Source organism: Streptomyces sp. E11-3, from assembly GCF_046540415.1.
In the GTDB taxonomy this organism is placed as follows: domain Bacteria; phylum Actinomycetota; class Actinomycetes; order Streptomycetales; family Streptomycetaceae; genus Streptomyces.
This window is the reverse complement of sequence record NZ_JAZGRL010000001.1, coordinates 3,883,869-3,939,083: the sequence shown is the minus strand read 5'-3', so window position 1 is coordinate 3,939,083 and position 55,215 is coordinate 3,883,869. Positions and strand designations below refer to the sequence as shown.

The following is a 55,215-nucleotide window of genomic DNA, read 5'->3' as shown; positions in this document are numbered from 1 at the left end:
TACGGGCGCGTCCGACTGCGACCACACAGCACGCAGCGCCCGCCCGCGCCCCTTCAGGTCCAGGCGGTACGCGGCGACCTCGGGGAGCGCCGCGCCGAGCCGCGCCGCGACCTCGGGTGTGCCGTCCGTACTCGCGTTGTCGGCGACGGTGATCCGGAAGGCGTACGGGAAGGTGCGCACCAGGTGGCTGTGCAGCCGCCGTACGCACGGCTCGAGATCCTTCTCCTCGTTGTGCACGGGAATCACGACATCGAGGACCGGCGGACCCGGCGGACCCGGCGGACCCGGCGGACCCGGCGGACCCGGTACGTGCCTCGGTCCGGCGGGCAGATGTTCCCGCCCCGGAAGGGATTCGCTTCGCATGACAGCTCGCATGACGGCGACACTCGCGAAGTGCCCTGTCACAGCCGTGTGGTGAGCCTGTGCCCCGCCTGTGAGTCCATCTTCGGGTCCGTCTGTGAATCCGTCCGTGAGTCCGTCTCATCTGAGAAGCGGAGGGCCGGGAGCAGCACCACGAAGGCCGTACGCCCCGGAACACTCCGCACCGCCACATCCCCACCGTGCGCCGCGACCACGGCCGCCACGATCGCGAGCCCGAGCCCGGTCGACCCGGCGCCGCCCGCACCCCGCGACCGCGAGGCGTCCCCCCGCGCGAACCGCTCGAAGACATGCGGCAGCAACTCCGGCGCGATCCCGGGCCCGTCGTCCTCGACCTCCACCCGCACGCGCGCCCCCTCACCCCGCACCCGTGCCGTAACGGTCGTCCCCGATGGCGTGTGCGTACGCGCGTTGGCCAGCAGATTGACGAGCACCTGGTGCAGCCGCGCGACATCGCCCCGCACCACCACGGGCTCATCGGGGAGTTCAAGCCGCCACTTGTGGTCCTGCCCGGCCGCGCGGGCGTCGCTGACCGCGTCCACCACCAGAGGTGACAGATCCGTACTCTCCCGCTCAAGCGGCCGCCCCGAGTCCAGCCGGGCGAGCAGCAACAGGTCCTCCACCAACCCCGTCATCCGCCCCGCCTCGGACTCGATACGTCCCATTGCGTGCCGCGTGTCAGGACCGGTCTCCTCCCGCCCACGCCGGGTCAGTTCGGCATAGCCACGGATCGAGGCCAGCGGCGTACGCAACTCATGGCTGGCGTCCGCGACGAACTGCCGTACCCGCGTCTCGCTCTCCTGACGGGCGCTGAGCGCGGAGTGCACATGGTCCAGCATGCGGTTGAACGCGGCGCCGACCTGCCCGACTTCGGTACGCGGATCGGCGTCCATGTTGGGAACGCGCTCGTGGAGCGCGGGTTCGCCGCTGTGCAGCGGGAGTTCGGAGACGCGGGTGGCCGTGGCGGCGACCCTGCGGAGCGGCCGCAGCGCGACGCCGACCATGGCGGCGCCGGCGATCCCGGCGGCCACCAACCCAGCCCCGGCAACACACAGTTCGACCACGATCAGGGTGCTGATCGCGTCGTCCACGTCACTGGTCGAGATGCCGACGAGTAGCTGCCCGCCCGGGGTGGACTGCACCCGGTACTGGCCATGCCCCGGAATGTCGACGTTGTGCGGCTTTCCGTCCAAGGCCACCGTGTCCAGCGCCGCTTCCACCTCATCGCCGAGGTCGGTCACCTTGGCTGAGCGCGGGCCGCTGTCGGTGTCCGACGCCTCACTGATCGCCGCGCGGGTCACCTGCCCGTCCCGCACGGTGGCTCCGACCGTCCCCAGGTTCTGCCCACCGAAGCCGAGAAACCGCAGCGGATCGTCCCGTACGTCCTGATCAACCTTGACGTCGGCGGGCGGCTTCGGGCCGTCGGGCCCGACGCGCTTCGGGGTCGCCAGCCCGGCGGCATCGGACAACTTCGTGTCCAACTGCTCGTACAGGTAGGAGTGCAGCGCCACCGTCGTCACTGTGCCGATCACCGCACACACCAGCGCGATCAGCGTCACCGCCGAGACGACCAGCCGGGTACGCAACGACCGTGTTCGCAACGACCGGGTACGCAGCGACCGGGAGCTGCGGGAACGCCTCATCCCGCGGCCGACCCCGCCGACTCCGCGGCCTTGATCAGATACCCGGCGCCGCGCCGCGTGTGGATCATCGGCTCCCGCCCGGCGTCGATCTTCCGCCGCAGATAGGAGATATACAGCTCTACGACGTTGGCCTGACCCCCGAAGTCGTAGCTCCACACCCGATCGAGGATCTGCGCCTTGCTGAGCACTCGCCGCGGATTGCGCATCAGATACCGCAGCAGCTCGAACTCGGTGGCGGTGAGATGGATGTCCCGACCCGCACGGGTCACCTCGTGGCTGTCCTCGTCCAACGTCAGGTCGCCCACGACCAGCATCGACTCACTGCGCTTGGCGGCGGCCCCGTTCCTCCGCAGCAGGCCGCGCAGCCGTGCCACGACCTCCTCCAGGCTGAACGGCTTGGTGACGTAGTCGTCGCCACCCGCCGTGAGCCCGGCGATCCGGTCCTCCACGGCGTCCTTGGCCGTCAGGAACAGCACCGGCACCTCCGGCAGCTCATGCCGCAGCCGCCCCAGCACGGCGAGCCCGTGCATGTCGGGCAGCATCACGTCCAGTACGACGGCATCGGGCCGAAACTCCCGCCCGGCCCGCACCGCACCCGCGCCGTCGGCAGCACTGCGCACCTCCCAGCCCTCGTAGCGCAGGGCCATGGACAGCAGCTCGGACAGCGCGGCCTCGTCGTCCACGACGAGCACCCGGACGGGGGTACCGTCCGGCCTGAGCAGTTCTTCAGCGCGTCCCTGGGGCGAAGTGGTGGTCATGCGACCACCGTGTGCGGCACCTCTGAGAGCTTCCTGTCCCCAACCTGTGAATTACCTGAGAATCGCCAGGGGCGGGCTATGCGGCGCCGCCGTCGGGGGTCTCGGGGGTCTCGGCGGGCGGCTGGGCCACGAACGAGCCGAGGCCGGGCTCGGTGTAGATCAGCCCGTCCTCGCGCAGACCCTTGTGCACCTTCTGCGCAGTCGCCGTGGCGATCCCGAACTCATCGATGATCTGGACGACCGAGGGCACACGCGTCCGCGGCGGATACGTCCCGTCAGCGATCCGGGCACGGATGATGTCGGCGACCTGGCGCCAGCGCGGGATATCAGGGGCGAACTGCATCACTACAGCATCATCGCCATGCTAGGTACACCTGTGCGATCCCTGGTAGACCCTAGTACACTAGACCTCACTATTGGTACGGTGCGTGCACGAGACCCGGTCCACGACCTGGAGGTCGTCCGATGGAACCGCCCCACCACGCCCGCCTCCTGCCCTGGTCAGGCCCCGAGGGCAAGCCCTGCTACCTGATCGGCGACGGCGACGGCCCGGTGTCCCGTACCGCCGACGCCATGGAGTCCGTACAACTCGGCATGGGCGCCGAACTCCTCGCCTACTCCCGCGAGATGCTGGCCACCACCCAGCCCCCGCCACACGAGCTCCGCTTCCTCGTCCAGCACCTGACCGAGGCCCTGCACAACGCCCTGCGCGTAGCCGAGAGCCGGGGCGACCGCCTCAACTAGCCGGGGCGACCGCCTCAACTAGGGGGTGTCTCCCCGCTCCAACCCGAACAGCCGCGCCCCGTTCCCGTAACAGACCGCCCTCAGCCAGTCGTCCCCCAGCCCCAGCCGCTCCAGGGCGTGGAGCTGATGGCTGTACGGATACGGGATGTTCGGGAAGTCCGTCCCGAGGAGCACCCGGTCACCCAGGTCCGCGAGCCGCGCCAGCTCCTGCCGGGGAAACGGCGTGAGCCCCTCGCTGAAGTCCGTGAAGGCCATGGTCGTGTCCAGCCTGACCTCGCCGTACCGCTCCGCCAGGTCGAGGAAGTCGGTGTACTCCGGCATCCCCATGTGCGCCACGACCAGCCGCAGCCGAGGATGCCGGGCGAGCAGCCGCGCGACCGGCTCGGGCCCGGTGTACTTGCCCGGCTGGGGCCCGGAGCCGCAGTGCGTCACCACCGGAATCCCGGCCTCGGCCAGCAGCCCCCAGGCCGGGTCGAGCAGCTCGTGGCCAGGGTCGTACGCCCCGACCTGGAGGTGCGACTTGAAGACGCGCGCCCCGGACTCGACCGCCTCGCGGACGTACGTGTCGACGCCCTCCTCGGGGAAGAGCGTGGCCGTGTGCAGACAGTCGGGCGTACGGGCGGCGAACTCGGCGGCCCAGGTGTTCAGCCACGCCGCCATCCCCGGCTTGTGCGGGTAGAGCATCGCGGTGAAGGCCCGCACCCCGAACTCCCGGAGCAGCGCGACCCGTTCATCCTCATCGCGCCGGTAGGTGATGGGCCACTCCATGCCGGTCAGCGGCCCCACGGCGTCGAAGTACGCCCAGACCTTGCGGAGCACCCGCTCGGGCATGAAGTGGGTGTGGACGTCGACGAGCCCGGCCAGCCCGAGGCGCTCCTGGAACTGCCGCACCTCCACTGCCTCATCGACCCCACCAACCTCCGCTGCCTCGCCGTCCCGGCTAACCCCGCTAACCCCGCTAACCCCGCTCAAAACCGTGACTCCGCTCGACCTTGGCGATGTGGACCGAGTAACTCTCGTACCACTCGGCCTTGCCGCGCTGCTGCGCCGCCTGGTGCTCCATGTTCGTCCGCCACTGCTCGATGGCGTCCTTGTCCCGGAAGTAGCCGACGCTGATCCCGAGTCCGCCCGGTGTGCGGGCCGAGTCAAGACCGAGGAAGCCGGGGATCTCCCGTACCAGCTCGTCCATACGGTCGGCGGTCTCGCCGTAGCCGTTGTCTCCCTCCGTACGGACGGAGGTGAAGACGACCGTGTAGTAGGGAGGTACGGGTGGGCGAACGGGGTGAGTGGTCATGACACCCACCTTGAGCGCCTCAGGCGACTGATGTCCACGGATCTCGTCGCACGGTCAACAAACCTTGACCTTGCGGACAGATCAGAGCGGCCCGGTCAGCGCGGCCCGATCAGAACAGTCCACCCTGCACCGCCCCCACCTCCGTGACCGGCACACTCACCACGGCCCCCGGCTCCGCCGCGACCAGCCGCCACCCACTCATCACCCGGCTGTCGACAATCACCTGGTCCGCGCCCCCAGCCTCACCTCCACCCCCAACCTCCAGATGCAGATCCGGCCCGGCCGCCCCGATCAGCACCCCCGCGACCACCCCACCGTCCACCAGCTCCCGCACCACCCCGGACGCGTCCCGCAGCCCATCGAGCNCCAGCTACAACCCCGTCCCCCACCCCCTCTCCCTCTCCCCTCACCGAGCGCGAGGAACAGATCGCCCGCCTGGTGGCCCGCGGACTCACCAACGCCGAGATCGCCGCCGAACTCTTCATCTCCCCCGGCACCGCCAAGACCCATATCGCCAACGTCCAGTCCAAGCTGAAGGCCCGCAACCGGGTCGGCATCGCCGCGTGGGCCTGGGAGACGGGCCTGGCAGGCACCAACCCCACGGCAGTCACACGCCGCGAGAGCTAGGATCCGGGCCATGCCCCTGACCATGAGCGACGTGGACCGGTTCCAGGCCTCCATACCCCGCCTGGAGGCGATCGCGTACCGCCTCCTCGGCTCGGCGAGCGAGGCCGAGGACGCCGTACAGGAGACGTTCCTGCGCTGGCAGGCGGCCGACGTCGACCGCATCGAGGTCCCCGAGGCCTGGCTGACGAAGGTCCTCACCAACCTGTGCCTCAACCAGCTCACTTCGGCCCGCGCGCGGCGCGAGACCTATGTGGGCCAATGGCTCCCCGAGCCGCTGCTCGCCGGGGACTCGATGCTCGGCCCCGCCGACACCGCCGAGCAGCGCGAATCGGTGTCGTACGCGGTCCTCACCCTCATGGAGCGCCTCTCCCCCAACGAGCGGGCGGTGTACGTGCTGCGGGAGGCCTTCGGCTACCCGCACCGGGAGATCGCCGAGATCCTCGACATCACCGAGGCCGCCAGCCAGCAGATCTTCCACCGCGCCAAGAAGCACATCGCGGACGGCAAGGCCCGCACCGAGATCGACGAGGCCGCCGCCCGGCGGGTCGTCGAGGAGTTCCTCGCGGCCGCCACCAGCGGCCAGACCGAGCCGCTCGTGCGGCTGCTCACCGAAGACGCCATCGCGATCGGCGACGGCGGCGGGAAGGTCCCGGCCCGCACCAAGGCGTTCGAGGGCGCGCTCGCGGTCGCGAAGTTCATGCGGGGCATGTTCAAGCCCAGCAAGGCCAAGCGTGCCCTGGTCGGCGGCTCACCCGAGGTCTACGCCACGACCGCCAACGGCGCCCCCGCCGTCGTGGTGGTCGTCGACGGCCGCGTCATCGGCGTCATGTGCCTGGAGGTCACCGCCGAGGGCATCGCCGCGTTCCGTAGCCAGGCCAACCCCGACAAGCTCGAACGCGCGACCCGCCGGTGGGCGGCCACCGACCACGGGAACCCCCTGCTCCACGCCTTCTGACGCCTTCCGCCCCTTCCAGCCACGACGTGACGTGCTTCACACCACACTCCTGTCAGGAAACGGCGGGCCGCCCGGTTCAAGTGGCGAACCCGCGCGAGACAGGAGCAAGAAATGCAGCACCGCATCATCGTCCTGGGAGCCGGATACACCGGAGCCATCGCCGCCGGGCGCCTCGCCAAGCGGCTGCGCCGCGAGGACGTCGCCATCACGCTCGTCAACGCCGAGCCCGACTTCGTCGAGCGCGTCCGGATGCACCAACTGGCGGTCGGCCAGGACCTCAAGCCCCGGCCCTTCAGCGAGATGTTCGCGGGCACCGGCGTCGAACTGAAGCTCGCGAAGGTCACCAGCGTCGACGTCGACCGCAAGACGGTCGCCGTCACCGACGCGAACGGCGCCGACGAGCTGGAGTACGACAGCCTCGTGTACGCCCTCGGCAGCGGCTGGAACACGCAGGGCGTCCCCGGCACCGCCGAGCACGCCCACCAGATCGCCGGCCGCCCCGGAGCGCTCCGGCTGCGCGAGCGCCTGGCCCGCCTGGACGCCGGAGAGCCCGTGGTCGTCGTCGGCGGCGGCCTCACCGGCCTGGAGGCCGCGACCGAGATCGCCGAGGCCCGCCCGGACCTCGACGTCGCCCTCGCCGCCCGCGGCGCGCTCGGCGACTGGCTCTCGCCCAAGGGCCGCCAGCACCTGCGGAAGGTCTGCGACAAGCTCGGCATCACCGTGCACGAGCACACCGCCGTCACCGGCGTCGAGGCCGACCGCGTCGCCACCGCCGACGGCAAGCCCATCCCGGCCGCGGTCACCCTGTGGACCACCGGCTTCGCGGTCCACCCGATCGCGCAGGCCACCGCCCTGGAGGTCACCGACACAGGCCAGATCGTGGTCGACAAGACCATGCGCTCGGTCTCACACCCGGACGTGTACGCCATCGGCGACGCGGCCATGGCAATGGGCCCCGCCGACAAGCCGCTGCGGATGTCGTGCGCCTCGGGCGTCCCCACCGCATGGCAGGCCGCCGACGCCATCGCGGCGCGCCTGACTGGCAGGAAGGTCCCCAACGCACCACTGCGCTACTTCAACCAGTGCATCTCGCTGGGCCGCAGGGAAGGTCTGATCCAGTACGTCACCGCCGACGACCGCGCCGTCCGTGCGGCCCTGACAGGACGGCTCGCCGCCCTCTACAAGGAACTGGTCTGCAAGGGCGCGGCCTGGGGCGTCGCCAACCCGACAGCCGGGATGCCGACCCGACGCCACCGCGTCCTACGCGAGCGAGCCCAGACGAACTCGGCCGCCAAGGCCCTGGCCTGACTCACGCGACGAGGCGGGCGCCCCGATGCGAGGACGCCCGCCTCGGTCACCGCTCTCAGCACACGAAGCAGGGGCCCTATCGATTACTCGATAGGGCCCCTGCTCTGCTGTGCACTCGGCAGGATTCGAACCTGCAACCTTCTGATCCGTAGTCAGATGCTCTATCCGTTAAGCTACGAGTGCTTGGCGTCTTGGGCTTTTCTGCCCCGTCGGCGTTGCGGGAACAACATTACATGACCTGCGCCGAGAGGCGAAATCCGTTTCCCCCACCCCTTCTGACCTGCGAAAACGAGCTGTGGGGACCTACGGAAACACCGAAGCCCCGGTCTTGGTGACCGGGGCTTCGGTGATCAACGTGCGGAGGCGGAGGGATTTGAACCCTCGATGGGGGGTAAACCCCAAACCGCATTAGCAGTGCGGCGCCATAGACCGGACTAGGCGACGCCTCCAGCACACCCGCGCGAACGCGTGGTGCGTTGCAGATGATGGCACAGCCACATGGCGTGCCACCAATCGCCACCCACGGTACTAGGCAGGTGGGCGGCTGAGCAAAGGGCATTACGGGGTGTCCGGGCGCGCTCGGCCGCAACGTCCGGGGGCTCTGGGCGTTGGGCAGGGCGGGCCTACCGCCAACCGCGCCCGTCCTCACCCCGTTCCCCCGTTCCTCACCCCCGTGGAGCCCGACATGCTGCGCCGCCTCGCCCTCACCGCCACCGTCTCGCTCGCCGCCCTGGTCGCGGCCCCGTCCGCGTACGCATGCCATCAGCACCCGACGGCGCCCCAACCCCCGGACCGGCTCACGGTGACCGGGACCGGCGCGGATGGCACAACGACGGCGTACGAGCTGGAGTGTGCGCCGGCCGGTGGTACGCATCCGAGCGCCGATGAGGCCTGCGAGGTGCTTGAGCAGGCCTCGGCCGAGGGGCGGGACCTGTTCGCGCCGGTGCCCGAGGACGCCCTGTGCACCATGCAGTACGGCGGCCCCGAGACCGCCCGCGTCACCGGGACCTGGCACGGCCGCCCGGTCGGCGCCACGTACGACCGGACCAACGGATGCGAGATCAGCCGCTGGGACAGCCTCGGCGCGGTGCTGCCCGCGGCCGGGGCGTGAGTCCTCGCTCGCGGGTGCCGTCGGCTCATCCGGCGTCGCGGGCGCAACCGGTGCCCGTAGACTCCCTCCCGTGACACGCCAGGGGCCGAGGGGCAAGATGGCCCGGTGTCCGGCAGGCACGCTAAGCGGTAAAGGGAGGACCCGTCGTCGTGAGCAGCAGGCCATCCCGAGGCGCTGCTCGCCTCGCAGCCATACTTGACGCCCTTCCTGACGCCCTGCTGCTCGTCAACACCAACGGCACGGTCGTCAACGCCAACACCATCGCGCTCGAGACGTTCGAGACCTCGGGCTGGGCGCTGGTGGGGCGGGGGCTCCTTGATCTGCTGCCCGAGTTCGACTCCCGGCTGATCCCGGGATCCATGCGGCGGCCGGACGTCACGGACGAGCTCGGCCGCACCAAGCCGCGGCGGATGACGGCCCGGCGTACGGACGGCAGCGAGTTCCCGGTCGAGGTCACCAGCGCGAATCTGGAAGACGCCCGGGACGCGTACGAGAGCCATGGCTTCGGGGACGAGTTGCTGATGCTCGTGGTCCGGGACCTGTCCGGGACCATGGACACCGAGGCGGAGCTGGCCCGTTCGCAGCGGCAGACCGAGATGATCCTGCGCGCGGCCGCCGAGGGTGTCGTCGGAACCGACACCGAGGGCCGCGTGGTGCTCGTCAACCCCGCCGCCGCACAGATACTCGGATACCGGGCCAGCGATCTGGGCGGCCAGCAGCTGCACCCCCTGGTCCAGCACTCGCGGGCGGACGGCACGCCCTTCCCGTACGAGGAGACCGCCCTCGCGGACACCCTCAAGTCGGGGCGCAAGCACCGGGTGCGCGGGCAGGTGCTGTGGACCAAGAGCGGCAGTCCGGTCCCGGTCGACCTGACGACCGCGCCGGTACGGGACGGGGACCAGCTGGTCGGCGCGGTGCTCGCGTTCACCGACCGGCGGGCGTACGACGAAGTGGTCGCCCAGCAGGCCGAGGAGGCCACGCGGCACGCCGAGGAGATCGCGGCGGCCGAGGAGCGGTACACGGCGCTTGCCGAGCGTGAGAAGGAGCGCCACGCCGCGCTCGCCGAGCGCGAGAAGGACCGGTACGAGGCCCTCGCGGAGCGGGAGAACGAGCGGTACGAGGCCCTTTCCGCGCGGCACGCCCAGCTGCTCGCCGTACTCGGCGAGTCGCTGCGCGGCCCACTGGAGGAACTGCGGCGCGAGCTGGGCACGCTGGCCGCCGACCCGGCCGGACAGCTCTGGCCCGAGGCCAACCAGGTACTGCACCACCTGACCGCGGGGTACGCCCGGATGTCGACCCTCGTCGACAACGTCCTCGGCTTCCAGCGCCTGGACACCGGCGCGGAGGGGCTGCGCAAGGAACTCGCCCTGTTGGACGGCGTGGTCGCCGCCGGTGTCGAGGGCGCCGTCGAGCTGATCGGCCCTGGTCGGGCGCAGTTCGCGGTGCACGCGCCGCCGATCGAGGCCGAGGTCGACCCGGCCCGGCTGGCGACGGCGTTGGCGCACCTGGTGGCGGATGTGGCCGGGATCGACTCGACCGGGCACGCGCGGGTGCCGGCCGGTGGCGGGTACGTCGACTCGACGATCGTGGTCGCGGCGGCGCAGCGCGGTGATGTCGTACGGATCGAGGTACGCGGGCCGTACGCCGGTGGGGACCCGGTCCATGAGCCGATCGTGCGCGGGATCGTGCGGGCGCACGGCGGGGTGCTGCAGACGCACGAAGTGCCCGGTATGGCCGGTAACGCGTATGTGCTTGAGGTGCCGATCGGGGCTGGGGCGGGGGCGGTTGCCGCGCCCGCTTCGATACCTGATGCGGCTTCGGGACCTGATGCGGCTTCGGGGTCGGCTTCGGCTGAGTTGGCGTTGCCTGAGCAGCAGCGGACCGAGGGCGGCGGGCGGCGTCGGGCCCGGCGCGCTTCGGTGGACGCGTTCCTGGCGAACGGCGAGACGGAGTCCCGCGATTCGGGCGCTTCGGGTGATTCGGGCTCGGGCGCCCACATGCCGGGCCCGAGTTCCGGCGAGGCACCCACGGGGCGGCGTCGGCGGCGCGCGGTCGCCGCTCCGGAGCCGGAGCCGGGTGCGGCCCAGGCCGAGTGGCTGCCCGCGCAGAACATGGGCGAGAACGACACCTCGGGCGGCGGCGGCACAGGCGGTAGCGGTGGTACGGGGCGCAGGCGCCGACGTGCCCTGGCGCAGGAGGCCGCTGCCACGCCCGCACAGGGCTCCGTGGTGACCGCGGCCGAGCACGCCGCGGGTGGCGTCGACTCCACGGGTCTCGGTGACACGGTTCCGCCGCAGGGCATGCCGACGGCAGGACCCGTTCCGGCCGCACCGACGGGTCGCCGGGCCCGCCGAAACCCCGATGGCGCGCAGGCCGCGCTCCCCGCCGCAAGCCCGATGCCGCACCAGCCCCGCGCCCTTGAGGCCCCGAGCGCCGGAACCCCGGGCGCCCAGCCCCTGCCAGGCGCCCTCGGCGGCACCACGGCTCCGGGCGCCGTGCCCGCACCAGACACCCTCGGCGGCACCGCAGGCACCGGCCCAGCCGCCCCGACCACCGAAACCCCAGGCGCCCAACCCCTGCCAGGACTCCCCGGCACGACCGCGCCCGACCCGCGCGGCACCACGGACGGCACCACACACCCTGCCGCCGCAGCCGCCTCGGCCACCCCGACCACCGATGCTCTCGGCACCCAGCCCGTGTCGGGCCTCCCGGGCGGCGCCCCCGCACCCGACCCGCGTGCCATCCCGGGCGCCCAGCCTCTGCCGGGCACCCAAGGCGGCACCCCGGCTCCGGGCACCATGCCCGCACCAGACACCCTCGGCNAGCCGTCGACCCGACGCACGGCACCCGGCACGACACCGCGCCGCACGACCTCACCGCCGACCACACCCCGCCGCAGCCCCACCCTGCCCCGGCCCCGACGGGCCGCCGCCGGGCGGTACGCCCGCCGGACCCCGCGTCGCAGACCCCGGACGACACGGCCGGCGCCCCGGCTGCTCCGGCCGCCGCTCCCACCTGGCCGACCCCCGCCGCGGGCACCGCCGGTACGCAGCAGCGCCTCGCGCAGCCGCTGCCCGCCGAGGCATCGGCCGAGGACGCGAGCAACTCCACGCAGGGCAGGTCGATCAGCGTGCGCACCCTGGGGCAGGGCGTCCCGTTCGCGCAGCAGCTCACGGATCAGCAACGCGGCCAGCTCCCCGGCGCGGCCGACGACCGCACCGGGGGCCAGTCCACCGGCGGCTCGGGGCGCCGCCGCAAGCTGGGTACGCCGCCCGAGACCGGGCACTCGGAAGCCGCACGCCCCGAGGCCACCGCGGAGCAGCCCCCGGCAGTCCAGGCCCAGACCCAGGCACCGGAGCAGGCGCAGGCCAAGCCCGGCGCGCTGCCGCTCCCGCAGCCTCAGCCCGACCCCGGGCCCCGGGCCGCGGGCCGCGCCTACGCCATCGGCGCGCCCGACGCGGGTGCCGAGGGCCCCGAGCCCCTGGACGGCCCGAACGGCGCCGTCGAGGTGGCCAACCGCCCCCAGCCGCAGCCGATGGACGACGAGCTGCCGCCCGAGCCGCTGGACAACCCGCGCCGCCTGCTCGTCTGGCCCGCGCCCGACGTCTCGACCCAACAGGCGCTCTGCGACCGCGGCTACCGCCCGGTGACCGTGAACTCCCGCGACGAGGTGGACGCGCAGATCGCCGCGTTCCCGGCCGCCCTCTTCGTGGACCCGCTGACCGGACCGATCACCCGCACCGCGCTCCAGTCACTGCGCCGCGCGGCCGTCGCCGCCGAGGTGCCCGTACTGGTGACGGCCGGACTCGGTCAGGCCACCCGCGAGGCGGCGTACGGTGCCGACCCCGCCGTACTCCTGAAGGCGCTGGCGCCGCGCGACAGCGAGCAGCACCCGTCGCGCGTCCTGCTGATCGAGGAGCACGAGGAGATCGCGCAGGCGCTGACCGCGACCCTGGAGCGCCGCGGTATGCAGGTCGCACGGGCCGGTGCCGACACGGACGCGGTGACGCTGGCGACCCAGATGCGGCCGAACCTGGTGGTGATGGACCTGATGCAGGTACGCCGCCGACGCGCCGGGATCGTCGACTGGCTGCGTGCCAACGGGCAGCTGAACCGCACCCCGCTGGTCGTCTACACCGCGGCCGTCGACCAGTCGGAGCTGCCGAAGCTCGCCTCGGGGGAGACCGTGCTGTTCCTCGCGGAACGCTCCACGAGCTCCGAGGTGCAGAGCCGCATCGTCGACCTGCTGGCGAAGATCGGCACCAACTGACACCCAGCCGCCCGGCAACGCGCGGCCCGACATCGCACACAGGCTCAACCGCACAACTGCCGCTCGCGGGCGCTGTTTCACGTGGAACACGCGGGTGCCGTTTCACGTGAAACAAGGAGTGACCCGACCCGTGAGCCCCGACCCCATCGAGCACCCCACCGTCCCCGCCGACAACGGCGAGGTCACCCTGCTGATCGCCCGTCGGGTCGAGCCGGGCTACGAGGAGTCCTTCGAGAAGTGGGCCCGCGGCATTCTGGACGCCGCCACGGCCATCCCCGGGCATCTCGGCCACGGTCTCTTCCGGCCGTCGGCCGAAGGCGCTCCGTGGTTCCTGGTCCACCGGTTCCGGGACGCGGACGCGCTGCGGCGGTGGCAGGAGTCTCCAGAGCGGGCCGAGTGGTTCGCCCACTGCGAGGGGCACTTCCACTCCGAGATAGCCCGGCGTGAACTGACCGGCATGGAGACCTGGTTCGCCAAGCCGGGCTCGTCCCGGCCCGCGCCGCCGCGCTGGAAGATGGCCATCAGTTCCGGACTGGCCATCTTCCCGATCTCGCTGCTCGGCAACGCGGCGCTCGGGCCGTTCCTCACGGATCTTCCGCTGGTGCTGCGGACGGCGGTGTTCGCCGTACTCTTCAGCACCCTCATGACCTATGTGGCCATGCCGAACATCAGCAGGCTGCTGCGCCGCTGGCTGAACGGCTGACCACCAGGCCCGTACCCGCGTACGTACTCACTCGCCGAGCTTGGTCACATCCAGCTCGCCGTCCGCGTACTGCCTGCGGATCACCTTCTTGTCGAACTTGCCGACGCTGGTCTTCGGTACGGCCGGGATGATCGCCCAGCGCTCCGGCAGCTGCCACTTGGCGATCTTCTCGGCGAGGAAGGCCTTCAGCGACGCGTAGTCCGCGCTTGAGCCCTCCTGCAGCACCACGGTGGCCAGCGGGCGCTCGCCCCACTTGTCGTCGGGGACGGCGACCACCGCGGCCTCGGCGACCTCGGGGTGGGCCATCAGCGCGTTCTCCAGCTCGACCGAGGAGATCCACTCGCCACCGGACTTGATGACGTCCTTGGCGCGGTCGGTGAGCGTGAGATAGCCGTCGGGGGTGATCACGCCGACGTCGCCGGTCTTCAGCCAGCCGTCTTCGCTGAACTTGTCGGCGGGGCGGAAGTCCGCACCGGCCGCGCCGCCGTAGTAGGCGCCCGCGATCCAGGGGCCGCGTACCTCCAGTTCCCCGGCCGACTCGCCGTTCCAGGGCAGCTGTTCGCCGCCGGGGCCGACCAGCCTGGCCTCGACACCGGCCGGGAAGCGGCCCTGGGTGAGGCGGTAGCCCATCTCGTCTTCCTCGCTCACCCCGGCCGGGACCCGGGCGACCGTGCCGAGCGGCGAGGTCTCCGTCATGCCCCAGGCGTGGCAGACCTGGACGCCGAGCTTGTCGTACGCCTCCATCAGCGAAGGCGGGCAGGCCGAGCCGCCGATGGTGACCTGGCTGAGGCAGCTGATGTCGCGCGGCTTGGCGGTGAGTTCGGCGAGCAGGCCCTGCCAGATGGTGGGGACGGCGGCCGCGTGCGCGGGGCGCTCGCTCTCGATCATCTCGGCGAGCGGCTCTGGCTGCAGAAAGCGGTCCGGCATCAGCATGTTCACGCCGGTCATAAAGGACGCGTGGGGGAGTCCCCAGGCATTGACATGGAACTGGGGGACGACCAGGAGGGTGGTGTCGTGGTCCGTGAGCCCCATCGACTGGGCCATGTTGACCTGCATGGAGTGCAGATAGATGGAGCGGTGCGAGTAGACGACGCCCTTGGGGTCGCCGGTCGTGCCGGAGGTGTAGCACATCGCGGCGGCCTGGCGTTCGTCCAGCTCGGGCCAGTCGTAGGTCTCCGGCTTCTGGGCGATCAGGTCCTCGTACTCGTGCACCTGGACGCTCGCGCCGTCGAGGAGCGAACGGTCGCCGGGGCCGCTGACCACCACGTGCTCGACGGGCTTGAGATGCGGCAGGAGCGGCGCGAGCAGCGGCAGCAGCGAGCCGTTGACGATGACCACGCGGTCGTCGGCGTGGTTGACGACCCACGCCAGCTGCTCCGGGGGCAGCCGGAGGTTCAGGGTGTGCAGCACGGCGCCCATGGCGGGAATCGCGAAGTACGCCTCGACATGCTCGGCGTTGTTCCACATGAGGGTGGCGACCCGCTGGTCGCCGTCGATTCCAAGATCGTCGCGCAGGGCGTGTGCGAGCTGGGCGGCGCGGCCGCCGATCTCGGCATAGCTGCGGCGGTGTGGCTCGCTCTCTCCGGTCCACGTCGTGACCTGCGACGTGCCGTGGATGGTCGACCCGTGCCTGAGCAGGCGGGTCACGGTCAGCGGTACGTCCTGCATGGTGCTCAGCACGGCGTCCTCCCGGTGGGCGCTACGGAGCAGTAAGGGTGCCGCTGATTCTCACCGCATACCACGCGGTATGTCACTAGTAGGAGCAGCCGAGAAAGGGAGCGGTTAACTCTGGCCCGACCGGGAAAACGGGTCAAACCACCGCAAGGTCAGCGAACGGGCCGCAGCTCCGGGTCGTCACGCAGCTTGCCGAGCGCCCGGGACACCGCGCTCTTGACCGTACCGATGGAGACTCCGAGCACCTCGGCGGTCTGCGCCTCGCTCAGATCCTCGTAGTACCTGAGGACGACCATCGCCCGCTGCCGGGCGGGCAGCTTCATGATCGCGCGCCACATGGCGTCCCTGAGCACCTGCTGCTCGGCCGGGTCGGCCACCGGCACCGGGTCGGGCTCCGGCAGTTCGTCGCAGGTGAACTCGTCGACCTTGCGCTTGCGCCACTGCGAGGTGCGCGTGTTGAGCAGGGCGCGGCGCACATAGCCGTCGAGCGCCCGGTGGTCCTCGATCCGCTCCCATGCGACATAGGTCTTGGTGAGGGCCGTCTGCAGCAGGTCCTCGGCGTCGCAGGGATTGGCGGTCAGCGAGCGCGCGGTACGCAGCAGCACGGGCTGGCGGGCCCGCATATACGAGGCGAACGAGGGGTAGGCGGGGGAGTTCACGGCACTCGAAGCGGCCCCCGAAGCGGTCCCCGCAGCCCTGGTCACTGCCCCCGAAGCGGTCCCCGCAGCCCTGGTCACGGCCCCCGTCGCGGCCCCCGCAGCCCTGGTCACGGCCCCCGTCGCGGCCTTGGTCGTGGCTCCCGACGCGACCCCCGTCGCGGCCCCCGTAGCGGCCTTCGATGCGCTGGTACAGACAAGCGTGGTCATAGCTCTACGCTAGGAGCGCCCCCTACGTCAGCGGATCGGCCGCAGGTCCTGAAGCGGTGTCCGCCTCAGGTTGTAGGAGAGGTACCGGCTCCACCTCCCAAGGGTGGAGGAGACGGGGCGCAACCCCCAGGGGAGTCACCTGATACCAGTGAGCCGTCGGCTGGTACCGGTCAGCCGTCCGCCCCCAGGATGAGCCCCGACGTAGGGACCCCGGTGCCCGCGGTGACCAGCACGGCGGACGTGTCGGGGATCTGGTTCACCGCGCTCCCGCGCAGCTGGCGTACGGCTTCCGCGACGCCGTTCATCCCGTGCAGATACGCCTCGCCGAGCTGTCCCCCGTGAGTGTTGAGCGGCAGCCCCTCGGCCGCCACGAAGTCCGCGGCCTCGCCGCGCCCGCAGAAGCCGTACTCCTCCAGTTGCATCAGAACGAACGGAGTGAAGTGGTCGTAGAGGATCCCGACGTCGATCTCGCCGGGCGTCAGCCCCGAGGTCCGCCACAGCTGCCGCGCGACCACGCCCATCTCCGGCAACCCGCTGAGATCGTCCCGGTAGAAGCTGGTCATCTGCTCCTGGGCCCGGCCCGCGCCCTGGGCCGCCGCGGTGATCACGGCGGGGCGGTGCGGCAGATCCCGGGCCCGCTCCAGCGAGGTGACCACCAGGGCCTGCCCGCCGTCCGTCTCCTGGCAGCAGTCCAGCAGCCGCAGCGGCTCGGCGATCCAGCGGGACGCCGCGTGGTCGGCGAGGGTGATCGGCTTGCCGTGGAAGTACGCCGCCGGGTTGGTCGCCGCGTACTTCCGGTCCAGGACGGCGACCTGCCCGAACGCCTCGGGCGTCAGACCGTACGTGTGCAGATAGCGCTGCGCCGCCATGGCCACCCAGGACGCCGGGGTGAGCAGCCCGAACGGCAGCACCCAGCCGAGCGCCGCGCCCTCGGCCGACGGCTCGCGGCGCTGCACTCCGGAACCGAAGCGGCGCCCCGAACGTTCGTTGAACGCCCGGTAGCAGACCACGACTTCGGCGACCCCGGAGGCGACGGCGAGGGCGGCCTGCTGGACGGTGGCGCAGGCCGCGCCGCCGCCGTAGTGGACCCGTGAGAAGAAGGAGAGCTCGCCCATTCCGGCCGCCTGGGCGACGGTGATCTCCGGGCTGGTGTCCATCGTGAAGGTCACCATGCCGTCCACGTCGGCCGGGGTGAGCCCCGCGTCGTCCAGGGCGGCCCGCACCGCCTCGACGGCGAGTTTCAGCTCACTGCGGCCCGAGTCCTTGGAGAAGTCGGTGGCCCCGATCCCGACGATGGCGGCCTTGCCGCCGAGGGAGTCCCGCCCGCGCACGCTCATGCCGCCGCCTCCCCGCTGTCGGCCGTTGCGACGGCGACCGTGACCGTGACCGTGCCGGTGACGTGCCGTCCGATGCCGTTGGTTCCGGTGACCTTCACCTGAACCGTGTCCCCTTCGACCTGGCTGACCGTGCCGGTCAACACCATCGTGTCGCCGGGGTAGTTGGGTGCTCCCAGGCGGATGGCCACCTTCCGGAGTACGGCGCCGGGCCCGAAGTGGTCGGTGATGTACCGGCCGACCAGGCCGTTGGTGGTGAGGATGTTCATGAAGATGTCGGGCGAGCCCTTCTCGACGGCCGCCACCGCGTCGTGGTGCACGTCCTGGTAGTCGCGCGAGGCGATGGCCCCCGAGACGATCAGCAGCCGGGTGATCGGAAGGGTGAGCGGCGGCAACTCGTCCCCGACGCGCACCGGCACGCCGCTCTCGACGGGACTCATGCGACCTCCCCCTTCGCGATCAACTCACCCAGCTCCTCCAGCACTTCGGAACCGCACCCGAGATACGCGTCCAGCTGCCGCCCCCACAGGAAGTGCCGGTGGACGGGGTGATCCAGATCGGCCCCCGTACCGCCGTGCAGATGCTGCCCCGTGTGCACCACGCGCTTGCCCGCCTCCGACGCCCACCAGGCGGCGGTCAGCGCCGCGCCCCCGTACTCCAGGCCCTCGTCCCTGCGCCAGGCGGCCTCGTACGCCGTGACCCGTATCGCCTCGGTGTCCATATGGGCATCGGCGGCGCGCAGCAGGACGGCCTGCCGGGCGGCGAGCGGCTTGCCGAACTGCTCGCGGGTCGAGGTGTGTTCGACGGCGCGGGCCAGCGACCCCGCGCAGACCCCGGCCTGCAAACCGGCGAAGGCGATACGCGCGTCGGCGAGCACACTCCCGTACGCGCCCCCGCACGCACCCTCGTACGCGCCCGCGTCCCCAGGCTCGCCCAGCCGCTCGCCCGGTGTCCCCGCCAGCACCAGCCGCCCGCCCGACCAGGGCGCCGTCAGCTCCACCGGCTCCCTCTCGGCGTCGGCGACCCGCACCATCCACAGGCTGTGGTCGGCCGCCGCCACCAGCACATGGGTGGCATCCCGCAGCCAGGGCACCCAACCCACGGCGCCGGTCAACCGCCCCGCCCCGTCGGCCCGTACGCCATCCACCCGTACGCCACCACCGCCACCACCACGCGCCGGAAACGCCCCGGTGGCGACCGCCGTACCGTCGAGGAACCCCGGCAGCAGCCGCTCCCGCTGCTCCGCCGAGCCCCAGGCACCGACCGCCAGCACCCCGTACACACAGCTCACCGCGAACGGCACCTGCGCCGTGGTCCGCCCCTGCTCCTCCAGCATCAGCACCAGCCCGAGCAGCCCGACCTCCGCCACCGCACCCGGCAGCCCCGCCGCGCACAGCTCCTTCCACAGCTCGGCGTCGGTGCCCGCCCCGGCCTCCGTCAGCCGCCCCGGCGTCGAGAGGTCGCCGAAGATCTGGGCCGCGAGCTCCCGCGCCGCCGCCTGCTCCTGTGTAGGCGTGAAGTCCATGTCACCCCTCACCCCCTCGGAAGACCGGTATCTCCAAGTCGGCATCCACCCGCTGGAATTCAAGTCGTACGGGCATGCCGATCCGCACCTTGTCGTGCGGCACCCCGACCACGTTGCTGACCATCCGCACGCCCTCGGCAAGCTCGATCAGCCCGACCGCGTACGGAGGATCGAACGCCGGAAACGGCGGATGGTGCATGACCACATACGAATAGACCGTGCCCTCCCCACTCGCCTCGACCGTGTCCCACGCGTCCGAGCCGCACGCGTTGCATCCGGGCAGCCAGGGAAACCTCAGGACCTCGCACTCCCCGCACCGCTGGATCAGCAGCGTGTGCTCCCGTACGCCCGCCCAGAACCCTTCGTTGTCCCGGTTGATGACAGGCCGCGGCCGCTCGCCCCGCGGTTTCCGCTGCACGGGCGCGTACTTGAGAATCCGGAACCGATGCGTCCCCGCCAACTCCCCGTTCGTCCGGACATCCATCCGCGTCGTGACGAAGTGCCCCGTCCCCAGCTTGGTGGTCTTCTCCTCCGACACCGACTCGATCACCGCGTCGAAGGTGATCTCGTCCCCGACCCGCAGCGGCCGCAGGTACTCCTGCTCGCAGTCGGTCGCGACCACCGAGGTGTACCCGGCGCCGTCCAGCAGCGCGGTCAGTTCGTCGTACGCGGCCGAGCGTGCCGTATGGCCCGCGAGGCCGCCCATGGTCCAGGCCTGCAGCATGGTCGGCGGCGCGACCGCGTCCGGGCCCGTGTACGCGGGGTGCGCGTCGCCCATCGCCTCGCACCAGTGCCTGATCATCGGCTCGTTGACCGGGTCCTTGCCGCGCCCCGCCTCGGCCGCGGCCTTGCCCTCGTACGCCCGCAGCCGCTCGTAGAAGTCTCCGGTCGACTGAGGCAACCCGTCGCTCACCTGCAATCCGTCGCTCACCGCCGTACCCTCCGCATCCCGAGCCGAGCCGTGGCCACGATCTCCCGCTGCACCTCGCTCACCCCGCCCCCGAAGGTGTTGATCTGCGCCGCCCTGTTCAGCCGCTCCAGCTCCCCGTCCCCGAAGCCCCCCGGCGANGTCAACGACCGGGCACAGGCGGGAAACCGCGAGACAGTTAAACAGGTCAGGGGTGCCGCGATCACAGCGGCACCCCTTCTGACCTGGCCCTTAGCGGACCTGCTGCGGTGGGTGTGGGATTTGAACCCACGGTGACTCGCGCCACGACGGTTTTCAAGAGCGTCGCGCCCTGAGTCTCCGCAGCGCTCTGACCTGCCTCGATACGCAGCCAAGCGGCTCAACTGCCCGCGCTGGCCCATACATGGCCCACAGCCTTCTGCACGGCGAGACGAAATGAAGAACGCCGCGTGGATCGACACCCGCTTCAGGAGTTCGATCGGATGCCCGTCACGAACGAGCTACCTGATGTCGACGCTGTTGTGGCGGTTATCCAGCGGCTGCTGGCATCCACCGCCGTTGATGTCAGCAGTGGATGTCAGGCACTCCTGATCTGGAGCTCCAGAGGGAACGGTCCGTGGTGGTCAGACTGGCCGCTTTGAGCCGGGCAATGCTGTACCTGTGATGCCGTTCAGCGGGAGACTGCTCAGCCTTCAGCTACCCTTTTAGAGACATCGTCTATTATCGCGTGCGCGGTTTCGAGCATTTCTGTGACATGTTTCTTTACATCCTCCGCTTTGCGCGTCTTGCGTATCTTCTCAAGCTTTTCCCTGACGTCTGCTTTTGGCTTAGTAATGTCCAATTCGTGAGCGATCTCGTTTCGCGCGGCGAAGGCGTCACGTAGAGTTGAGCGCCGGTTAGACGGATCTATCCTTTTGCGAATCGTGGTGTCGGTCACCCCAAGGGCTGCCGCTATCTCATCCACTCTTTCGACGGACTGAGCGCTACCATCAGTCAATTCCTTAATCCAGCGTTTCCTTAGAACGTCTCTAGGGCTATCTCCGGACGCCAAAAACATCTCCACTAGAGTAGCTGGATCAACCACGTCTTCCCCTTTGCGGGAAATGGCTCCGGCAGCGAATGACTTGAATTTCTTCAGGGTCTGCTCGTCGTGCTCTACCAGGACGGGAATCGCGTCCTGCATCAGGACCTTCAAAGCTCGATCCAGTCCGGCTCCAGCGAACAGAACCGCCGCCCTCAGGGAGTCCTGGGCTTGCACACTCCAATTGCCGCGCACAGTAACGCCTTGCGAAATCTTCAGGACTCTGTTTATCACACTGCCGAAGATTATTGCACTGTCGGCTGATTCCCTCGCCGCACGAAGTGCGTTTTGCGCCTCTTTGCAGGCAGCGGGTATATCTGAAGGCTCCAGGTCGGCTTCCGTCAACGGAAGCGCCTTCCCTCTAGCCGCCGTGATGATCTCCAGCGCTGCTTCCCTACGGTGCGCATCATTAAGATCGTTCATCGCCTGATGCCTTTGGGGTGATTTGCCGCGTAGGATCTATTGCACCTGAGCCATCTCGAAACGGCAACTTCAACCCACGGCCGGTGGAGCGGCTTTGGGCTGGATCGGCTTTGGGGCGAGTGATCATGGCCCCGTAAGCTTCCGGCGAGTCGGGCAGTCTGTTGACCTGCCCGTTAAAGCACGACGTTGGGGCCATGATCTTAGAGGCTCGCCCCAAAGTGGCTACCTAAAGCCGTGGAGCCGACCGCCCCAGCCACAGCGGGTCTTCCCTGACCTTCGCCCGCTGCACGCGGCGTGCCGCCGGGCGCTGCCAGCCTGGGCGGAGACAGGAGGCAGGCCGCGCCGCAGAGGCGGCGCGCCCGCGCCGTGCGCGGGCCTTGATGAAGTGGGGAAAGTATTACCGCGCGCGGACAGGGACGGTCCGCAAGAGCGTTGTGCTGTGCGCACCTACACCACGCTGACCTGCTGGAACGTCGCCTCAACCCTTCCTCGTGGTGCTGCTGGCCTACACATGGCCCATGAGACCCTGAAAGCCGTCATCGGTGCGGCGTGAGCCCCCCTCATACTGTGGCGCGGGGGTACAGGCGACGATCCTGACCGGAGGATGGCGAAGGCGGCTCAAGTCACGCCGATTCTCGCCGGGGAGCCTCGGGAGCGAGGCGGCTCGTGAACCCGCGGGAAGCGAGCCGTTCGTACGCGCGGACCACGTCAGTGGGCACGTCCTGCGCAACCATGAACCCCTGAGCCGGGTAGATCAGCAGCCGTTGCAGGGAGCCAACGAGCATGTCAATCACACGGCGTGCGTCCTGGATCGAGTCGACATACTCGGCGAGCGTCATGGGGGTGGACGCGCTGACGAACTCGACCTCGGGCCAGAGCTTGCGCGCGGTGGCGTGGGCCCGTCGCTCCTCGTACGGCTTGCTGATAAGCAGCACCGACGACACGTCGACCCCGTGTTCTTCGAGCAGGTCGCGCGACAGGGTGATGTTCTGGCCGGTGTTCCGAGCGTTGGGCTCCACGAGGATGACGTTTGGCGGTACTCCCAGCTCAAGGGCGCGATCCCTGTAGTGCTCAGCCTCGCCGCGGGGCATGCGTTCCGCGGTCGTCCGGCTCGTGGCACCCGTGAAGACGATCAGCGGCATCATCCCGCGCTGGTACAGGTCGACGGTCGTGTCGGCGACGCCGAGGTCGTGACTGCCTAGGCCGATACCAACCGAGCAGGGGCGCGGCTCGTAGCCCATCTGCTGGTAGTCCCACAAGAGGCGGGTGTCTGCCCAGTCCTGTTCCGAGATCACGCTTGACCCTCCTTGTCTGTGGCCCTGTCACGGCCGGAGTCGGGCACCTGGAACTCGTACTCCCACGCAAAGCGCGAGGCCGCGTGGATGCCGACGGCGAACTCAACCACCGTGCCATCCGCCGTGTACGTGGTCCTGTGAAGCTCGACCACGGGTTCACTGGCGGGGAGTTGGAGAAGGTGTACCTCATCCGCGGTGGGCACCCGAGCGAACACCGTTTCCTTCATGTGATCGATCTCGTACCCGGCGTCGTACAAGACGCGGTACCCGCCGCCACGCCCGGCAGGGCCGGGCGAGGGGTCGACGATGCGGGTCCCCTCGACGTGCTCGGGCCGGTAGTAGCTGGTGAGGGTGTGGGTCGGCTGCGCGCCTTCCTTCACGAGTCGGGCCCGTGCGTACACCTCGGAGCTGACAGGAACGCCAAGCCCCCCGGCGACAAGGGCGGTCGCCTCGACACGGCTCACGGTCTGGGTCTGCTCGTTGCGCTTGTAGGCCCGCCCCGATGCCACGCGGTCCGCGATGAACGCCACCTCGTCACCGTCACGCCACTTCGCCTTGTCGTACCGGGCGATGCCGAGTCGCTTGAGAGGTGCGCGCGGACGCACGACTGTGCCGTGGCCGCGCGATGAGGTCACGAGCCCTTCGGCTTCCAGCGCCTTGTACGCCGCGTGGACGGTGGACTTAGAGCCCTCGCCTGCCTCCACCAGCTCTCTGATCTGGGGCAACTGGTCGCCCGGCGCGTAGTCGCCGTTCCTGATCTGTTCGGCGAACCGGTCCGCCAGCTCCCGCCACTTGGGTGCCACGCAGAACTCCTCTCGACATGCCCAGTGAAACACAGTCCCAGGACTGTTGACAGTCCCAGGACTGCGGGTGCATTGTCATCTCAAGCCGCTCGCAGTCCTAGGACAGTGAGCCGGAAGAGCCCTCCTTGGGGCTGCTTCACGCCGCACAGAAGCGCAGGGCGGGGACGCTGCAATCCCGCTAAAGGCCAGGCAGAACAGGGTTTCGGCCCGTACTGGCGAGGTGGCCCGGTGACCGCGAGCAACGGCCGGAGCGTGGGGACACAGGTCCCCCTTGCAGTGCGAAACCCCTGATCAGCGACCTGAAGGAGTGCCAGTGAACCGACGAAGTTGATGGGCGCGGCCGTGGCCGACCGGCATGGCGGCGCCGTTCCATCTCTGGCCCGTGAGCACCGCGAGGTGCTGCGGGCAACCGGTCGAGTCTCACCGATTCCGCAGCGGCTAGCGCTGCGGCCGGTTGCCTCCCTCGCCCGTCCGGGCCCGTGTACTGCGCGGGGCTCGTACGGGCGGGGTGGCAGGGAGCCGGAAGCCCCTGGTTCCACAACGGCGCGCGCCCCCGGAGCGGCAACTCCGGGGGCGCTTTCGGGCCGTTCCACCGACTAAGGAGCCACGACCCATGGTGCACATCGTCACTGTTCGGGCGGTTGTTACCGCCGCTGAGTTCGACCGCGAGCCGACGGCTGCGGAGCTGGACGCGATCGAGCTGGAGATGCCTCTCATCACGGCGGGCATCGAGCTGCTGGACGCGCAGATCACCACCTTGGAGCGCACGCCGACGGAGCTGGACGCGCGGCGCATCCGCCGGGCTAGGCGCAGGGTTTTGGCCGCGCGTCGGGAGCTGGCCAACCAGGTCGACGGCTCGGCCCTGGCGGGGGGTGCGGCATGAGCCACAACCTCTCCCCGCAGGGCCTGGCCCTGGCGCTGGTCTGGGTCGGCATCGTCCTCGCGGTCACGGCCACAGCGAGCAGCCTCATCACGGGTGAGTCGCGGCTGATGGGTATCGCCGCGGTCGGCTTCTTCGTGCAGTTCGCCGGTTGGGTGCGGCACGGGCGCCGGACGGGCGGTGCGGCATGAACCGCTTCGCCAAGACTCTGCTGGTGCTCGCCCTGGTCGGCGTGGTCGCCATGGCTTTTCGGGTGTCGTGGAACGCGCTGCGGGACGTGGCCCGCACGGTGGGTGCGGACGATACGGCCGCGCTGCTGTACCCGTTCGTGGTCGACGGCCTGATGGCCCTGGCGCTGGTCGCCACGCTCGCGCTGACCGGTCGGGACCGCAGGTTCGCGCTGCGGGTACTGGCCGGGTACACCATCGCCTCACTGGTCCTCAACTATGTGCACGGGCTGATGCCCGCGATGCACGACGGGGGCGAGCGGATGCAGCTGGCCGCCTGGGGCCCGGCCAACTGGGTGCTGGTGCTGCTGGCCACTTCACTGCCGGTCGGGTCGATTTTCTTCGGCTCGGACCTAGTCGCCAAGGTGCTGCACCACCGGTCCGCCCCGATCGAACCACTCTCCGTGAATGCGGAGGAATCTACCGAGACTGTAAGGAATCGGTCTACGGCTGACCTGCCGGAATCCACCCCGACACCGGTGGCCGCGAACCCGGCACAGATGCCGCTTCCGGTGCCGGTCGGGTTCGTGAAGTCGACTCTGCCGCTCAAGCCCGTCCCGGCCGCTCCCGCGCCGCGTGAGCGGGTCCTGAGCGCACTCGGGTTGCCGATCGACCCGCCGATCGAACCGGGCACGGCGGCCGCGGAATCGAGTCGGCCGCGGCGGGCGACCGGTCGGGTTCCCGAGGTTGCCCGATCGAGTCGACCCCGCCGCACAGCGGCACAGTTGCTCGATGAGGCCCGTGCGGTGACGGCTGATTGGCCGGACGCGAAGCTGACCGCGGAGGGCATCCGCCTCGCGGTGCACACCTCGCCGAAGAACGCCCGCACCCTGCGCGACACGCTGCGGGCCGAACGCGCCGAGAGCGCCCCGTCCGCTGAGGCGGTGGCGGCGTGATGTCCGGTGTGTTCGGCAAGTGCTTCGACCCCACCGGCGCCACCTGGGGCGTGCCAACCTTCCCGTGGAAGTTCGCCCCGGAGGGCTATGCCACCCGCCGCCAACTGCGCGCCAAGGGCTTACGCCCTGGTGGTCAGCCGGTCGCGGCGCAGGTGATGCGCCGCTCCCGGCGCCGCAAGTCCGGGGTGTCGGTGGCCTACCTGTACCGGATCGAGCTGGCCAAGCCGGTGCGGCCTATGACCTCCCGCAGGGTGGGCGCGCTCGCGCTGGCGATGCTCGCCCGGCGCACCTGCCCCGTCTGCCGGGTGGTTTACAGCTGCTGCCTGCCGACCTCGCTCGGCATGTGCCTGCTCTGCCATGAATCCGCCTCTGCCCGTGCCCTGCACCTGGGAGGTCAGCCGTGAAGCGTTCTGTGTGTGAGTCCCCGGGCGACGACAGCGCCCGCACCGTGCGGCTGCTGGACGCGGCCGACATCGCGTTCGAGTGCGACCCGGCCACCGCCCTGCACGAAGACTTCGAAGCGGTCGTGATGGAGGGCCTGCTGTCGGACCGGTCCGCTCCCGTGTACCCGCCCGCCGGCCACAGCTATCCGAGGAGGGGTTGACCATGGCCAAGCCCGACACGCGCCGCCTGGATCGCGCGATCCAGCAGAGCACCCGCGACCTCGCCGCCGTGCAGAAGCGCGAGATGGGGCCGCTCACCGGCCGCGAAAGGCGCGCACTCCTCGCGGCCCTGGCCGGTGGCTCGGTCAAGGTCGCCCGGCACAAGAGCACCAAGCGCGCCGACCAGCAGGTCGAGACCGCGTGGGAGGCGGCCGAGATCCGGATCAACGCGGAAATCCTCGCGTTGCAGACCGAGCGGCAGCGGGTCGTGAACGAGGCCGCCGCCACCAAGGCCGCCAAGAAGTCCTCGGGGTGGTGGTGACCATGGCCGCCCAACCCGCGCCTCCGGGTGAGTGCCCGCAGTGCTGGCAGCACGCCTACGACAAGAGCATCCACCGCCGCCTCAACGCGGGTGAGGACTGCCCGCAGTGCGTGTCCCACATGGTCAACGGCTGCCCCGCCCTCGTGCCCAAGAAGCCGTCCCGCTGGTGGTGACCGCACCCGCCCGCGCACTCCCCACCGCGTGACACACGCTCGCACGTCTCGGCTGCTCGGGGTGGCCGTCCGCCACGGACCGGCCACCCCGGCACCCCCTCGCCTTCCCGCCCCCGTGGGGCAGTCAGGAGCTCTATCCTCATGAGCGGCAACGTCGTTCACCTGCACAAGAACCCCGACCCGCCCGCCGTCGATACCCGCCCGGACCTGACCGTGGTGCCGGACGCCCCGCCCGTACCGGTGGTGCCGTTGTGGGTGCGCTCCGGTCGCGCGCTGAAGACGGCCGTCACGCACGAGCACACCAAGACCGCCGCCCGCACGGTCGCCCGCCACGGCCTCTACGTGGCCGGGGGCGCCCGGATCGTGGCCCGCCGCACCTGGGACGGCCGCACCGCCGCCCGCTACGAACGCCTGCTCCGTGCCGCCGAAGCCGCGGGCAACTACGAGGTCGCGGCCGAGTGGGAAGAGCGCGGGCAGCGCTTCCGCGACGCGCGCCACCGCCGCCGCATGGACCTGCTCCACTCACCCGTGGACGCGGCCAAGGGGGTGCTGGTCGGCACCGGCATGAGCATCGGGACGCTGGTCACGCTCGGGGTGGTGCTGGCCATCGCCAACAAGGACATCACCGACGTCATCACCCCGCTGATGGCGGTCATCGAGTTCATCCGCCTGCTCATCACCATCATCACCATCGTGTGGGGACCGCTGCTCACACTCGGCCCGTTCCTGGCCCTGCTCGGGCTGTGGGCCGTGGGCCAGCACCAGCAGGCCGCACCCCAGTGGGCCCTGCCCGCCAACGCCCGCACCGGGGAGGGTGAGCCGATCACCCCGTCAATCGTCGTCAAGGCCCTGCGGGACCTGGGCATCCCCGCCATGCGCACCGCCGTCAAGGAGATGGGCGACGCCGGGGCGGCCATGCTGTCCCCGATCACGATCGCCGGATGCGGCGTCGAAGTCGACGTCACCCTCCCCTCCGGGGTGTCGACGATCGAGGTACAGAACCGGCGCCGCAAGCTGGCAGAGAACCTCTCCCGGCACGAGCACGAGGTGTTCATCACCATCCCGACCGCCGCCCGCACGGTCCGGCTGTGGATCGCCGACTCCGGGGCCCTGGATGAGCCGATCGGCCCCTCACCGCTGGTCACCGACGAGACCCTGACCGCGAGCTACGCCAAGGGACGCGCGCCATGGGGCCAGGATCTGCGCGGCGACGCCGCAGCGCTGAGCCTGTACCAGCGCCACCTACTCATCACGGGCCTGTCCAACCAGGGCAAGACCGCCGCCCTGCGCGCGCTCGCCCTGTGGGCCGCGCTGGACCGCACGGTGGAGTTCCGCATCGCCGACCTCAAGGGCGCCGGGGACTGGGCCATGTTCGACGGCCTCGCCATGGTGCTGATCCAGGGCCCGACTGATGACCACGTCATCGAGGCCACCGAGATGGTTGAGGGCCTGGTCGCGGAGATGGAACGCCGCATGGAGCAGCGTCGGCGTGATCCCGGCATCGTGTTCGCGCCGCTGGTCGGCGTCGTGGATGAGGCCCAGGTGGCGTTCATGTGCCCGGCCGTCGACGAGGACAAGCGGCCCTACGGCGGGTCCAAGGCCACGTCCCGGTACTTCATGGCCGTCCGCAAGGTCCACAACCAGGGCCGCGTGGTCGACGTGGTCCTGTGGGAGGGCACCCAGGACCCCACCGACCAGAACCTTCCCAAACTGGTCCGCGAGGGCGCCCACACCCGCGCCTCCCTCGTGGTGGGCACCGAATCCCAAGCCCGCATGGCGCTCGGCGACAAGGCCGTCAACGGCGGCGCCGCCCCGCACCTGCTGCGCCAGGGCCTGGACAAGGGCACCCTCGTGGTCGCGTCCGACGGCATCGAGATCCCCGTCGGCCAGTCCTCGATCACCGTGCGCACCCACTTCATCGACGACGACCAGGCGACCGCGATCGCCGACCGCGCCAAGGCCCTGCGCGACGAGGTCACCACCCTTCACGTCACCGACCGCGGCGAGCAGCGCGACCCACTCGCGGACATCGCGAGCGTGGTCGGCACCGCGGCGCGGGTGCGCACGATGGACGTCCTCAACCGGCTCGCCGCCCTGAACGAGGACGCCTACGGCAAGTGGTCGTTCATCGACCTCAAGCGCGTGCTGGACGGCACCGGAGCCGAGCCGTACAAGTCCGACGGCGTCATGGTCGTCGGACGCGATCGCGTCTCTCGCGCCCTCACCAACCGCGACGCCGACGGTTCCGCTTCTGCCACGGAGTAGAGGGAGCCACACCCCGCCCGGCCAGGGAGACAGGGAGAACTCCCTGACCACCTCCCTGACCCGCCTCCCTGGCTCTGACCTGCGCGAATGATCTCTGAGGGAGGCAGGGAGGCGCCGCAGGTCAGGCCCCCGAAACCCCCTCTACAGCGCCCCCGGAAGGGGGTGTCTCTGCCTCCCTGAACGCTTTGAGATGGGATTCCACATGCACCCCGACACCACCCCGCAAACGGCCCCCGTGGGTACCGGGCTCAGCGAGGTTCAGGCTGACGTTGAGGCTCGCCGGATCATCGCCGACGCCTACCGGCCCACCGCCTACCGCGACGACACCCCCGTGCCCGCCCACGGCGACGCACCGGCCGTCGCTCAGCCCGGACGGCCCCCGATGAGCCAGGGCGCCACCGACGCCAGCGTGCTCATGCTCGCTGGCGGCACCACCACCGTCATGGTCGGCGGCACGGCCGCCGTGCTCATGTACGTGTCGCAGTTCGCCGACCCGATCGTCTGCGGCCTCGTGTTCGGCGCCCCCACCGCCCTCGTGCTCGCCCTCGCCCAGCTCGCCAAACGCGCGAAGCCCGCCCCGGACATCCACCACCACTACCAGGGCCCCGTGTACCAGGACCGGCGCACCGTCAACACCCGCACGACCGGTGTGTGGGCCAAGACCAACAACCAGCCGTAACGCCAAGGGCGGCCCCCGTCTCGCCAAAGTCCGGGGCCGCCCTTGTCCACCAGCCACCTACCGACCTGTGGAGGTCTTCAGCATGACGCAACCCACCGACATCCGACGAGATGGCCACCGGCCGTTACTGCTGCACCTGCACACCGCGCTCGAACTCGCAGCCTCTCAGATCCCGGTCATGCCGCTGCGGGCGGGAAAGATCCCGTTCGGCAACTGCCGCCACTGCGCGGACAACGCCTGCGGCGGCCGACCCAACATGAAGAACCCTGGCCCCTGCACCTGCCCCGGCCCCTGCCACGGATGGGCCGCCGCAACCACCGACCCGGACGCCATCAGCTCCGAGCTTTGGCGGCGCGCATGGATGCGCGCGAGCGCGGTCGCCTACCACCCCGGCGGGGCGGGGCTGACGGTCGTGGACCTGGACAACACCGACGCGATCACATGGGCCCGCGAGAACCTGCCCGCCACCCAGACCGTGCCCACCACCCGCGGGGAGCACTGGCTCTACCTCGGTGCGATGCAGTCCGCCAACGCGGTCCGCCCCGGCGTAGACATCAAGTCCACGATGGCCTACGCCCGCTGGCTCGGGCCCGGCACCGGCACCATGACCACCCTGCCGGACGCCGTGCGTGAGCTTGCCGTGAGTAAGCCCGAAACGGTTCAGACCGCACCGCAGGCCATCACCATGCCCGGACCGGCCAGAGATGCCGAGTGCCGCCACCGCACCCCGGCCTATCTGGACCGTGGCATCGCCATGGCGGAGCAGCGCATCACCCAGGCCACCAGCGGCGTGCACAGCACCGTCTACCGCACCTTCTTGGCCGTGCTGTCCACACACGGCCGGTGCGGCTGCCTCACCGAGGCCCACATTGCGCGGCTGTTCACCGCCGCGCAGGCCAAGGGCGAAACCCTGCGGCACTGCACCGACGCGTGGACCAACGCCCGCACCAGGTTGGGACTCTGAACATGGCTGACGACGACAAGACCCCGGCCCGCGAGGTCATCACCGACTACGCACAGCAGCACTTCCGGTACTTCCGCACCCCCGACGGCACCGTGTACGCGCAGCGGAAGAGCCACCCCGTGGCCCGGCCGATCCGTTCCCAGGGCACTTCGGGCAGCCATCGCCAGGAACTCATGGTCGGCCTGTTCAGGGACGGGTGTGGCGTGTTCAACGGGACCGCGCTCAAGGAGGCGTTGGACCTGATCGAAGCGCTCGCGCTGAGCGAAGACGTGCAGCCCGTCCATATCCGCGTCGCGCCAGGCTTTGACGGGGCGACCTGGCTGGACCTGGGCCGCGACGACGGGCAGTCCGTCCGCATCCACCCCACCGGCTGGGACATCACCGCCCCCGACCCGCGGGAGGTGTGCTGGCGGCGCACCCAGCTCACCGGGGAACTGCCCCTGCCCGCCAAGGACACCAACGGCAAGGGCATCGACCTCCTGCTCAGGCTCTGCAACTTCGCCACCGCCGAGACCGAGTGCCTGGCCATCGCCTGGCTCATCGGCTGCCTCGGTCCGTCCGTGCCTGTCCCCGCGCCGTTCCTCACCGGGCCGCAGGGCGCGGGCAAGTCCTCCGGGGGCCGCATGCTCATCAGGATCGTTGAGGGCATGAGCGGCGACCTGCGCCGGGCGCCGAAGGACGAGGAGAACCTGATCGCGGCGGTGGCGGCCGGGTGGGTCACCGCGCTGGACAACCTGTCCCACATGACCCCGGAGCTGTCCGATGCAATGTGCTGCATCGTGACCGGTGCCGAGAACGTCAAGCGCGCTCTGTTCACCGACGGGGACGTGTTCCGTGTCGGCTACCGGCGCCCTCTGCTCATGACCGGCATCGACGTCGGCGTGATCCGGCCCGACCTCGCCGAACGCCTCCTGCCGCTGCGGCTGGAGCGCCCCAAGGTCCGGCGCACCGAGGCAGAACTGTGGGCGGAGTACGCCGAGATCCTGCCCGTCGTGCTCGGCTCGCTCCTGGACCTCACGGTGAAGGTCCGCGCGGCCGAGGCAGAGACCCCCACCGACCTGCGGATGGCGGACTTCGCGCACCTGTGCGCGCAGTTGGACGCGGCGACCGGCCTGGGGGCACTCGCGGCGTACCGGGCCAGCCTGGACGACCTCAACGACGACGTGATCGAAGGCGATCTGCTCGCCCAGACCGTTCTGCGCCATGCCGACACGATCGCCCCGGGCGCGGACCAGCGGATGACGTCCACCGAGTGGCTGCACCTGCTCAGCACCCTCTACAGCGACGACGGGCTACGGCCCCTGCCCAAGGGGTGGCCGACCACGGGCAAAGTCCTCTCCGACCGGCTCAAGCGCCTCCAACCGACCCTGGCCGCCCGTGGCGTCCTCATCGACTCCGGTCGCACAAGCGCGGGCCGCTACCTCGAAATGACCCGCCTGGCCGCCCCGCCCCCGAACGAGCAGACCCGGCTGCTCTGACCCGCGACCGCGTTCGCCCGGACAAGCAAGAAGAGCACCCGGGCCCAGCCCAGCGGCCGCGCGTGCTCCTCTTGCAGTTCGGCGCAACGCGCCGCCCCAAGGACGCGCCGCGAAGCGGCTCCTTCTTCCCGACGTAACGCGCGCACGACAACAGACACCACCCCCTCTCTTGTCCTAAGAGGAAAGACGCTGCGTCATCTGCGTCACGCGGGCCAGAAAACAGCCCCTGACCTGCCTCTACAGCCATGACGCAGACACCGCGCGCTGCGTCATCCCGCGTCATCCGCGTCACCCGATGACGCACCCCATGACGAGCCGATGACGCACGCCCTCACCACCGCGTCACAGAAAACCCCAGGTCAGAACCACAAGTGACGCCGATGACGCAATGACGCAGAAACCCGCACCTCGGACAGGAACGAGCCCCCAAGCGGGCCAAGAGCCCGTGCTGACCGAAGCCTCGAAGGAGTCGACCGTGGCACGCCCCAAGAAGCTCAAACTCGCCGAAGTCCTCGAAGAGATCGACATGAGTCGCGCCGCCTTCTACCGGATGCGTGCCCGCGGCCAAGCCCCCCGCCTCCACAAGCTCCCGAACGGTCAACTTCGCGTTAACCGCGCTGACCTGGACGCCTGGTGGGCGCGCTGCGAAGAGAACACCGCGTAGATCAGTCCGCTTCACCGGGGCCCGCGCTCAGCGCGGGCCCCTCGTTCTGTCTGGAGAGACATGCTCACGTACGACGTCGATATTTGGTCCATCCGCAAGCGCGCGGGCCGCCCGAAGCCGTGGGAGCTGCGTTGGCGGGTGGGCGAGCGGCCACACTCGCGCAGTTTCAAGCTCAAGCCGCAAGCTGACGGTCGCCGGGCGGAGTTGATGACCGCGCTGCGCGACCGTCAACAATTCGACGAGGAGACAGGGCTCCCCGCGAGCGAGTTGGCGTCGCGCACTTCCCCTTCCTGGTACGACCACGTCACGGGTTACGTCCTCATGAAGTGGCCGCGTGCCGCCGCCAAGCACCGCGCGAGCATCGCGGAGTCACTCGCCGTTGTCACCCCCACGCTCGTCACCAGCAAGAGGGGAGCGCCACGCCCCGCGATTCTGCGCGCTGCTCTGTACCAGTGGGCTTTCCGAGCGGTCCGCTCCCCCGAGGGGGCTTGGGTACAGCGCCACACGGTGGAGACACCGCCGGAAGATGTCCGCGCCGCTCTGGAGTGGATCGCCTCGCGCTCCATCAAGGTCAAGGACCTGGAGGACCCCGCGCTACTGCGGCCCGCGTTGGAGGCTCTGTCGCTCCGTCTGGACGGGGGCAAGGCTGCTGAGAACACGGCCAGGCGCAAGCGCATGGTGCTGAGCAACGTTCTGCGCTACACCGTCGAAGAGAAGGGGCTACTCACGGCCAACCCCCTTCCGCGTGTGGACTGGACGGCTCCCGAGAGCGATGACGAGATTGATTTCCGGTACGTCCCGGACCCGGCCCTGGCTCGATCCTTGCTCGGAGCTGTCCGTGACTCCGGTAGACGCGGTGAGCATCTGCACGCGTTCTTCGGGTGCCTCTACTACGCGGCTATGCGACCCGGCGAGATCGTCGCGCTCAAGGAATCGGACTGCACTTTGCCTCCCAACTCACCCGAGACCGTGAAGGATTGGGGCGAGCTGCTGCTTGGGGAGAGTCGCCCGGAGGTGGGCGGCGGGTGGACGGATGACGGGACGTCGTACGAGACACGCGGACTCAAGCGGCGAAAGCGCGGTGCGACGCGGACAGTGCCCATCCCGCCCGTCCTCGTGCACCTGCTCCGGGAGCACATCGCGCGCTACGGCACGGCCGATGACGGTCGGCTGTTCCGGGCCGCTCGGGGTGGACGGGCCCCATCCACCGAGTACTGCGACATCTGGGAGCGTGCGCGGAAGTCAGTGCTGTCTCCGCGAGAGGTCGAGTCCGACCTTGCGGCCGTGCCGTACTCCCTGCGCCACGCGGGCGTTTCCCTCTGGATCAAGTCGGGAGTGGACCCGGCGGAGGTCGCCGCTCGCGCTGGCCACAGCATCGCCGTGCTGTACCGCTTCTACGCGAAGATCCTCAAGGGCGGTCAGGAGCACTCCAACGACCTGATCTCTCGCGCGCTCGACGAGGGGGACAAGCCCTGATCCTGGCCCACAGATGGCCCATACGCACTGGTCAGAACTGGGATACCGGCGAGCCGGGGTGAGACAGGGTGAGCAGAGAAGGGGTGCCCCTCGCTGAGGGGCACCCCTTCTGACCTGGCCCTTAGCGGACCTGCCGCGGTGGGTGTGGGATTTGAACCCACGGTGACTCGCGCCACGACGGTTTTCAAGANGTCAACGACCGGGCACAGGCGGGAAACCGCGAGACAGTTAAACAGGTCAGGGGTGCCGCGATCACAGCGGCACCCCTTCTGACCTGGCCCTTAGCGGACCTGCCGCGGTGGGTGTGGGATTTGAACCCACGGTGACTCGCGCCACGACGGTTTTCAAGACCGTTCCCTTAGGCCGCTCGGGCAACCCACCAGCGCCCCGCCGACCTGCGGCAGAGCGGGCTACAGCCTACCGGGCCGGTCCGGCTCCGTGGGCCTTGGTCCGTCGCCGGTCCGTGAGCTCCGGAATCCGGGGCGGGGCGCCGGCTGCGTCGGCGCCCCCTCCCCCGGCTCAGTCGCCGAGCTTCGGCAGCAGCGAGAAGGCCCTGCCGCCGTCCCGGGCGATCAGCGCGTCCCCGTAGAGGAAGAGCTGCGGCATCGACCCGTACCCTGGGCCCACCTGCGGCCATTTGGTGTCGACGTGGACGCGCCAGAGCTGCTCGCCGGTGCGTGCGTCGAGGCCGGACAGGTCTCCGGTCGGGCTGAAGAAGTACACGACGTCCTGGCTGGCCGCCACCAGGTTGTATCCGACCGTTGGGACGTAGTCGCCTCCGGGCTTGGGCCATTCGACCCCCGTCGGGGCGCTCCACAGTGTCTTGCCTGTGGTCAGCGACGTGGCGGAGGCAACGCCCTTCTGGGATACGGCGATCAACTGATCAGCGACGACCTCTACGGCCCTCATGGGCCCTGGGAGGTGCAGGGAATGTGCGGTCTGCTTCCCGGAGCTGGTGATGGTGGTGAGCGACATCTCCCACGGGTCGTCGCTGTCCGGTTCGGGTGCGCCCTTCCTCGCGCCCACGACGATGCTGTCCCGCGAGGTCCCCATCAGCGCCTGCTTGCCGGGGAGGGTCGTCACCTTCTGGGCTTCGCCCGTGGCGGCGTCGAGCCGGAAGACGTCCGTGTCGTCCTTGTCGTCGCGCTCCACCGTGCACAGCTGATACGGCGTGCCGCTGAGCACGGTCCCCTGGCACCAGAGGCCCTTCTCCCAGGTGTGGCTCCACTTCTCCGCACCGGTCCGCGGGTCCAGGGCTGCCCACACGCGGCTCGGGGTGTTCACCAGAACCGCGCCGTCGATCAGCATGGCGCGCTCGTCGCTGCGGGCGTCGTCGTACATCTCGAAGTCCCACAGCTCACGGCCGGTGTCGGCGTCCACCGCCACCAGATCGGTGCCCGCGCGGTAGTCGCCGTTCTCTTCCTTCTCCGCGGTGTGGTTCCGGTAGATGTAGAGCACACCGTCGCGCGCGGCGAGCGGGCGGCCGACACTGCTGCCGCCTTCACCCTTGACCTTGAGCGTCCACAGTTGCTCGCCGGTCCTGGCGTCGAACTTCACCGCGTCGTACTTATATCCCTTGCAGTACAGCGCGTCGCCGTCCGGCAAGCACCCGTTCCCCGCGGTGTCCACGCTGTCCAGCTTCCACGGCTGCCAGCCATCCGGCACCGCGGCCGGCGGCACCGGACGCTCCGACTCGTCCCCGCCGCCCCCGAGGCCGAACACCGCCCCGAAGGCCATCGCCGCTACAGCCAGCGCGGCCCCGGCGGACTGCTGGAACCGGCGCCGGCCGCGCCGTCTGACCACCCGCTCGGCCAGATCATCGGGCGCCCGCACCCCGTCCAGGCGGACCGCGCGCAGCGTCTCCCGGACCTTCTCCTCCACGAGCTCCGTGGTCATCCCTGGACCTCCTTCGGTGCATAGCTGAGCGACCGTGCCTGCTCCCGGGACTCCTCGGGACCCAGCTCCGGGACGAGCTTCCGCAGCCTGGCGAGCGACCGGTGGGCCGTGCTGCGCACCGTGCCGACCGCGCAGCCGAGCAGCGCCGCCACCTCGGTCTCCGACAGATCCTCGAAGTAGCGCAGCACGACCACGGTCCGCTGCCGCTTGGTGAGCCGGCCGAGCGCGGCCCAGAGGGCGATCCGCAGTGCGGAGTCCTCCGCGGTGTCGGCGGTCCCGCCGGACTCGGGCAGTACGGACACGGTCGTCTCGGCCCGGTGCCGGCGCAGCCGCCATCGGTTGACCTGCTGGCGGTACATGACCTGGCGGATATACGCCTCGGGCTGCTCGATGCGCCCCCAGCGGCCGTAGACCTTCATCAGCGCGATCTGCAGCAGGTCCTCCGCGGCATGACGGTCGCCGCCGGTGAGGAGCATGGCGAGCTGCAGCAGCGCGGTGGACCGCATCGCCACGAACTCGCCGAACTCATCGTGTCTAGAGGCCTCCATAGGACCCTCCCCTTCTCTAGCCCCCATCACGACGTGATGGACCCGCCGCATCTATGCCTCTGCCTGCGAGTTCGTGTGTTCCTACCAGAGCAGCACCGTGAGCACGAAAAGAGGCGGGGTGCCGGAATCAGTCCGACACCCCGCCTCACCAGGCCATATGAGAGCTGGCCAAAGCTCAGGAAGCGAAACAGCCCACCGGGTCAGCTCTCGTCCTTGCTGTCCAGGATCAGTTCGACCGTGCGCTCCTTGCCGTCGCGCTCGTAGGTGAGGTCGACCTTGTCGCCGGGCTGGTAGGTCCAGATCTCGCTGATCAGGGTGGGGCCGCTGTCGATGGGGCGGTCGCCCAGTTTGGTGATCAGGTCGCCGGGCTCCAGGCCTGCCTTGTCCGCGGGGCCGCCGTTGAGGACCGGGTCGCTGTTGTCCACTCCCCGTTCGGGGATGCGGGCGCCGTCGCGGGTGTTCTCCTCGGTGGAGACCGAGGCGCCGATCATCGGGTAGACGGCCTTGCCGGTCTTGATCAGCTGTTCGGCGACGTTCTTCGCCTGGTTGATCGGGATCGCGAAGCCCAGGCCGATCGAGCCCGCCTGGCCGGTGCCGAGGCCGCCGCCGCTGGTGGACTGGATGGCGGAGTTGACGCCGATCACCGCGCCGCGGGCGTCCAGGAGCGGGCCGCCGGAGTTGCCCGGGTTGATGGAGGCGTCGGTCTGCAGGGCGCTCATGTAGGAGCTCTTGCTGGTGCCCGTGCCGTCGCTGGAGGACACCGGGCGGTTCTTGGCGCTGACGATGCCGGTGGTGACGGTGTTGGAGAGCCCGAAGGGGGCGCCGATCGCGATGGACGAGTCGCCGACGGCCACCTTGTCGGAGTCGCCGAGCGGGAGCGGGGTCAGGCCCTTGGCGTTCTTCAGTTTCAGTACGGCGACGTCGTAGCCCTGGGCGCGGCCGATCACCTCGGCGTCGTACTTCTTGCCGTCGGAGAACGTCGCGGAGACCTTGCCGCTGTCGGCCGCCGATGCCACCACGTGGTTGTTGGTGAGGATGTGGCCTTCCTTGTCGTACACGAAGCCGGTGCCCGTGCCGCCCTCGCCACGGCCGCCCTCCGCGTCGATGGTGACGACGCTCGGCAGCGCCTTCGCCGCGATGTCCGCGACCGAGCCCTCCTCGCGCTTGAGGTCGGCCGGGGTCTGCGAGGCGGAGACGGTCGTGGACGTACCGGTGTCGCTGTCGTTGCGCTCGGCCGCCCAGTAGCCGATGCCGCCACCGACGCCGCCCGCGAGCAGGGCGGCGGCCAGCACCGCGGCGACCAGGCCGCCCTTGGCCTTGGCGGGGCCGGATGGCTGGGGCGGCTGGTAGGAGGCGCCCCACTCGTGGCCGCCGCCTCCGCCGCTGGAGTAGGTGGGGACGGTCGGCGGGGCGGGGGGCCAGGTCGCGCCCGCTCCGACGCCGGCCGCGTTGGGCACCTCGGCCGCCCCCGGCACCTCGGCTGCCCCCGGCACCTCGGCCGCGGGTCCCGCGTCGGCAGGGGCTGCCCCCTCAGGCGCCACCGGCGGCACCTCGGGCGCCGCCGGGGTCGCGTCGGGAGCGGCCGCGGGAGGCACGGGAGGTGTGGACGGGGCGGGCGGTACCGCGTTGTCCTTGTCCTCGTTCTCGGGGCTCACAGCTCTCTCCTCGGTCCACGACGCCGGTTAGCGGTCAGCGGGTCACAGTCAGTGCGTGCGTGTTTGCCATCAGCTTTTCCCACCGGGCGTCAGAGCACCATAAGCGGCACCTGTGCGTCCGCCGCCTGGGCTACGCCCCGCACCACCGCACACCCCCCAAGGGTGACACCATGACGCCGTGACTTCCGCTCCACAGACCCCGGCCGCGGGCCCGGGTCCGCACCTGCCCCAAGTCGTCGCCCACCGAGGCGCGTCCGAGGACGCGCCCGAGCACACACTCGCCGCGTACAAGAAGGCGATCGAGGACGGCGCCGACGCCCTTGAATGCGATGTACGGCTGACGGCTGACGGCCATCTGGTCTGCGTGCACGACCGTCGCGTCAACCGTACGTCGAACGGCCGCGGCGCCGTCTCGGCCCTGGAGCTCGCCGATCTCGCCGCCCTGGACTTCGGCTCCTGGAAGAACCGCGAGGACGGCCCGGAGTGGGAGGACACCTCCGTTCTCACCCTGGAGCGGCTGCTCGAACTCGTCGCCGACGCCGGCCGCCGGGTCGAGCTGGCCATCGAGACCAAGCACCCCACCCGCTGGGCGGGACAGGTCGAGGAACGGCTGCTGCACCTGCTCAAGCGCTTCGGTCTGGACGCCCCGGAGACCGCCGCCGAGTCGCCCGTACGGATCATGAGCTTCTCGGCGCGGTCGCTGCAGCGGGTCCGAGCCGCGGCCCCGACCATCCCCACCGTCTATCTGATGCAGTTCGTCACTCCGCGGCTGCGCGACGGCCGACTTCCCGAAGGGGTCGGTATCGCGGGTCCCGGCATGCGGATCGTACGCAGCCACCCCGCCTACATCGAGAAGCTCCAGCGCGCCGGCAACCAGGTCCATGTGTGGACCGTCAACGATCCCGCGGACGTGGAGCTCTGCGCCCGGCTCGGCATCGACGCGATCATCACCAACCGCCCACGCGAGGTTCTGCACCAGCTCGGCCGGTAGGGGGCGACACCTACCCCTGTGACCGCCACCACCCCCGCGACCGCCACTACCCTGTGACCGCCGCCACACCTCAACCTCCCGTCACTCACGCAGAGTGCCCCGGCGCGTTCGGTGCGTGTTCGATCGTTACGAGTGCGTCACCAGGCATGTATGGGGCGGTTTCCGGCCCAGTCCAATGGGGCATTCACACCGTGGCGTGGGGCGAAGGAGGTCTCGGGGGTGGCGTTGGTGGTGGCACAGGAGGTGCCCGCGTCTTCGAGCATGGCCGTACTCCATGGCCCTGCGGGCGTCGGGCAGGCAAGACACCGGATGCGTGATCAGTTGCGTGTCACCGGGGTGTCGGATTCGGTCATTGACGATGCCGTTCTCATCCTTTCCGAACTGCTCAGCAACGCCTGTCGACACGGCAGGCCGCTGAGCAACGGGAGCAACGGCTCGGCGACCGGGGAAGGCGATGTGCGAGCCGCCTGGCGGGTCGACGCGGCGGGCCGGCTGACCGTGGAAGTGACGGACGGCGGTGGACCCACCCGTCCGGTTCCGGCCACGCCCTCGGTCACCGCGCGCGGCGGCCGTGGGCTCAACATCATCTCCGCGCTGGCCGAGGACTGGGGTGTACGCGACGACGCCCCCGGCGAAGTCACCGTCTGGGTGGTCATCGCGAACGGGCACCGGCATGACGATTTCGCTACGCGCGTCGCGAGCCCCTCGGCCATCGCCGCCGCCGAGCTGGAGTTCGCCGACCCCTTCGACGATCTGAGCTGAGAGCCGGCGGGAGTCGCGAACTGCGGCCCGCCCGCGCCCCGGTGCCGCGCTCGCACCGCCCCCGGCAATGCCTGTTCACCGTGTACGAGCGGATAGGCTCGCGCCCGTACGCAGTGAGCGGAAACCGGGAGACAGCCACCATGGCCAAGAAGCGCCCCCAGACCAAGGGCAGCAAGGGCAAGCCGCAGAGCGCGCCGCAGATCAACAGCGGCGAGATCCCGGTCGTCGGCGCCCGTGAACCCTGCCCCTGCGGCTCCGGCCGCCGGTACAAGGCCTGCCACGGGCGCGCCGCGGCGCACGCCGTGACCGAGCTGGTGCACCGCCCCTTCGAGGGCCTGGCGGGCGAGTGCGACTGGGTCGCGCTGCGCGAGCTGGTGCCGGCCGCCACGGTGGAGCTCCCGCTGAAGGACAAGCTGCCCGACGGCGTCCCCTCGGTCACCCTCGCCACGGTGCTGCCGATGGCCTGGCCCGCCCTGCGCCGCGACGACGGCTCGGTGCTGATCGGTTTGCAGAACGACACCGCGTCCGGCGACCTCAGCCGCGACCTGGCCGACACGCTGCGGCGCGCGCTGGAGGCCGAGCCCGGCAACCCGGTCGCGGCCCGCCGCGCCCCGGCCGACGGGCCGCGGCTGCAGGATCTGCTCGACCCGAAGGGCGTTTTCGAGCCGGTCGTCCATGACGGTTTCGAGTTCTGGGTGCCCGACTCGGAGAACAGCACCCCTGAGGTTTCGGCCTCTTTGGAGCGGGCGAACGCCGCCGCCATCCCGACCGTCAAGCTGTCCGGTGTCGACGCCGCGTACTGGTGCGAGACCCCGGAGAAGAACCATTTGCGCTGGGTTATGCCGCACCCCGAGGAGCAGCTCCTCGACGCGCTGGCCCGACTGCACGCGGCGGGCGAGTCGAGCCTCGGCGAGGGCACCCGGCTGGTCGGCTCCTTCCGGGCGCACGGGCTGATGGTCCCCGTCTGGGACCTGCCGAGCGAGGTACGCGCCGCGGACGTCGAGCAGCCCGCCGTGGCCTTCGCCGAGCGCCTCGCGGTGGCCCTCACCAGCGAGGCCCCGCTCACCGCCGACGAGCGGCGGGCCCGTGGCGGACTCACCAACCGCCAGGTGACTCTCAGCTGACACCCTCCTGGGACAGGTCCGTCCGCGAGGACGGACCTGTTGTGAGCCTCCTGCGAGAAGCCGGACAGGCCCGGCAGGACCGGCAAGACCGGCAGGAGGAACAGGACAGACACAGTGGGACGTATGACTCCGGTCACAACTCCCCGCGTCCGCAGGTAAATCCGTGTCCGAATAGCCGAGATCGAATTTGCGAACTGCCGATCTCTTGTTACCGTTCAGATAGCCCGGTCGCTGGTGCATCCCCCGTCGCCAGCGACCGGGCCCTTGTTTTTTCTTGATCCTTTGAGATCTTTCCTGATCCTCAACGCCCGGTCCCTCAGGCGGGGTTGCTCCCCACCCGGAGCAGAAGCTCCGGGTGACCGAGTTCCGCCCCGGATTCGGAAGCAGCCCGTTCCGGCGCCGCGAACTCCGCCATCGCCGTATAAGCGGACCGCTTCCCCGCGGCCCTTTCCCGGGGCGTGTCACAGGCCCCCGGCTCGTCTCCGGCCGCCACCGCACAGTGCATCTGCACAGTGCGTCCGCCGGGCCCCATCAGGGCCAGCACGGCGCGCAGCTCGCCACCCGTCGCATTGCGGTAGTACGTACGCGCCCAGGCCTGCTCGCCCTGGAACAGGACGCAGGTCTGCGCCTCGATCCCATCGGGCGAGATGAGCTCGGGTCCGCACCGTTCGGCGCTCCCAGGGGCGTCGGCCTCCCTGGGACGCGCACGGTCATCAGCGCCCCTGAGGCCATCAGCTCCCCTGAGGGCATCAGCACCCTTGGGGTCATCGACGCCCCTGGAGGCATCGGCACCCCGGGGGTCATCGGCGCGCACCACCTCGGGCGCGTCGTCCGCCGGCTGCCCCGCGAACGCCCCGGCCAGCGGGAGCAGGACGGCGAGCGCCACGACGGCCGTCAGTGCCGCCATGCGAACTCGCTCCAAGGGACCCACCTGCTCAACCGTCGGAGACCGACAAAGACGACGAATACGACGAATACGACGAAGGTGTCGAAGATGTCGAAGGTGAGCCCGAAGATATCGGTGGATGACGGGGCCAGGGCGCGGCGCGCGCCCACAGCCCCTAGAACTCGGGCGCGCTCACACCCGTATGAGTGAGCGTCTCGACCAGAACGTCCACCACGGCCTCCACATCGGGCAGCCAGGGCGTGGCGGACCCGGGCAGCGGTGCGAGCTCCCAGCGGACCTGCCCCTGCCCGATCTCGGACGGCGGCAGCACCACATAGCCGCCCTCGCTGTGGAAGCGCAGTGAGCTGGGCACCCAGTCCTTGGCGTACAGCAGCTCGCCGAGCTGCTCCATGGAGTACGGGGCCACCAGCAGGAACCAGCGGTCGGGGGTCGCGACGACCGGGCCGAGCCGGACGCCGGCGCGGCGCAGTTCGGCCAGCGCACCGGCCGCCGCGACGGCGGGGAGGCTGATCGCGCACGGGCCCGGCCCGCCGGTCGCCAGGACGATCGGCGCGGTGGGGCGGTTGGTCCACCACCAGCGCACCATGCGCGCGTCGGTGGTCGCGGCCAGCAGCCCGGGGTCGAAGGGGTGGCCACCGGGGATCGCGCACTCGGCGTCCGGGCAGGCGCAGCCGGGGGAACCGGTTCGCCGCCGACCCGTGCCGGGGAGCTGACCCACGCCGGGGAGTACGGGCCACTGCCACGCGGTTGCGAAGGTCAGGGCCGCGCCGATCAGATCAGGCCTCCCGCTGCCTCGCTTCGACAGGAGCCTGCGTCGCCTTCCGGGGATCTCGCGCATGAGCGCTCGTTCCTTTCCGTTGAACGCCGAGGGCCACAACACACCCTGTGTGCATCAGTTCACTGTGCGTACAAGTCAGCGGATCACACTCCCACCCTTGAGGCGCGCGGAGCCGGAACTGGAGCCGGAGCCTCTATGGGACGAGCTTGCGGTACGAGCTTGGGCGGTACGAGCTTGGCTTGGTACCTCTTGCAGCATGGCGGTGGGTGGCGCGCGGCTGGCGCTTGCCGTCCCGCTTGCGAAATCCCGCCGTGGCGGCTGGAGCACGGCCGTCGTCTTCTAAGACGTTCGGGTTCGCCTTCTGGTTCAGGGCCAGCGTCAACTGCCCCTGGCCTTCAACCAGTACGTACCCAACACGGCCGCCGTGACGCGCTGTCGAACGGTGCCAGTCGACCGCAACGCGTAGTTACCGTGGGCCATTTTCCGCCAGATTCAGTTTCTTGCCCAGTGCCCACTCACGCATCTTTCACACCCCTTGACACCAGGAATCCCCGCAGGACAATGCTGGACATCCCCTCTCCAGTCCGTGTAGATGTGGAGCCATTGCCAGCGGCGCAGAAGACATGGGGGTTTGCGATGCTTTTGGGCAGTACGAGCAATACGCACCGGTCGGAAAGCCGGTCATCATGAACGCCCCGCACCTTCCGAAAGTGGCTGGAATCGATTCAACGGTTCCACCCCCCGCACACACTGTGGCGCCGGCATCGGAAACCGCCGCCCCACCCGTCCCAGCCGCCCCGGTGGCTCCCGCGGTCGCGATCCTTCAGGACCGGCTCGCCGGCTGGGTCTCCGATCTCACCACCCTGCACGAACTGACCGAGCGGGTCGCCCGTACCGCGGACCGGGACGACGCGCTCAGGGAAATCGTGCGCGCCGGGGCCGCCCTGGTCGGCGCCCGCCGCGGCCTGATCGTCCTGGAACCCGCCGACGGACAGGGCCCGGACACCACGATCGGCCTGGGTCTCGCGCACGCCGACCTCGGGCACATCGAGACGGTCCCGCGCAGCGTCACCTCCTACGGCCGCATCCTGGACGGCCTGCCGGACGCCGACAGCGAGATCGCCAGCCCCGACCTGCTCTCCGAGGACGGCCTCGACCCGCGCCACCGCGAGGTCGCCGCCCGCCTCGGCTACGCCGCGAGCTACGCCGTACCGCTGGCCACATCGGCGGCGGGGCGGCTCGGCGCCGCGGTCTGGCTGTACGACGAACCCGCCGAGCCCGGCGAGCGCCAGCGCCATCTCATCGGCCTCTATGTGCGGTACGCCACCGAGCACCTGGCCCGGCTGACCGAACTGGAGCGGGCCCGCTGCAAGGTCGCCACCATCACCGAGGAGCTGCTGCCCAGCCGTCTGCCCCGGGTCGCCGGGGTGCAGCTCGCCGCCCGGCACCGCACCGGGCCGCGCGGCGGCGGCGACTGGTACGACGCGCTGCCGCTGCCGGAGGGCGCCCTGGGCCTCGCGGTCGGCTCGGTGACCGGCGCGGGCCCCAGCGCGGTCGCCGCGATGGGACGGCTGCGGGCGTCCCTGCGGGCGTACGCCGTGATGGAGGGCGAGGACCCCGTCGCCGTACTGTCCGATCTGGAGCTGCTGCTGCGGCTGACCGAGCCCGCGCGCAGTGCCACCGCGCTCTTCGCGTACTGCGAACCCGCGCTGCGCAAGATCGTGCTGGCCGGTGCGGGCCACGCGCCGCCGCTGGTGATCGGCGAGCGGCGCACCGAGTTCGTGGAGACCTCGCTCTCGGCGCCGCTGGGGATGCTCGCCTGCTGGGAGGCTCCCAGCGTGGAGTTCTCGCCAGAGCCTGGAGAAACGGTGCTGCTGTATACGGACGGGCTGCTGCACCGTACCGGCGACGCCATGGACCGGGCCTTCGCGCGGCTGCACGCGGCGGCCGCGAGCGTGCCCAAGTCGATCAGGGACGACCCCGGTTCGATCGCCGACCACGTCCTGCGCACGGTGCTGCCGGACGGCCTCGACGCGGTCGACAGCAGAGAGGACGTCGTCCTGCTCGCCGCCCGGTTTGACTGATACGTCACTTGCAAGAGCCTGTCTCTGAACCCCCGTCGTTCGCGCGGAGCGCGGGCGCAGCGCCCGCCGCGAAGCGGCTGATGTCCCGGCGGTGCGTGGCCTCGGCGTGTGGCGGTACAGGTCATGAATGGGGTCTCCCCTGCTCAGGGGGGCACCTCCCGCTCGAGCGGAACCGAGAGTGGGGGAGAAGCCGAGAGCTNCGGGGCGGGGTCCGTGGCCGGATTGGGGGCCGGGTCCCCTGCCCTTGAGCCGCACTCGAGCGAGGCGCCATGTCCGGCTGGCTAGATCAGTTGGTGACGCTGATTCAGGTGCTGGTGGACTCTCCGTGGTTCTGGCCGGTGATCTTCGTCCTGGCGGGGCTGGACGCCGTGTTCCCCTTTATGCCCAGCGAGACGGCGGTGGTGACCGCGGCCGTACTCATCGGACCCGACGCCGATCGGCTCGGCCTGCTCACGGTGCTCGCGGCGCTGGGCGCGCTCACGGGTGACGTGGGCGGCCATCTGCTCGGGCGGCGCACCGGGCCCCGGCTGGCCGCCCGGTTGCTGCCGGGTGAGCGGGGCCGCGAGCGCCTGGAGCGTGCCCGCGGCCTGGTCGAGCGGCACGCGGCGACGCTGATCGTGGCCGGGCGCTTCGTGCCCGCGGGGCGCGCGGTGTCGGCGCTCGCCACGGGTGGTACCGGATTCCCGCTGCGCCGGTTCGCGGCGCTGGACGCGATCGGTACCTCGGTCTCGGCGGTGCTCGCGGTCGCGCTGGGCGCGCTGGGCGGCGCGGCCTTCACCGAACGGCCGGTGTACGGGCTGCTCGCGTCGTTCGGCGCGGCCACGCTGATCTCGGTCGCGGTCGGGTACGTACGCCGCTCGCGGGCACGGTGGCCCAAGGACGGCCGACGGGAGCTCGTCGACTGCACGTTTGTACCAGACCCGTGACAGAACAAAGAACAATTCAGTACGCACTCGGCCCCTTGGCGGATCAGTGCGCGGCGAAACCGTCCCGAGTGATGACGACGAAACGGGATTCCGGGCACTCCATCGGACGGAGAACGCGGCTCACGACGGTGATTTCGGCATCGCCGTGAACGGGTAGGCGCAGCCCGAAGCGATGGCCGGACAGATGCTCGATGACATCGTGATCCTCGGCCCATATTCGTCGGCAGTCGGCGTCCGTGGCGAGAATATCGCGGGTCAGTGACCGTACCGGAGAATTCCCCGGGTCACGATTGTTCGCAAGCCGCAGCATCGCCAGAAAGGCCCGCGCATTCTTTTCCCAGTCCACCAGCTGGGTCCGGGCCTCGGGCGCCAGGAGCGCCCAACGCAGAATATTTGCTCGCGGGGCAGCAGACCAGGGGAACCATGTGGCCATTGCGGAGTTCGTGGCCACGATGTTCCACGCGCCATCGGAAATGTAGGCGGGGTTCGGTGCCTGGTGCTCCAGGAGTCGCAGGACCTCAGGGGCGATGTCCGCCAGCTGCCGGGCGGGGTCCGCCGGCGGTTGGCGGCCGGTCGCGCCGAGGAACAGGGTGAGCTCCTCCGCCTCGCTGAGCTGCAGGGCTTCGGTGACGCGGAGCAGAAAGGAGTCGGAGAAGTCCCGCCGCGTACCGCGCTCCAGCGAGCGGTACCAGCCTTCGCTCACCCCGACCAGCCGCGCCACTTCGGCCTGCGAAAGGCCGGTTGTGGAATTGCGGACCGCATAGAGTCCGACATTTCGCCGTACCACCCGCCCGCGCCAGGCGCGGAGCAGTCGGCCGACGGATTCCCCCTCGGCGACTCCTTCCGCGCCCGCACGGAAGGAGTCACCTGAATCACTGTGCGATGCATAGGCATGGCTTTGAATTGTGTTGAAAATTATAGCCCCCGTTTCACAGACCTAAGGAAAGTGCTAGCCCCACGGTCATCCTGCGATTGTAACAGAGTTGATCACTGAGGCGGAGGGTTCGACGCTCCCTCGGAAACTGTCCGTGACTTGCAGTACCGACACTGCAAGTCACGGACGGTTTCCGGCATGCTGTGGCCACGGCGGCGCCAATCCGCAGGTTATTCAAGCTGCAACTTATTGGAATACGGGGGAACGGGGACTTCATGAGCGGACAGATGGTGGCCTTGGTGGCTCATGACGCGAAGAAGGCGGAGCTGCTGGACTGGGCGGCCCGGCACCAGGAGGCACTGCGCGGCTGCCGGCTGCTCGCCACCCGCACCACCGGCGAGCTGCTGGCCCGTCGGCTCGGCCTGCGGGCGGAGCTGGTGGCGAGCGGGCCGATGGGCGGCGACCAGCAGATCGGCGCAAAGATCGTCGAAAAGCGCATCGCCCTGCTGGTGTTCTTCACCGATCCGCTGGGGACGCAGCCCCACGAAAGCGATGTGCGGGCACTTCACCGGCTCGCGGTCGTCCACGACGTGCCCCTCGCTTCGAACCCCGCGTCCGCCGACGTGCTGCTCGCCGATGCCTGCCTGCGGACCGCCGCTCCGGCGCCGGTCGAGGCCGACGCCGCGTGACACGAGCAGTCCGTACGGAACAACAGTGACGTACCGGACACGCGGGACGTGCCGGAGACCCGGGACGCGCCGGACACACACGGAAACAATCTGGAGGGACGACACGATGTCGTACTGGCTGATAGCCGGTGGCGCCGGATTCATCGGCGGCCACGTGGTCAAGGCGATGCGGGACGCCGGCGAGCGGGTCGTCGTCGTGGACGATCTGTCGACGGGGTCGAGGAAGGCCGTACCCGACGACGTGCCCCTGGTCGTGGGCAGCGTCCTGGACGGCGAGTTCCTCGCCCGGGTCTTCCGCGAGCACCCCGTGGAGGGGGTGGTCAACCTGGTGGCACGCACGCAGGTCGGCGAGTCGGTGGAGCTCCCGTTGCTGCACTACCGCCAGAACGTCGAGGGGTTCCGCAGCCTGCTCGCCGCCATGGAGAACGCGAACGTACGGAAGCTGGTGTACTCCTCCAGCGCCTCCGTCTACGGCATGCCGGACGTGGACCTGGTCACCGAGGACACCGCCTGCGAGCCGCTGAGCCCTTACGGCCAGACCAAGTTGATCGGGGAGTGGCTGGCGCAGGCCGCGCACCGGGCGGGGCAGGTGGACTTCATCAACCTGCGGTACTTCAACGTCGCCGGGGCCGCCGCGCCGAACCTGGCCGACGAGCGGGTCCTCAACCTGGTGCCGATGGTCTTCGAGCGGCTGACCGCCGGGGAGGCTCCCCGCGTGTTCGGCGACGACTACGCGACCCCGGACGGCACCTGCGTACGCGACTACATCCACGTCGCCGACATCGCCTCCGCGCACCTGGCGGCCACCCGCTTCCTGCGCGAGCACGACGACGTCGCCCGCACCTTCAACGTGGGCCGTGGCGAGGGCCTTTCGGTGCGTGAGCTGATCTCCGTCATCCTGCGCGTCACCGGCTACGACACCGCCCCGGTCGTCGTGGAGCGACGGCCGGGCGACCCGGCCAGGGTCGTCGCCGACGCCTCGCCGATCCAGCGGGAGCTCGGCTGGAGTGCCCGCCACAGCGTCGTCGACATGGTCGCCTCCGCCTGGGAGGGCTGGTGCCGGCGCCATCCCGGCGCCCGGCGACCGCTGTGAGCCACCGGCTCCTGCCCCGCACACCGTAGGAGCCGGTTTCCGAACCGGCTCCAAGAACCGATAAGACAGGACTTTCATGAGCACGCTGTTCTCCCCGCTGAAGCTGCGCGAGCTGACCATCCCCAACCGCGCCTGGATGGCGCCGATGTGCCAGTACCAGGCAGAGCCGACCGGCCCGCAGGCCGGTGTGGTCAACGACTGGCATCTGGGCCACCTGTTCTCGCGCGCGGCCGGCGGCGCCGGTCTGATCCTTCTTGAGGCCACCGCCGTGGCGCCGGAGGGGCGCATCACCCCCGGCTGCCTGGGCCTGTGGAACGAGACGCAGCAGCGGGCGCTGACCCGGGTGACCCGCTTCCTTGAGGACCACGGTGTGGTGCCGGCCATCCAGCTCGCGCACTCCGGCCGCAAGGGCTCGGCCGCCGCACCGTGGCTGGGCGGCGGGCCCGTCTCCCCGGAGCAGGGCGGCTGGGGCACGGTGGCGCCCAGCGCGGTTCCGTTCGGCGACTTCCCCACCCCGCACGAGCTGTCCGTCGACGAGATCCAGCGCCTGGTCGGCAACTTCGCCGAGGCCGCCCAGCGGGCCCTGGACGCGGGTTTCAAGGTCGCCGAGGTGCACGGCGCACACGGCTTCCTGATCAATTCCTTCCTCTCGCCGCACAGCAACCACCGCACCGACGCCTACGGCGGCAGCTTCGAGCGCCGGGCGCGCTTCGCCCTGGAGGTCGTCGACGCGGTCCGCGCGGTGTGGCCGGACGAACTGCCCGTCTTCTTCCGCACGTCGGCCACCGACTGGCTGGCGGCGGAGAACCCGGACGACAACCGCCAGGGCTGGACCGGCGACGACACGGTGCGGCTGGCCAAGGAGCTGCTGGCCCACGGCGTCGACCTGCTCGACGTCTCGTCCGGTGGCATCGCCCACGACGCCAAGATCACCACGGGCCCCGGCTACCAGGTCCCCTACGCGGCGGCCGTCCGGGCCCAGACCGACATGCCCGTCGGCGCCGTCGGCCTGATCACCGAGGCCGACCAGGCCGAGGAGATCCTCACCTCAGGACAGGCCGACGCCGTCCTGCTGGGCCGCGAGCTGCTGCGCGACCCGCACTGGCCGCACCGCGCCGCGCGCCGGCTCGGCGACACGGCCCGCTGGCCCGACTCGTACGGCTACGCCGTCTGACGGAGTCGCAGGCCCGCACGATCCCGGGGGCCGGCCGTCTCGTCGGCCCCCGGTCCGGCGGTCCGGCGATCCCTCAGAGCCTGTCTTTCACCTGACAACCGACAAGGATCCAGCAGTGAGTCGTTCCGTCCTGATCACCGGGGGCAACCGGGGCATCGGACTTGCCATCGCCCGCGCCTTCGCCGCGGAGGGCGACAAGGTGGCCATCACCTACCGCAGCAGCCCGCCGCCCGACGCCGGTCTGCTCTGCCTGCCGTGCGATGTGACCAGCACCGACCAGGTCGACGCCGCCTTCACCGCCGCCGAGGCCGCGCACGGACCGGTGGAGGTCCTGGTCGCCAACGCCGGGATCACCCAGGACACGCTGCTGCCGCTGATGAGCGACGAGGCGTTCGCATCCGTCATCGACACCAACCTCGGCGGAGCCTTCCGCGTGGCCCGCCGCGCCTCACGGCAGATGCTGCGCGCCCGCCGCGGACGCCTCGTCTTCATCTCCTCCGTCGTCGGCGCCACCGGCGGCGCGGGGCAGGCGAACTACGCCGCGTCCAAGGCCGGTCTGGTGGGCCTTGCCCGGTCCATCGCCCGGGAGCTGGGCCCGCGCGGCATCACCGCGAATGTCGTCGCCCCCGGCCTTGTCACCTCGGACATGACGGCCGTGCTGTCCGATGAGCGCCAGGCCGCGATCCTCGCCCGTACCCCGAGCGGCCGCGCCACCGAGCCGGACGAGATCGCGAGGACGGTCGTGTATCTCGCGAGCGAAGCCGCCGCGACCGTCAACGGCTCGGTGCTGACCATCGACGGCGGGCTGAGCGCGGGCATCTGAGCATCCCTGCCCTGCCCGAACCGCACCGCACCGCACTGGGCCGGGCCTGCCCTGCCCGGCCCGGTGCGGGCGTCACCGACCCCACCCCAGGAACGCCCCCCGTATGTACTCGCCCACCATCCTCTTCGTGCTCACCAGCCACGGTCGCCTGGGCAACACCGGTCGGCCCACCGGCTATTACGTGTCCGACCTGGCCCACGCCGCCGCCGTCTTCCGGGACGCCGGCTACGGCATGGACTTCCTGTCGGTCCGTGGCGGCGACGCCCCGCGGGAGGAGGGCGTCAACCTCGCCGACCCGGTCGTGGCCGGGTTCCTCGGGGATCCCGGAACCGCCGAGCGGCTGCGCGCCACCCTCGCGCCGCGCGACGTACGGCCCGATGAGTACGCGGCCGTGTACTTCGCCGGTGGTCACGGCACGATGTGGGACTTCCCGTACGACGAGGCCCTGGCCGCCCTGACCCGTGGCGTCTACGAAAGCGGCGGCATCGTCGCCGCGGTGTGCCACGGCTCGGCGGCCCTGGTCAACGTGACCCTCGGCGACGGAAGCCACCTCGTGGCGGGCAGACGGGTGGCGTGCTTCACCGACGCCGAAGAGGCGTCCATCGGCCTCGACGAAGTGGTGCCGTTCCCGTTGGAAAGCACACTCGCCGGGCTTGGCGCCCTCCTCTCCACCGCGCCGGACTTCCAGGAACACGCCGTGCTGGACGAGCGGCTGGTGACCGGTCAGAACCCGGCATCGGCCACGAAGGTCGCTCAGCTGGTCACGGCCGCACTGCGCGCCCAAGCCCGCCCTCTCGAAAGGTGAACCCCATGTCCGAGCTCCTGAGGCCCGAACCACTGCTCCCCGAGCCGCTGACGCCCGCTCCCCGTAACGCCTGTGTGATCACCGTCGGCGACGAACTGCTCCGTGGCGAGATCACCGACACCAACGGCACCGAGGCCAGCCGCACGCTCACCGCGTACGGCATCTCCACCCACTCCCGGTACACGGTCGCCGACGACGAGAAGGCCATCAGCGACGCCGTCGCCCACGGACTCGGCCAGGCGTGGCTCGTCATCGTGATCGGCGGCCTGGGCCCGACGTCGGACGACGTCACGCGGTTCGCGGTCGCCCAAGCGCTCGGACTCGGCATCGAGGAGCGCCAGGAGGCATGGGACGCGGTGTGCCGCCGCCTGGAGGGGCTGCGGATCGAGGTCCATCCCGACAACCGCCGACAGGCCCAGTTCCCCTCGGGCAGCGTGCTGCTGCCCAACGCCAACGGCACCGCCTGGGGCGCCCGGGTGACCGTCGGCGGCCGTCATGTCGTCCTGCTCCCGGGGCCGCCCAAGGAGTGTCTGCCGATGCTCACCGCGGCGCTGGACGGCCTCGGCGCGACGCCCGCCACCGCGACCGGCCTGCGGTGGCGCAGCATGGGTCTGCCCGAGCCCGAGGTCGCCGCCCGTATCGACGCGGCCCTGAGCGCCGCGCCCGGGGCCCGCGCGACGGCGGGCTACTGCTGGCGCTATCCGTACGTCGACGTCACCCTGCACGCCACCGAACGGGAGACGGGCGCGCTCGCGGCCCTCATCGACGACGCCTTGGCCGGCCATGTGGTCAGCCGCGACGGCAGGAGCGCGCGGGACCACCTGGCCGACACCATCACCAGCACCGGTCCCGGCACCGGGACCGGGACCGGGACCGGGACCGGCCTGACGATCGAGGACGGGCTCACGCACGGGCGCTTCCAGCAGTGGCTGGACGGGCTCGCCCCGAAAGCCGACGGCCGCGTCGCCCGCGTCGGCCGCGTCGGGATCGCGGTCGTGGCGACCGGCACCTGGCACACCGGTTCGCCGACGGACCACCGCGGCTTCGTCGCCATGCGCTGCCGGGTGACGGTCGGCGAGGCCACACACACCTACACGCTCGACGAGCCCAACCTCGGCCCGGAGGTGCTCGACGGCGCCACCGAGTTCGTGGCCTGGTCCGTACTCCGCGCACTCGACGCCGAATCCGGCACGGAGGAGTAGGGCCTCGCCGCCCTCTGCGCTCACACCGCGGCGAGCGGTGCGCTCTCCGTCCACTTGAGGATCTTGTCGAAGCTGACCACCGCCCCGCCCCGCCCCGGATCGTTGCCGAAGGAGACGTGGTCGGCGAGCTCCTCGATCAGGAACAGGCCCCGGCCGTGCTCGTCCGCCGCGTCCGAACGGGGAACTTCGACGCCGGGGAAGCCGGGGCCCGAGTCGGTGACCTCGATACGGCACCTGTGGTCGTCGAGATAGGCGGTCACGCGGTACGCGTCGGCCGCCCCGTCGGGAGCGCCCCGTCCGCCGCCGTGCTCCACCGCGTTCGCGCAGGCCTCGCTGAGGGCAAGGGAGAGGTCGTAGGAGATGTCGGGATCGACGCCCGCGGTCTCCATCGTGCCGAGCAGCAGGCGGCGGGCCAGCGGGACGCTCGCGGCCTCGCACCGCAAGTGGAGTGACCACCAGATGCTCATGCTGCAGCCTCCCGGCCGTGGCTCGACATACCGATACGTATTGCCCCAAGAGGCAGGGTGTAAGCCCCGGGCGAACGTGATACCGCCCATACGGCGGACGCGCGAACCAGACGCGTCGGTGTAGCGAGTCAAAAGCGAGCGGAACACGACCTTCCCGACGTTGCGGACCTGCCGTATGGACGGGGTAAGGCCAGTGCGATGATGAGCCGGTCATGCCTGCCCCCCACGCGCGCGACATGCGTACCGGACTCGGACTCCGGCTGCTGCGGGCCGCGGTGTTCGCCGCGGTCTGTGTCGCGCTGTCCGCGGGGGGACACACACTCGCCTCCAACGCCACCGTCCCGTTGTGGACGCTCGGCGTGGGCTTCGCCGCCGTGTTCGCGGTGGCGGCGCCGCTCGCGGGGCGGGACCGCGCGCTGCCGGGTATCGCCGCCGCACTCGCGGTCGGCCAGGTCGGACTGCACGGGCTCTTCGGGGCCGGGCAGCAGCACACCGCACACGTCGCCACCGCGGACGCCGCGCTGGTGGAGCGCGCCGCGCGCCTGGTCTGCGGAGCCGGTACTGCGGCGCTCAGCCCCACCCAGGCCTACCAGATCCTGGTGGCCGCCAGACTCGAACCGGGCGGCGCACCGCACGCGTACCCGCACGCCGCACCGGCAACGGGTGGGGACACGGCCCTGGAGTCGCTGCGCCACTGCGCGGCGATGCTGCCCGATCTGCCCATGCTGCTCGGCCATCTGCTCGCGGCGCTGGCCGCCGGCTGGCTGCTGCGCCGGGGCGATCTGGCCCTGCTGCGGCTGTCCGAGCTCCCGTTGTACGGGGTCGCCGAGGGGGCGCTCGTACGGTCGCTGCGCGCCGCGCTGTCCCTCGTACGGGCGCTGACCGCCGGGCTTCCCGGAGCGCCCGCGCCGGGTCCGCGTACGCCGCGCACCGCGCTGGTGGCACCGCCGTCGCTCCGTACGACCGCACTCCAGCACACGGTGATCAGACGCGGGCCGCCGCACGCCGAGCTCGTTCTCGCTGCCTGACGCGGCACTTCCCCGAACACAACTCCGTAGCGGTACGTAGAAGTACGTAGCCGTGTGGAGCGCTATCGCGCAGTTCGGACAGGTGACGCGTCGTGCTCGCGCGTGCCCCGCAGGCCGCGCACCCCGACATCGCTCACCACCGCTCACTGTGGAGTGTTTCTGCCATGGCTCTTCCTCTTCCGACTCCTCCGGCTCTTTCGACTCCTCCGGCTCTTCCGAAGACGAACTCCCGCGCCCGGACGGTCTCGCGGCTCGCCGCCGTCAGCGCCGCCGCCACCGGTGCCGTCGTCCTGCTGGCCGGACCCGCCCTCGCGCACGTCAGCGTCCAGCCGCAGGGCGAGGCCAACAAGGGCTCGTACGCCACCGTCAACTTCAAGGTGCCCAACGAGCGCGACGACGCCTCGACCGTGAAGCTCGAGGTCTCCTTCCCGACCGACCACCCGCTCGCCTCCGTGATGCCGCAGCCGGTGCCCGGCTGGGACGCCAAGGTCACCAAGTCCGAGCTGGACAAGCCGCTGGAGATGCACGGCAAGAAGATCGACGAGGTCGTCTCCAAGGTCACCTGGACCGCCACCGGCAAGGGCAAGGGCTCGGGCATCCAGCCGGGCACCTTCCAGCAGTTCCCGCTCTCGATGGGACAGCTGCCCGAGAAGGCCGACCAGATGGTGTTCAAGGCGCTCCAGACGTATTCGAACGACGAGATCGTGCGCTGGATCGAGGAGCCGAAGGAGGGCGGCGAAGAGCCCGACTCGCCCGCTCCCGTACTCAAGCTCACCGATGGCGGTGACGGGCACGGCGCCGCCGCCGACACCGCGTCCGACAAGGGCGCCGACGACGGGGCGGACGACGCCACGTCCGGTGCCGAGTCCGATGCCGAGTCCGGTGCGAAGGACAGCACCGAGAAGACCGCGTCGGCCGACAGCAGTGACGGCCTCGCCCGCGGTCTGGGCATCGCGGGCATCCTCGTCGGTGCCGCCGGTGTCGCCTTCGGTGTGCTGGCCGGGCGTCGGCGCACCACCAACTGACCCGCCCTGATCTCCCGCCCGGGGCCCCCCCCACGCCCG

The 55,215-nt window shown here is 70.5% G+C and carries 56 protein-coding genes, 4 tRNA genes and 2 pseudogenes (1 of these 62 cut by a window edge); 34 read left to right on the top strand and 28 right to left on the bottom strand.

Translation table 11 applies throughout. From position 1 onward, the window contains the following. From U9R90_RS18185 to U9R90_RS18170, 4 genes are all read right to left on the bottom strand, one after another. Window positions 1-375 carry the beginning of a glycosyltransferase gene (locus U9R90_RS18185; protein WP_411057502.1) on the bottom strand. The gene continues 1,032 nt to the left of window position 1, outside the view, so 375 of the gene's 1,407 nt are visible here — the first part of the coding sequence; it begins with the start codon at window positions 373-375; its stop codon lies beyond the left edge, outside the window. A gap of 26 nt (window positions 376-401) precedes the next feature. Then, on the bottom strand, window positions 402-2,021 hold the full coding sequence (locus U9R90_RS18180) for an ATP-binding protein (RefSeq protein WP_411057501.1): 1,620 nt from the start codon (window positions 2,019-2,021) through the stop codon (window positions 402-404). After that, the gene (locus U9R90_RS18175) at window positions 2,018-2,779 is read right to left on the bottom strand and encodes a response regulator transcription factor (protein ID WP_411057500.1); all 762 of its coding nucleotides are present in this window, start codon (window positions 2,777-2,779) and stop codon (window positions 2,018-2,020) included. Before U9R90_RS18175 ends, U9R90_RS18180 begins: the two co-directional genes overlap by 4 nt. A 76-nt stretch (window positions 2,780-2,855) precedes the next feature. Beyond that, window positions 2,856-3,122, bottom strand: a complete 267-nt coding sequence (locus U9R90_RS18170; RefSeq protein ID WP_411057499.1) for a GntR family transcriptional regulator — start codon at window positions 3,120-3,122, stop codon at window positions 2,856-2,858. Window positions 3,123-3,244: 122 nt separating this feature from the next. Here U9R90_RS18170 and U9R90_RS18165 point away from each other — a divergent pair, with 122 nt between their 5' ends. Continuing rightward, on the top strand, window positions 3,245-3,523 hold the full coding sequence (locus tag U9R90_RS18165; protein WP_411057498.1) for a hypothetical protein: 279 nt from the start codon (window positions 3,245-3,247) through the stop codon (window positions 3,521-3,523). 18 nt (window positions 3,524-3,541) lie between these two features. Here U9R90_RS18165 and U9R90_RS18160 read toward each other — a convergent pair whose 3' ends face one another. From U9R90_RS18160 to U9R90_RS18150, 3 genes are all read right to left on the bottom strand, one after another. Continuing rightward, the gene (locus U9R90_RS18160) at window positions 3,542-4,420 is read right to left on the bottom strand and encodes an amidohydrolase family protein (RefSeq protein WP_411057497.1); all 879 of its coding nucleotides are present in this window, start codon (window positions 4,418-4,420) and stop codon (window positions 3,542-3,544) included. A 61-nt stretch (window positions 4,421-4,481) separates the two neighbouring features. Then, complete coding sequence (locus U9R90_RS18155; RefSeq protein WP_411057496.1) at window positions 4,482-4,817, bottom strand: antibiotic biosynthesis monooxygenase family protein; 336 nt, start codon at window positions 4,815-4,817, stop codon at window positions 4,482-4,484. A gap of 109 nt (window positions 4,818-4,926) precedes the next feature. After that, complete coding sequence (locus tag U9R90_RS18150; protein ID WP_411057495.1) at window positions 4,927-5,151, bottom strand: hypothetical protein; 225 nt, start codon at window positions 5,149-5,151, stop codon at window positions 4,927-4,929. 65 nt (window positions 5,152-5,216) lie between these two features. Here U9R90_RS18150 and U9R90_RS18145 point away from each other — a divergent pair. The 3 genes and pseudogenes from U9R90_RS18145 to U9R90_RS18135 all read left to right on the top strand — a co-directional run. Then, a pseudogene (locus U9R90_RS18145) lies at window positions 5,217-5,444 on the top strand (response regulator transcription factor); the annotation flags it as partial. A gap of 10 nt (window positions 5,445-5,454) precedes the next feature. Continuing rightward, window positions 5,455-6,399 carry an RNA polymerase sigma-70 factor gene (locus U9R90_RS18140; protein ID WP_411057494.1) on the top strand — a complete coding sequence of 315 codons (945 nt, stop codon included), beginning with the start codon at window positions 5,455-5,457 and terminating at the stop codon, window positions 6,397-6,399. 111 nt (window positions 6,400-6,510) lie between these two features. Continuing rightward, on the top strand, window positions 6,511-7,707 hold the full coding sequence (locus U9R90_RS18135; RefSeq protein WP_411057493.1) for an NAD(P)/FAD-dependent oxidoreductase: 1,197 nt from the start codon (window positions 6,511-6,513) through the stop codon (window positions 7,705-7,707). 110 nt (window positions 7,708-7,817) lie between these two features. On the opposite strand, the gene U9R90_RS18130 is transcribed toward U9R90_RS18135, so the two are convergent. Continuing rightward, window positions 7,818-7,890 (bottom strand) — tRNA-Arg (locus tag U9R90_RS18130). A 175-nt stretch (window positions 7,891-8,065) separates the two neighbouring features. Continuing rightward, window positions 8,066-8,156, bottom strand: a tRNA-Ser gene (locus U9R90_RS18125). 236 nt (window positions 8,157-8,392) lie between these two features. Here U9R90_RS18125 and U9R90_RS18120 point away from each other — a divergent pair. From U9R90_RS18120 to U9R90_RS18105, 4 genes are all read left to right on the top strand, one after another. Then, a complete protein-coding gene (locus U9R90_RS18120) occupies window positions 8,393-8,818 on the top strand; it encodes an SSI family serine proteinase inhibitor (protein ID WP_411057492.1) in 426 nt (141 codons plus the stop codon). A gap of 149 nt (window positions 8,819-8,967) precedes the next feature. Continuing rightward, on the top strand, window positions 8,968-12,468 hold the full coding sequence (locus tag U9R90_RS18115) for a PAS domain-containing protein (protein WP_411057491.1): 3,501 nt from the start codon (window positions 8,968-8,970) through the stop codon (window positions 12,466-12,468). Further along, complete coding sequence (locus U9R90_RS18110; RefSeq protein WP_411057490.1) at window positions 12,354-13,088, top strand: response regulator; 735 nt, start codon at window positions 12,354-12,356, stop codon at window positions 13,086-13,088. The genes U9R90_RS18115 and U9R90_RS18110 overlap by 115 nt, the downstream gene beginning before the upstream one ends. A 130-nt stretch (window positions 13,089-13,218) precedes the next feature. Further along, window positions 13,219-13,791, top strand: a complete 573-nt coding sequence (locus tag U9R90_RS18105; RefSeq protein WP_411057489.1) for an antibiotic biosynthesis monooxygenase — start codon at window positions 13,219-13,221, stop codon at window positions 13,789-13,791. Window positions 13,792-13,818: 27 nt separating this feature from the next. Here U9R90_RS18105 and U9R90_RS18100 read toward each other — a convergent pair whose 3' ends face one another. The 11 genes and pseudogenes from U9R90_RS18100 to U9R90_RS18050 form a co-directional block, all read right to left on the bottom strand. Next, window positions 13,819-15,471, bottom strand: a complete 1,653-nt coding sequence (locus tag U9R90_RS18100; protein ID WP_411057488.1) for a long-chain fatty acid--CoA ligase — start codon at window positions 15,469-15,471, stop codon at window positions 13,819-13,821. 146 nt (window positions 15,472-15,617) lie between these two features. Next, window positions 15,618-16,169, bottom strand: a complete 552-nt coding sequence (locus U9R90_RS18095) for a SigE family RNA polymerase sigma factor (protein WP_411057778.1) — start codon at window positions 16,167-16,169, stop codon at window positions 15,618-15,620. 332 nt (window positions 16,170-16,501) lie between these two features. Then, entirely contained in the window at window positions 16,502-17,668 is a 1,167-nt protein-coding gene (locus U9R90_RS18090; protein ID WP_411057487.1) for a lipid-transfer protein, read from the bottom strand. After that, window positions 17,665-18,105 (bottom strand): MaoC family dehydratase, encoded by a 441-nt coding sequence (locus U9R90_RS18085; protein ID WP_411057486.1) that lies wholly within the window; start codon window positions 18,103-18,105, stop codon window positions 17,665-17,667. The genes U9R90_RS18090 and U9R90_RS18085 overlap by 4 nt, the downstream gene beginning before the upstream one ends. Then, window positions 18,102-19,190, bottom strand: coding sequence for an acyl-CoA dehydrogenase family protein (locus tag U9R90_RS18080; protein WP_411057485.1), 1,089 nt, complete (start codon window positions 19,188-19,190; stop codon window positions 18,102-18,104). Before U9R90_RS18080 ends, U9R90_RS18085 begins: the two co-directional genes overlap by 4 nt. A 1-nt stretch (window position 19,191) precedes the next feature. Beyond that, the gene (locus U9R90_RS18075) at window positions 19,192-20,121 is read right to left on the bottom strand and encodes a bifunctional MaoC family dehydratase N-terminal/OB-fold nucleic acid binding domain-containing protein (protein ID WP_411057484.1); all 930 of its coding nucleotides are present in this window, start codon (window positions 20,119-20,121) and stop codon (window positions 19,192-19,194) included. Continuing rightward, window positions 20,118-20,258, bottom strand: a pseudogene (locus tag U9R90_RS18070) (acyl-CoA dehydrogenase family protein); the annotation flags it as partial. The gene U9R90_RS18075 and the pseudogene U9R90_RS18070, both read right to left, overlap by 4 nt. 109 nt (window positions 20,259-20,367) lie before the next feature. Then, window positions 20,368-20,446: transfer RNA gene (locus U9R90_RS18065), tRNA-Ser, on the bottom strand. A 336-nt stretch (window positions 20,447-20,782) separates the two neighbouring features. Further along, window positions 20,783-21,601 carry a hypothetical protein gene (locus tag U9R90_RS18060; RefSeq protein WP_411057483.1) on the bottom strand — a complete coding sequence of 273 codons (819 nt, stop codon included), beginning with the start codon at window positions 21,599-21,601 and terminating at the stop codon, window positions 20,783-20,785. A 623-nt stretch (window positions 21,602-22,224) separates the two neighbouring features. Continuing rightward, complete coding sequence (locus U9R90_RS18055; protein ID WP_411057482.1) at window positions 22,225-22,896, bottom strand: YdcF family protein; 672 nt, start codon at window positions 22,894-22,896, stop codon at window positions 22,225-22,227. Beyond that, window positions 22,893-23,699 (bottom strand): GntR family transcriptional regulator, encoded by an 807-nt coding sequence (locus tag U9R90_RS18050; RefSeq protein WP_411057481.1) that lies wholly within the window; start codon window positions 23,697-23,699, stop codon window positions 22,893-22,895. The genes U9R90_RS18055 and U9R90_RS18050 overlap by 4 nt, the downstream gene beginning before the upstream one ends. A 613-nt stretch (window positions 23,700-24,312) precedes the next feature. Here U9R90_RS18050 and U9R90_RS18045 point away from each other — a divergent pair. The 13 genes from U9R90_RS18045 (at window position 24,313) to U9R90_RS17985 (ending at window position 34,325) form a co-directional block, all read left to right on the top strand. Beyond that, the gene (locus U9R90_RS18045; RefSeq protein WP_411057480.1) at window positions 24,313-24,582 is read left to right on the top strand and encodes a DUF6284 family protein; all 270 of its coding nucleotides are present in this window, start codon (window positions 24,313-24,315) and stop codon (window positions 24,580-24,582) included. Then, complete coding sequence (locus U9R90_RS18040; protein ID WP_411057479.1) at window positions 24,579-24,770, top strand: hypothetical protein; 192 nt, start codon at window positions 24,579-24,581, stop codon at window positions 24,768-24,770. The genes U9R90_RS18045 and U9R90_RS18040 overlap by 4 nt, the downstream gene beginning before the upstream one ends. Then, on the top strand, window positions 24,767-25,702 hold the full coding sequence (locus tag U9R90_RS18035; RefSeq protein WP_411057478.1) for a DUF2637 domain-containing protein: 936 nt from the start codon (window positions 24,767-24,769) through the stop codon (window positions 25,700-25,702). Before U9R90_RS18040 ends, U9R90_RS18035 begins: the two co-directional genes overlap by 4 nt. Further along, on the top strand, window positions 25,702-26,106 hold the full coding sequence (locus U9R90_RS18030; protein WP_411057477.1) for an RRQRL motif-containing zinc-binding protein: 405 nt from the start codon (window positions 25,702-25,704) through the stop codon (window positions 26,104-26,106). The genes U9R90_RS18035 and U9R90_RS18030 overlap by 1 nt, the downstream gene beginning before the upstream one ends. After that, window positions 26,103-26,306, top strand: a complete 204-nt coding sequence (locus tag U9R90_RS18025; RefSeq protein ID WP_411057476.1) for a hypothetical protein — start codon at window positions 26,103-26,105, stop codon at window positions 26,304-26,306. Before U9R90_RS18030 ends, U9R90_RS18025 begins: the two co-directional genes overlap by 4 nt. Window positions 26,307-26,308: 2 nt before the next feature. Next, window positions 26,309-26,626: a hypothetical protein gene (locus U9R90_RS18020; protein WP_411057475.1), complete on the top strand. Its 318-nt coding sequence runs from the start codon at window positions 26,309-26,311 to the stop codon at window positions 26,624-26,626. A gap of 2 nt (window positions 26,627-26,628) precedes the next feature. Continuing rightward, window positions 26,629-26,799, top strand: a complete 171-nt coding sequence (locus U9R90_RS18015) for a pRL2-8 (protein WP_411057474.1) — start codon at window positions 26,629-26,631, stop codon at window positions 26,797-26,799. A gap of 141 nt (window positions 26,800-26,940) precedes the next feature. Further along, entirely contained in the window at window positions 26,941-29,064 is a 2,124-nt protein-coding gene (locus U9R90_RS18010; RefSeq protein ID WP_411057473.1) for an FtsK/SpoIIIE domain-containing protein, read from the top strand. Window positions 29,065-29,266: 202 nt separating this feature from the next. Further along, on the top strand, window positions 29,267-29,743 hold the full coding sequence (locus tag U9R90_RS18005; RefSeq protein WP_411057472.1) for a hypothetical protein: 477 nt from the start codon (window positions 29,267-29,269) through the stop codon (window positions 29,741-29,743). Window positions 29,744-29,825: 82 nt separating this feature from the next. Then, window positions 29,826-30,707 (top strand): bifunctional DNA primase/polymerase, encoded by an 882-nt coding sequence (locus U9R90_RS18000; protein ID WP_411057471.1) that lies wholly within the window; start codon window positions 29,826-29,828, stop codon window positions 30,705-30,707. Between the two features lie 2 nt (window positions 30,708-30,709). Continuing rightward, window positions 30,710-32,185, top strand: coding sequence for an ATP-binding protein (locus U9R90_RS17995; protein WP_411057470.1), 1,476 nt, complete (start codon window positions 30,710-30,712; stop codon window positions 32,183-32,185). Window positions 32,186-32,660: 475 nt separating this feature from the next. Beyond that, on the top strand, window positions 32,661-32,849 hold the full coding sequence (locus tag U9R90_RS17990) for a helix-turn-helix transcriptional regulator (protein WP_411057469.1): 189 nt from the start codon (window positions 32,661-32,663) through the stop codon (window positions 32,847-32,849). Window positions 32,850-32,909: 60 nt separating this feature from the next. Further along, entirely contained in the window at window positions 32,910-34,325 is a 1,416-nt protein-coding gene (locus U9R90_RS17985) for a tyrosine-type recombinase/integrase (protein WP_411057468.1), read from the top strand. 296 nt (window positions 34,326-34,621) lie between these two features. Here U9R90_RS17985 and U9R90_RS17980 read toward each other — a convergent pair. From U9R90_RS17980 to U9R90_RS17965, 4 genes are all read right to left on the bottom strand, one after another. Beyond that, window positions 34,622-34,706, bottom strand: a tRNA-Ser gene (locus U9R90_RS17980). A gap of 138 nt (window positions 34,707-34,844) precedes the next feature. Beyond that, window positions 34,845-36,221, bottom strand: coding sequence for a PQQ-binding-like beta-propeller repeat protein (locus U9R90_RS17975; protein ID WP_411057467.1), 1,377 nt, complete (start codon window positions 36,219-36,221; stop codon window positions 34,845-34,847). Then, on the bottom strand, window positions 36,218-36,769 hold the full coding sequence (locus U9R90_RS17970) for a SigE family RNA polymerase sigma factor (protein ID WP_411057466.1): 552 nt from the start codon (window positions 36,767-36,769) through the stop codon (window positions 36,218-36,220). The genes U9R90_RS17975 and U9R90_RS17970 overlap by 4 nt, the downstream gene beginning before the upstream one ends. A 200-nt stretch (window positions 36,770-36,969) precedes the next feature. Further along, window positions 36,970-38,424, bottom strand: a complete 1,455-nt coding sequence (locus tag U9R90_RS17965) for a S1C family serine protease (protein ID WP_411057465.1) — start codon at window positions 38,422-38,424, stop codon at window positions 36,970-36,972. 178 nt (window positions 38,425-38,602) lie between these two features. Between U9R90_RS17965 and U9R90_RS17960 the strand changes: the two genes are divergently transcribed. The 3 genes from U9R90_RS17960 to U9R90_RS17950 all read left to right on the top strand — a co-directional run bounded on the left by U9R90_RS17960 (window position 38,603) and on the right by U9R90_RS17950 (window position 41,301). Next, window positions 38,603-39,415, top strand: coding sequence for a glycerophosphodiester phosphodiesterase (locus U9R90_RS17960; protein WP_411057464.1), 813 nt, complete (start codon window positions 38,603-38,605; stop codon window positions 39,413-39,415). A gap of 150 nt (window positions 39,416-39,565) precedes the next feature. Continuing rightward, a complete protein-coding gene (locus U9R90_RS17955; RefSeq protein ID WP_411057463.1) occupies window positions 39,566-40,177 on the top strand; it encodes an ATP-binding protein in 612 nt (203 codons plus the stop codon). A gap of 140 nt (window positions 40,178-40,317) precedes the next feature. Beyond that, on the top strand, window positions 40,318-41,301 hold the full coding sequence (locus U9R90_RS17950) for a DUF5926 family protein (RefSeq protein ID WP_411057462.1): 984 nt from the start codon (window positions 40,318-40,320) through the stop codon (window positions 41,299-41,301). Between the two features lie 316 nt (window positions 41,302-41,617). Here the strand turns inward: U9R90_RS17950 and U9R90_RS17945 are convergent, their stop codons facing one another. Continuing rightward, window positions 41,618-42,208 (bottom strand): hypothetical protein, encoded by a 591-nt coding sequence (locus U9R90_RS17945; RefSeq protein ID WP_411057461.1) that lies wholly within the window; start codon window positions 42,206-42,208, stop codon window positions 41,618-41,620. 154 nt (window positions 42,209-42,362) lie between these two features. Continuing rightward, window positions 42,363-43,046: a bifunctional DNA primase/polymerase gene (locus tag U9R90_RS17940; RefSeq protein ID WP_411057460.1), complete on the bottom strand. Its 684-nt coding sequence runs from the start codon at window positions 43,044-43,046 to the stop codon at window positions 42,363-42,365. Window positions 43,047-43,609: 563 nt separating this feature from the next. On the opposite strand from U9R90_RS17940, the gene U9R90_RS17935 reads away from it, so the two are divergent. Together U9R90_RS17935 and U9R90_RS17930 are read left to right on the top strand one after the other, a co-directional pair. Beyond that, the gene (locus tag U9R90_RS17935) at window positions 43,610-45,070 is read left to right on the top strand and encodes a PP2C family protein-serine/threonine phosphatase (RefSeq protein WP_411057459.1); all 1,461 of its coding nucleotides are present in this window, start codon (window positions 43,610-43,612) and stop codon (window positions 45,068-45,070) included. Window positions 45,071-45,363: 293 nt separating this feature from the next. Next, window positions 45,364-45,996, top strand: coding sequence for a DedA family protein (locus U9R90_RS17930; RefSeq protein ID WP_411057458.1), 633 nt, complete (start codon window positions 45,364-45,366; stop codon window positions 45,994-45,996). Window positions 45,997-46,039: 43 nt separating this feature from the next. Here the strand turns inward: U9R90_RS17930 and U9R90_RS17925 are convergent, their stop codons facing one another. Further along, window positions 46,040-46,807, bottom strand: coding sequence for a helix-turn-helix domain-containing protein (locus tag U9R90_RS17925; RefSeq protein WP_411057777.1), 768 nt, complete (start codon window positions 46,805-46,807; stop codon window positions 46,040-46,042). A 338-nt stretch (window positions 46,808-47,145) separates the two neighbouring features. Between U9R90_RS17925 and U9R90_RS17920 the strand changes: the two genes are divergently transcribed. The 6 genes from U9R90_RS17920 (at window position 47,146) to U9R90_RS17895 (ending at window position 52,656) form a co-directional block, all read left to right on the top strand. Beyond that, complete coding sequence (locus U9R90_RS17920) at window positions 47,146-47,559, top strand: methylglyoxal synthase (protein ID WP_411057457.1); 414 nt, start codon at window positions 47,146-47,148, stop codon at window positions 47,557-47,559. Between the two features lie 106 nt (window positions 47,560-47,665). Then, window positions 47,666-48,652 carry a UDP-glucose 4-epimerase GalE gene (gene galE, locus U9R90_RS17915; protein WP_411057456.1) on the top strand — a complete coding sequence of 329 codons (987 nt, stop codon included), beginning with the start codon at window positions 47,666-47,668 and terminating at the stop codon, window positions 48,650-48,652. Window positions 48,653-48,728: 76 nt separating this feature from the next. Then, window positions 48,729-49,826, top strand: coding sequence for an NADH:flavin oxidoreductase/NADH oxidase (locus U9R90_RS17910; RefSeq protein WP_411057455.1), 1,098 nt, complete (start codon window positions 48,729-48,731; stop codon window positions 49,824-49,826). A 115-nt stretch (window positions 49,827-49,941) separates the two neighbouring features. Further along, window positions 49,942-50,649 (top strand): 3-oxoacyl-ACP reductase FabG, encoded by a 708-nt coding sequence (gene fabG, locus U9R90_RS17905; protein ID WP_411057454.1) that lies wholly within the window; start codon window positions 49,942-49,944, stop codon window positions 50,647-50,649. Between the two features lie 103 nt (window positions 50,650-50,752). Further along, window positions 50,753-51,454 carry a type 1 glutamine amidotransferase domain-containing protein gene (locus U9R90_RS17900; RefSeq protein WP_411057453.1) on the top strand — a complete coding sequence of 234 codons (702 nt, stop codon included), beginning with the start codon at window positions 50,753-50,755 and terminating at the stop codon, window positions 51,452-51,454. A gap of 5 nt (window positions 51,455-51,459) precedes the next feature. Then, on the top strand, window positions 51,460-52,656 hold the full coding sequence (locus tag U9R90_RS17895) for a competence/damage-inducible protein A (protein WP_411057452.1): 1,197 nt from the start codon (window positions 51,460-51,462) through the stop codon (window positions 52,654-52,656). Window positions 52,657-52,676: 20 nt separating this feature from the next. Here the strand turns inward: U9R90_RS17895 and U9R90_RS17890 are convergent, their stop codons facing one another. Next, complete coding sequence (locus tag U9R90_RS17890; protein ID WP_411057451.1) at window positions 52,677-53,123, bottom strand: ATP-binding protein; 447 nt, start codon at window positions 53,121-53,123, stop codon at window positions 52,677-52,679. 212 nt (window positions 53,124-53,335) lie between these two features. Here U9R90_RS17890 and U9R90_RS17885 point away from each other — a divergent pair, with 212 nt between their 5' ends. Beyond that, window positions 53,336-54,151, top strand: a complete 816-nt coding sequence (locus tag U9R90_RS17885) for a hypothetical protein (RefSeq protein ID WP_411057450.1) — start codon at window positions 53,336-53,338, stop codon at window positions 54,149-54,151. A 164-nt stretch (window positions 54,152-54,315) separates the two neighbouring features. Beyond that, the gene (locus U9R90_RS17880; RefSeq protein WP_411057449.1) at window positions 54,316-55,176 is read left to right on the top strand and encodes a YcnI family protein; all 861 of its coding nucleotides are present in this window, start codon (window positions 54,316-54,318) and stop codon (window positions 55,174-55,176) included. Window positions 55,177-55,215: the final 39 nt, after the last annotated feature.

What these genes read in the sequence shown, in the direction of transcription:
- U9R90_RS17920 (WP_411057457.1), top strand. Translation starts at nt 47,146, where the DNA reads ATGAGCGGACAGATGGTGGCCTTGGTGGCTCATGACGCGAAGAAGGCG.
- U9R90_RS17970 (WP_411057466.1), bottom strand. Translation starts at nt 36,769, where the DNA reads ATGGAGGCCTCTAGACACGATGAGTTCGGCGAGTTCGTGGCGATGCGG.
- U9R90_RS18010 (WP_411057473.1), top strand. Translation starts at nt 26,941, where the DNA reads ATGAGCGGCAACGTCGTTCACCTGCACAAGAACCCCGACCCGCCCGCC.
- U9R90_RS18135 (WP_411057493.1), top strand. Translation starts at nt 6,511, where the DNA reads ATGCAGCACCGCATCATCGTCCTGGGAGCCGGATACACCGGAGCCATC.
- U9R90_RS18015 (WP_411057474.1), top strand. Translation starts at nt 26,629, where the DNA reads ATGGCCGCCCAACCCGCGCCTCCGGGTGAGTGCCCGCAGTGCTGGCAG.
- U9R90_RS17945 (WP_411057461.1), bottom strand. Translation starts at nt 42,208, where the DNA reads ATGGCGGCACTGACGGCCGTCGTGGCGCTCGCCGTCCTGCTCCCGCTG.
- U9R90_RS18035 (WP_411057478.1), top strand. Translation starts at nt 24,767, where the DNA reads ATGAACCGCTTCGCCAAGACTCTGCTGGTGCTCGCCCTGGTCGGCGTG.
- U9R90_RS18165 (WP_411057498.1), top strand. Translation starts at nt 3,245, where the DNA reads ATGGAACCGCCCCACCACGCCCGCCTCCTGCCCTGGTCAGGCCCCGAG.
- U9R90_RS18120 (WP_411057492.1), top strand. Translation starts at nt 8,393, where the DNA reads ATGCTGCGCCGCCTCGCCCTCACCGCCACCGTCTCGCTCGCCGCCCTG.
- U9R90_RS18060 (WP_411057483.1), bottom strand. Translation starts at nt 21,601, where the DNA reads ATGAACGATCTTAATGATGCGCACCGTAGGGAAGCAGCGCTGGAGATC.
- U9R90_RS18155 (WP_411057496.1), bottom strand. Translation starts at nt 4,817, where the DNA reads ATGACCACTCACCCCGTTCGCCCACCCGTACCTCCCTACTACACGGTC.
- U9R90_RS17950 (WP_411057462.1), top strand. Translation starts at nt 40,318, where the DNA reads ATGGCCAAGAAGCGCCCCCAGACCAAGGGCAGCAAGGGCAAGCCGCAG.
- galE (WP_411057456.1), top strand. Translation starts at nt 47,666, where the DNA reads ATGTCGTACTGGCTGATAGCCGGTGGCGCCGGATTCATCGGCGGCCAC.
- U9R90_RS18040 (WP_411057479.1), top strand. Translation starts at nt 24,579, where the DNA reads ATGAGCCACAACCTCTCCCCGCAGGGCCTGGCCCTGGCGCTGGTCTGG.
- U9R90_RS17880 (WP_411057449.1), top strand. Translation starts at nt 54,316, where the DNA reads ATGGCTCTTCCTCTTCCGACTCCTCCGGCTCTTTCGACTCCTCCGGCT.
- U9R90_RS18140 (WP_411057494.1), top strand. Translation starts at nt 5,455, where the DNA reads ATGCCCCTGACCATGAGCGACGTGGACCGGTTCCAGGCCTCCATACCC.
- U9R90_RS17900 (WP_411057453.1), top strand. Translation starts at nt 50,753, where the DNA reads ATGTACTCGCCCACCATCCTCTTCGTGCTCACCAGCCACGGTCGCCTG.
- U9R90_RS18005 (WP_411057472.1), top strand. Translation starts at nt 29,267, where the DNA reads ATGCACCCCGACACCACCCCGCAAACGGCCCCCGTGGGTACCGGGCTC.
- U9R90_RS17940 (WP_411057460.1), bottom strand. Translation starts at nt 43,046, where the DNA reads ATGCGCGAGATCCCCGGAAGGCGACGCAGGCTCCTGTCGAAGCGAGGC.
- U9R90_RS18020 (WP_411057475.1), top strand. Translation starts at nt 26,309, where the DNA reads ATGGCCAAGCCCGACACGCGCCGCCTGGATCGCGCGATCCAGCAGAGC.
- U9R90_RS18030 (WP_411057477.1), top strand. Translation starts at nt 25,702, where the DNA reads ATGTCCGGTGTGTTCGGCAAGTGCTTCGACCCCACCGGCGCCACCTGG.
- U9R90_RS18000 (WP_411057471.1), top strand. Translation starts at nt 29,826, where the DNA reads ATGACGCAACCCACCGACATCCGACGAGATGGCCACCGGCCGTTACTG.
- U9R90_RS18175 (WP_411057500.1), bottom strand. Translation starts at nt 2,779, where the DNA reads ATGACCACCACTTCGCCCCAGGGACGCGCTGAAGAACTGCTCAGGCCG.
- U9R90_RS18045 (WP_411057480.1), top strand. Translation starts at nt 24,313, where the DNA reads ATGGTGCACATCGTCACTGTTCGGGCGGTTGTTACCGCCGCTGAGTTC.
- U9R90_RS17975 (WP_411057467.1), bottom strand. Translation starts at nt 36,221, where the DNA reads ATGACCACGGAGCTCGTGGAGGAGAAGGTCCGGGAGACGCTGCGCGCG.
- U9R90_RS17885 (WP_411057450.1), top strand. Translation starts at nt 53,336, where the DNA reads ATGCCTGCCCCCCACGCGCGCGACATGCGTACCGGACTCGGACTCCGG.
- U9R90_RS18180 (WP_411057501.1), bottom strand. Translation starts at nt 2,021, where the DNA reads ATGAGGCGTTCCCGCAGCTCCCGGTCGCTGCGTACCCGGTCGTTGCGA.
- U9R90_RS18170 (WP_411057499.1), bottom strand. Translation starts at nt 3,122, where the DNA reads ATGCAGTTCGCCCCTGATATCCCGCGCTGGCGCCAGGTCGCCGACATC.
- U9R90_RS17890 (WP_411057451.1), bottom strand. Translation starts at nt 53,123, where the DNA reads ATGAGCATCTGGTGGTCACTCCACTTGCGGTGCGAGGCCGCGAGCGTC.
- U9R90_RS18080 (WP_411057485.1), bottom strand. Translation starts at nt 19,190, where the DNA reads ATGGACTTCACGCCTACACAGGAGCAGGCGGCGGCGCGGGAGCTCGCG.
- U9R90_RS18090 (WP_411057487.1), bottom strand. Translation starts at nt 17,668, where the DNA reads ATGAGCGTGCGCGGGCGGGACTCCCTCGGCGGCAAGGCCGCCATCGTC.
- U9R90_RS18110 (WP_411057490.1), top strand. Translation starts at nt 12,354, where the DNA reads ATGGACGACGAGCTGCCGCCCGAGCCGCTGGACAACCCGCGCCGCCTG.
- U9R90_RS17910 (WP_411057455.1), top strand. Translation starts at nt 48,729, where the DNA reads ATGAGCACGCTGTTCTCCCCGCTGAAGCTGCGCGAGCTGACCATCCCC.
- U9R90_RS17895 (WP_411057452.1), top strand. Translation starts at nt 51,460, where the DNA reads ATGTCCGAGCTCCTGAGGCCCGAACCACTGCTCCCCGAGCCGCTGACG.
- U9R90_RS18085 (WP_411057486.1), bottom strand. Translation starts at nt 18,105, where the DNA reads ATGAGTCCCGTCGAGAGCGGCGTGCCGGTGCGCGTCGGGGACGAGTTG.
- U9R90_RS17985 (WP_411057468.1), top strand. Translation starts at nt 32,910, where the DNA reads ATGCTCACGTACGACGTCGATATTTGGTCCATCCGCAAGCGCGCGGGC.
- U9R90_RS17935 (WP_411057459.1), top strand. Translation starts at nt 43,610, where the DNA reads ATGGGGGTTTGCGATGCTTTTGGGCAGTACGAGCAATACGCACCGGTC.
- U9R90_RS17955 (WP_411057463.1), top strand. Translation starts at nt 39,566, where the DNA reads ATGGGGCGGTTTCCGGCCCAGTCCAATGGGGCATTCACACCGTGGCGT.
- U9R90_RS17995 (WP_411057470.1), top strand. Translation starts at nt 30,710, where the DNA reads ATGGCTGACGACGACAAGACCCCGGCCCGCGAGGTCATCACCGACTAC.